General features: G+C 63.1%; 48 protein-coding genes. 25 read left to right on the top strand and 23 right to left on the bottom strand.

The features are described 5' to 3' along the window. Nucleotides 1-192 precede the first annotated feature (192 nt). From ABID44_RS12240 to ABID44_RS12220, 5 genes are all read right to left on the bottom strand, one after another. Nucleotides 193-1,449, bottom strand: coding sequence for a tyrosine-type recombinase/integrase (locus ABID44_RS12240; RefSeq protein WP_354151987.1), 1,257 nt, complete (start codon nucleotides 1,447-1,449; stop codon nucleotides 193-195). A gap of 318 nt (nucleotides 1,450-1,767) precedes the next feature. Beyond that, nucleotides 1,768-3,327 (bottom strand): glutamine-hydrolyzing GMP synthase, encoded by a 1,560-nt coding sequence (gene guaA, locus ABID44_RS12235; RefSeq protein WP_354151986.1) that lies wholly within the window; start codon nucleotides 3,325-3,327, stop codon nucleotides 1,768-1,770. Nucleotides 3,328-3,399: 72 nt separating this feature from the next. Next, nucleotides 3,400-4,032, bottom strand: coding sequence for a 5'-methylthioadenosine/S-adenosylhomocysteine nucleosidase (locus ABID44_RS12230; RefSeq protein ID WP_354151985.1), 633 nt, complete (start codon nucleotides 4,030-4,032; stop codon nucleotides 3,400-3,402). Continuing rightward, nucleotides 4,032-4,490 (bottom strand): PaaI family thioesterase, encoded by a 459-nt coding sequence (locus ABID44_RS12225; RefSeq protein WP_354151984.1) that lies wholly within the window; start codon nucleotides 4,488-4,490, stop codon nucleotides 4,032-4,034. Before ABID44_RS12225 ends, ABID44_RS12230 begins: the two co-directional genes overlap by 1 nt. 121 nt (nucleotides 4,491-4,611) lie before the next feature. Further along, complete coding sequence (locus ABID44_RS12220; RefSeq protein ID WP_354151983.1) at nucleotides 4,612-5,244, bottom strand: HAD family hydrolase; 633 nt, start codon at nucleotides 5,242-5,244, stop codon at nucleotides 4,612-4,614. Between the two features lie 244 nt (nucleotides 5,245-5,488). Here ABID44_RS12220 and ABID44_RS12215 point away from each other — a divergent pair, with 244 nt between their 5' ends. The 8 genes from ABID44_RS12215 (at nucleotide 5,489) to ABID44_RS12180 (ending at nucleotide 14,466) form a co-directional block, all read left to right on the top strand. Continuing rightward, on the top strand, nucleotides 5,489-6,889 hold the full coding sequence (locus tag ABID44_RS12215) for an MATE family efflux transporter (RefSeq protein WP_354151982.1): 1,401 nt from the start codon (nucleotides 5,489-5,491) through the stop codon (nucleotides 6,887-6,889). A 109-nt stretch (nucleotides 6,890-6,998) separates the two neighbouring features. After that, nucleotides 6,999-8,303, top strand: coding sequence for a nicotinate phosphoribosyltransferase (pncB, locus tag ABID44_RS12210; RefSeq protein ID WP_354151981.1), 1,305 nt, complete (start codon nucleotides 6,999-7,001; stop codon nucleotides 8,301-8,303). A 9-nt stretch (nucleotides 8,304-8,312) separates the two neighbouring features. Next, the gene (locus tag ABID44_RS12205; protein ID WP_354151980.1) at nucleotides 8,313-9,728 is read left to right on the top strand and encodes a hypothetical protein; all 1,416 of its coding nucleotides are present in this window, start codon (nucleotides 8,313-8,315) and stop codon (nucleotides 9,726-9,728) included. 140 nt (nucleotides 9,729-9,868) lie between these two features. Then, a complete protein-coding gene (locus ABID44_RS12200) occupies nucleotides 9,869-11,173 on the top strand; it encodes an ABC transporter substrate-binding protein (protein ID WP_354151979.1) in 1,305 nt (434 codons plus the stop codon). A 32-nt stretch (nucleotides 11,174-11,205) separates the two neighbouring features. Further along, nucleotides 11,206-12,084, top strand: a complete 879-nt coding sequence (locus tag ABID44_RS12195) for a branched-chain amino acid ABC transporter permease (RefSeq protein WP_354151978.1) — start codon at nucleotides 11,206-11,208, stop codon at nucleotides 12,082-12,084. Further along, entirely contained in the window at nucleotides 12,084-13,040 is a 957-nt protein-coding gene (locus ABID44_RS12190) for a branched-chain amino acid ABC transporter permease (protein ID WP_354151977.1), read from the top strand. The genes ABID44_RS12195 and ABID44_RS12190 overlap by 1 nt, the downstream gene beginning before the upstream one ends. Next, entirely contained in the window at nucleotides 13,037-13,762 is a 726-nt protein-coding gene (locus ABID44_RS12185; RefSeq protein WP_354151976.1) for an ABC transporter ATP-binding protein, read from the top strand. The genes ABID44_RS12190 and ABID44_RS12185 overlap by 4 nt, the downstream gene beginning before the upstream one ends. After that, nucleotides 13,759-14,466: an ABC transporter ATP-binding protein gene (locus ABID44_RS12180; RefSeq protein WP_354151975.1), complete on the top strand. Its 708-nt coding sequence runs from the start codon at nucleotides 13,759-13,761 to the stop codon at nucleotides 14,464-14,466. The genes ABID44_RS12185 and ABID44_RS12180 overlap by 4 nt, the downstream gene beginning before the upstream one ends. Nucleotides 14,467-14,530: 64 nt before the next feature. Here the strand turns inward: ABID44_RS12180 and ABID44_RS12175 are convergent, their stop codons facing one another. The 3 genes from ABID44_RS12175 to ABID44_RS12165 all read right to left on the bottom strand — a co-directional run bounded on the left by ABID44_RS12175 (nucleotide 14,531) and on the right by ABID44_RS12165 (nucleotide 17,920). Further along, nucleotides 14,531-15,949, bottom strand: a complete 1,419-nt coding sequence (locus ABID44_RS12175) for a sodium:proton antiporter (RefSeq protein ID WP_354151974.1) — start codon at nucleotides 15,947-15,949, stop codon at nucleotides 14,531-14,533. A 35-nt stretch (nucleotides 15,950-15,984) separates the two neighbouring features. After that, nucleotides 15,985-16,584, bottom strand: coding sequence for a bifunctional nicotinamidase/pyrazinamidase (gene pncA, locus ABID44_RS12170; RefSeq protein ID WP_354151973.1), 600 nt, complete (start codon nucleotides 16,582-16,584; stop codon nucleotides 15,985-15,987). Nucleotides 16,585-16,669: 85 nt separating this feature from the next. Next, nucleotides 16,670-17,920, bottom strand: coding sequence for a D-amino acid dehydrogenase (locus ABID44_RS12165; RefSeq protein WP_354151972.1), 1,251 nt, complete (start codon nucleotides 17,918-17,920; stop codon nucleotides 16,670-16,672). Between the two features lie 215 nt (nucleotides 17,921-18,135). Here ABID44_RS12165 and hemA point away from each other — a divergent pair, with 215 nt between their 5' ends. Continuing rightward, entirely contained in the window at nucleotides 18,136-19,413 is a 1,278-nt protein-coding gene (gene hemA, locus ABID44_RS12160; RefSeq protein WP_354151971.1) for a 5-aminolevulinate synthase, read from the top strand. A gap of 65 nt (nucleotides 19,414-19,478) precedes the next feature. After that, nucleotides 19,479-20,294, top strand: a complete 816-nt coding sequence (gene proC / locus ABID44_RS12155; protein WP_354151970.1) for a pyrroline-5-carboxylate reductase — start codon at nucleotides 19,479-19,481, stop codon at nucleotides 20,292-20,294. A gap of 34 nt (nucleotides 20,295-20,328) precedes the next feature. Here proC and ABID44_RS12150 read toward each other — a convergent pair whose 3' ends face one another. From ABID44_RS12150 to dut, 3 genes are all read right to left on the bottom strand, one after another. Then, the gene (locus ABID44_RS12150) at nucleotides 20,329-21,321 is read right to left on the bottom strand and encodes an adenosine kinase (RefSeq protein WP_354151969.1); all 993 of its coding nucleotides are present in this window, start codon (nucleotides 21,319-21,321) and stop codon (nucleotides 20,329-20,331) included. Between the two features lie 94 nt (nucleotides 21,322-21,415). After that, nucleotides 21,416-22,219, bottom strand: a complete 804-nt coding sequence (locus ABID44_RS12145; protein WP_354151968.1) for an isocitrate lyase/PEP mutase family protein — start codon at nucleotides 22,217-22,219, stop codon at nucleotides 21,416-21,418. Between the two features lie 73 nt (nucleotides 22,220-22,292). Continuing rightward, nucleotides 22,293-22,772 carry a dUTP diphosphatase gene (gene dut / locus ABID44_RS12140; protein WP_354151967.1) on the bottom strand — a complete coding sequence of 160 codons (480 nt, stop codon included), beginning with the start codon at nucleotides 22,770-22,772 and terminating at the stop codon, nucleotides 22,293-22,295. Between the two features lie 213 nt (nucleotides 22,773-22,985). Here dut and ABID44_RS12135 point away from each other — a divergent pair, with 213 nt between their 5' ends. Further along, nucleotides 22,986-24,572 carry a peptide chain release factor 3 gene (locus ABID44_RS12135; protein WP_354151966.1) on the top strand — a complete coding sequence of 529 codons (1,587 nt, stop codon included), beginning with the start codon at nucleotides 22,986-22,988 and terminating at the stop codon, nucleotides 24,570-24,572. 24 nt (nucleotides 24,573-24,596) lie between these two features. Here the strand turns inward: ABID44_RS12135 and ABID44_RS12130 are convergent, their stop codons facing one another. From ABID44_RS12130 to ABID44_RS12115, 4 genes are read right to left on the bottom strand one after another with little or no spacing between them, the layout of a single operon-like run. Then, entirely contained in the window at nucleotides 24,597-24,965 is a 369-nt protein-coding gene (locus ABID44_RS12130) for a helix-turn-helix domain-containing protein (RefSeq protein WP_354151965.1), read from the bottom strand. Nucleotides 24,966-24,975: 10 nt separating this feature from the next. After that, nucleotides 24,976-25,503: a Smr/MutS family protein gene (locus tag ABID44_RS12125; RefSeq protein WP_354151964.1), complete on the bottom strand. Its 528-nt coding sequence runs from the start codon at nucleotides 25,501-25,503 to the stop codon at nucleotides 24,976-24,978. Next, nucleotides 25,500-26,627, bottom strand: coding sequence for a murein transglycosylase A (mltA, locus tag ABID44_RS12120; protein WP_354151963.1), 1,128 nt, complete (start codon nucleotides 26,625-26,627; stop codon nucleotides 25,500-25,502). Before mltA ends, ABID44_RS12125 begins: the two co-directional genes overlap by 4 nt. A gap of 21 nt (nucleotides 26,628-26,648) precedes the next feature. Beyond that, on the bottom strand, nucleotides 26,649-27,347 hold the full coding sequence (locus tag ABID44_RS12115) for a Tim44/TimA family putative adaptor protein (protein ID WP_354151962.1): 699 nt from the start codon (nucleotides 27,345-27,347) through the stop codon (nucleotides 26,649-26,651). Nucleotides 27,348-27,535: 188 nt separating this feature from the next. Here ABID44_RS12115 and ABID44_RS12110 point away from each other — a divergent pair, with 188 nt between their 5' ends. Beyond that, nucleotides 27,536-28,036 (top strand): FxsA family protein, encoded by a 501-nt coding sequence (locus ABID44_RS12110; RefSeq protein ID WP_354151961.1) that lies wholly within the window; start codon nucleotides 27,536-27,538, stop codon nucleotides 28,034-28,036. A gap of 125 nt (nucleotides 28,037-28,161) precedes the next feature. Further along, nucleotides 28,162-28,662 (top strand): protein-export chaperone SecB, encoded by a 501-nt coding sequence (secB, locus tag ABID44_RS12105; protein WP_354151960.1) that lies wholly within the window; start codon nucleotides 28,162-28,164, stop codon nucleotides 28,660-28,662. A 114-nt stretch (nucleotides 28,663-28,776) separates the two neighbouring features. On the opposite strand, the gene dnaQ is transcribed toward secB, so the two are convergent. From dnaQ to ABID44_RS12080, 5 genes are read right to left on the bottom strand one after another with little or no spacing between them, the layout of a single operon-like run. Next, entirely contained in the window at nucleotides 28,777-29,490 is a 714-nt protein-coding gene (dnaQ, locus tag ABID44_RS12100) for a DNA polymerase III subunit epsilon (protein ID WP_354151959.1), read from the bottom strand. Continuing rightward, nucleotides 29,483-30,085, bottom strand: coding sequence for a dephospho-CoA kinase (coaE, locus tag ABID44_RS12095; protein WP_354151958.1), 603 nt, complete (start codon nucleotides 30,083-30,085; stop codon nucleotides 29,483-29,485). The genes dnaQ and coaE overlap by 8 nt, the downstream gene beginning before the upstream one ends. Beyond that, a complete protein-coding gene (locus tag ABID44_RS12090; RefSeq protein WP_354151957.1) occupies nucleotides 30,082-30,924 on the bottom strand; it encodes a shikimate dehydrogenase in 843 nt (280 codons plus the stop codon). Before ABID44_RS12090 ends, coaE begins: the two co-directional genes overlap by 4 nt. Then, nucleotides 30,917-31,516: a Maf-like protein gene (locus tag ABID44_RS12085; RefSeq protein WP_354151956.1), complete on the bottom strand. Its 600-nt coding sequence runs from the start codon at nucleotides 31,514-31,516 to the stop codon at nucleotides 30,917-30,919. The genes ABID44_RS12090 and ABID44_RS12085 overlap by 8 nt, the downstream gene beginning before the upstream one ends. A gap of 37 nt (nucleotides 31,517-31,553) precedes the next feature. After that, nucleotides 31,554-32,375 (bottom strand): pyruvate, water dikinase regulatory protein, encoded by an 822-nt coding sequence (locus tag ABID44_RS12080; RefSeq protein ID WP_354151955.1) that lies wholly within the window; start codon nucleotides 32,373-32,375, stop codon nucleotides 31,554-31,556. A gap of 400 nt (nucleotides 32,376-32,775) precedes the next feature. On the opposite strand from ABID44_RS12080, the gene hemE reads away from it, so the two are divergent. From hemE to rho, 3 genes are all read left to right on the top strand, one after another. Continuing rightward, nucleotides 32,776-33,807: a uroporphyrinogen decarboxylase gene (gene hemE, locus ABID44_RS12075; RefSeq protein WP_354151954.1), complete on the top strand. Its 1,032-nt coding sequence runs from the start codon at nucleotides 32,776-32,778 to the stop codon at nucleotides 33,805-33,807. Next, on the top strand, nucleotides 33,807-34,337 hold the full coding sequence (gene hemJ, locus ABID44_RS12070) for a protoporphyrinogen oxidase HemJ (RefSeq protein ID WP_354151953.1): 531 nt from the start codon (nucleotides 33,807-33,809) through the stop codon (nucleotides 34,335-34,337). The genes hemE and hemJ overlap by 1 nt, the downstream gene beginning before the upstream one ends. Before the next feature lie 151 nt (nucleotides 34,338-34,488). Beyond that, the gene (gene rho / locus ABID44_RS12065) at nucleotides 34,489-35,754 is read left to right on the top strand and encodes a transcription termination factor Rho (protein WP_354151952.1); all 1,266 of its coding nucleotides are present in this window, start codon (nucleotides 34,489-34,491) and stop codon (nucleotides 35,752-35,754) included. A 43-nt stretch (nucleotides 35,755-35,797) separates the two neighbouring features. On the opposite strand, the gene ABID44_RS12060 is transcribed toward rho, so the two are convergent. Continuing rightward, complete coding sequence (locus ABID44_RS12060; RefSeq protein ID WP_354151951.1) at nucleotides 35,798-37,816, bottom strand: thioredoxin domain-containing protein; 2,019 nt, start codon at nucleotides 37,814-37,816, stop codon at nucleotides 35,798-35,800. A gap of 60 nt (nucleotides 37,817-37,876) precedes the next feature. On the opposite strand from ABID44_RS12060, the gene mnmE reads away from it, so the two are divergent. The 5 genes from mnmE (at nucleotide 37,877) to ABID44_RS12035 (ending at nucleotide 43,620) form a co-directional block, all read left to right on the top strand. After that, a complete protein-coding gene (mnmE, locus tag ABID44_RS12055) occupies nucleotides 37,877-39,205 on the top strand; it encodes a tRNA uridine-5-carboxymethylaminomethyl(34) synthesis GTPase MnmE (RefSeq protein ID WP_354151950.1) in 1,329 nt (442 codons plus the stop codon). Nucleotides 39,206-39,352: 147 nt separating this feature from the next. After that, nucleotides 39,353-41,227, top strand: a complete 1,875-nt coding sequence (gene mnmG, locus ABID44_RS12050) for a tRNA uridine-5-carboxymethylaminomethyl(34) synthesis enzyme MnmG (protein WP_354152000.1) — start codon at nucleotides 39,353-39,355, stop codon at nucleotides 41,225-41,227. Continuing rightward, nucleotides 41,224-41,853, top strand: coding sequence for a 16S rRNA (guanine(527)-N(7))-methyltransferase RsmG (gene rsmG / locus ABID44_RS12045; protein ID WP_354151949.1), 630 nt, complete (start codon nucleotides 41,224-41,226; stop codon nucleotides 41,851-41,853). Before mnmG ends, rsmG begins: the two co-directional genes overlap by 4 nt. A 39-nt stretch (nucleotides 41,854-41,892) precedes the next feature. Beyond that, a complete protein-coding gene (locus tag ABID44_RS12040) occupies nucleotides 41,893-42,693 on the top strand; it encodes a ParA family protein (protein ID WP_354151948.1) in 801 nt (266 codons plus the stop codon). 51 nt (nucleotides 42,694-42,744) lie between these two features. Then, complete coding sequence (locus tag ABID44_RS12035; protein ID WP_354151947.1) at nucleotides 42,745-43,620, top strand: ParB/RepB/Spo0J family partition protein; 876 nt, start codon at nucleotides 42,745-42,747, stop codon at nucleotides 43,618-43,620. Nucleotides 43,621-43,691: 71 nt separating this feature from the next. Here ABID44_RS12035 and holA read toward each other — a convergent pair whose 3' ends face one another. After that, nucleotides 43,692-44,735, bottom strand: coding sequence for a DNA polymerase III subunit delta (gene holA, locus ABID44_RS12030; protein ID WP_354151946.1), 1,044 nt, complete (start codon nucleotides 44,733-44,735; stop codon nucleotides 43,692-43,694). Between the two features lie 329 nt (nucleotides 44,736-45,064). Between holA and ABID44_RS12025 the strand changes: the two genes are divergently transcribed. The 4 genes from ABID44_RS12025 to lpdA are packed head-to-tail and all read left to right on the top strand — an operon-like array spanning nucleotide 45,065 to nucleotide 50,094. Then, on the top strand, nucleotides 45,065-46,297 hold the full coding sequence (locus ABID44_RS12025) for a 3-methyl-2-oxobutanoate dehydrogenase (2-methylpropanoyl-transferring) subunit alpha (RefSeq protein WP_354151945.1): 1,233 nt from the start codon (nucleotides 45,065-45,067) through the stop codon (nucleotides 46,295-46,297). 3 nt (nucleotides 46,298-46,300) lie between these two features. Further along, entirely contained in the window at nucleotides 46,301-47,314 is a 1,014-nt protein-coding gene (locus tag ABID44_RS12020; protein ID WP_354151944.1) for an alpha-ketoacid dehydrogenase subunit beta, read from the top strand. A 1-nt stretch (nucleotide 47,315) separates the two neighbouring features. Beyond that, complete coding sequence (locus ABID44_RS12015; RefSeq protein WP_354151943.1) at nucleotides 47,316-48,644, top strand: dihydrolipoamide acetyltransferase family protein; 1,329 nt, start codon at nucleotides 47,316-47,318, stop codon at nucleotides 48,642-48,644. 55 nt (nucleotides 48,645-48,699) lie between these two features. Beyond that, nucleotides 48,700-50,094 carry a dihydrolipoyl dehydrogenase gene (gene lpdA / locus ABID44_RS12010; RefSeq protein WP_354151942.1) on the top strand — a complete coding sequence of 465 codons (1,395 nt, stop codon included), beginning with the start codon at nucleotides 48,700-48,702 and terminating at the stop codon, nucleotides 50,092-50,094. A 108-nt stretch (nucleotides 50,095-50,202) separates the two neighbouring features. Here the strand turns inward: lpdA and ABID44_RS12005 are convergent, their stop codons facing one another. Further along, nucleotides 50,203-50,640, bottom strand: a complete 438-nt coding sequence (locus ABID44_RS12005) for a BA14K family protein (RefSeq protein ID WP_354151999.1) — start codon at nucleotides 50,638-50,640, stop codon at nucleotides 50,203-50,205. Nucleotides 50,641-50,643: the final 3 nt, after the last annotated feature.

Below are 50,643 nucleotides of genomic sequence, written 5' to 3'. Positions count from 1 at the left end.
TCAAACCGGAGGCATCTTGATGACCCCACGTTAAGGGGTCCCGTTTGGACGAAAATCACCCCTTAAACAGGGTCCTCATTCCATGAAAAATCACAGTCGAGGCCTGGCTTGAAGAGCGGCGTCGGGCTTCACGCGCCAAGGCTGTGAAGCCCGCGCCAGTTCCCGATGTGCAACTCCGCAAGACACGGCCTGTCAGGCATCAGGCTCGGGCGTAAGCAGGTCCATCCTCGGCGGATACAGGGTGGGCGAATATTTCTGGCCCGCGACCCAGGCATCCACGATGTTGGACCATTCCTGCATCATATGCCGGCGCTGATGCTCGTATTCGGCCTTGTTGTAGATGCCCCGTGACGACCGTCCATCCTCGTGCGCCAGGCATTTCTCGATCCAGTCGCTGTTGAAGCCGACCTCGTTCAACAAGGTCGAGCCGGTGCGCCGCAGATCGTGAACCGTAAAGGGCTCCAGCGGCAACCCTTCCTTCTTGGCCCGCTCCACAACCGCCACGGTGATCCGATTGAACGTCGCGCGCGACATCGGAGCGTCGGCGTCGTAGCGGGAAGGAAGGACGTATTTTGAATTCCCGGCGCAGGTCTTGAGGGCGATAAAAATGTCGAGCATTTGCTGCGACAGATAGACGTTATGAGGTTTCGATCGCTTCATCCGCTCTTTCGGAATCGACCAGACGGCGTTCTCGAAATCAACCTCGTCCCAGACCGCATCCTGCAATTCACTCTTTCGCACCATCGACAGCAGGAACAGTTTCATCCCGAGCCGGATCGTGGGCAAGGTCGCCACGTGCTCGAGCTGGGTGAGCATGATGCGTATCTCGGAGGGAGATAGAGATCGGTCCCTCGCTACGAAGGTTGCGATCGAAGACGGACCAACTTCGTCGGCCGGGTTAGAAACCTTCTCGCCGTGCAAAATCGCGAAAGCAAAGATCAGCTTCACGATATCCCGCACATGGAGCGCGGTCGCGGGCGCGCCGCGTGCCTTCACCTTCTCACACATTGCGCGCAGGTCTTCCGGCAGTATCTCGTTCAGAAGCCGGTTCCGAAAGGTTGGCAATATATCGCGCTCAAAAACCGTGCGGCGCATGGCCCGGGTGCTATCGGCCATTCGCGCATCTTGTAGCCAGCGCTCGCCAAATTCGCCGAAGCTCTTGGCTTCCTTGATACGCCGCTTCTCGCGCCGCTTTTCGAGGGCGGGCGAGATGCCATCCTGTATCATCAGCTTGGCTTCGATCAGCTTCTCTCTCGCGCGCGCCAGCGAAATGCCAGTTCGTCCGTATCTGCCAATGATCACCGTCTCCCGACGCCCGTTCAAACGGTAGTCGAAACGGAAGGTCAACGCACCGGTCGGCGAGACCAATAGGTACATCCCGTCCCGGTCCGTCACCTTGTACATTTTGTCACGTGGTCTCAATGCCTTAATGGCTGCGTCCGTGAGCATTTTTCCCTCCAAAACGAGATCAAAAGAGGAGAAGCCACCCAAAAAGTACGTCAGCCATTCTTGACCCAACTTCTGGGAATTTTTATCAGCATTTCCAATGTGTTATGGTCAAAAAAAAGTCCGTCAGCGGCTTTCATTCCCCTGACGGTACTTTCAAAAGATCAATTGAGCAAGTTAACAGGAACCGCCGAAAAGTCCGTCATCTGTAACGCATACCCCGCGATAGATGTCGAACCATTCAGAACGATTTATCATTTTATATCATTGACTTACAGAAAGTTATAGCGTATGTTTGGATACTGTCAGGATGGGCCTGAATCATTCCCACTCAATGGTGCCGGGGGGCTTCGAGGTCACGTCGTAGACGACCCGGTTGATGCCGCGCACCTCGTTGATGATCCGGGTGGCAGTGTCGCCAAGGAAGCTCATGTCGTAGTGGTAGAAGTCGGCGGTCATGCCGTCGACCGAAGTCACGGCGCGAAGCGCGCAGACAAATTCGTAGGTGCGCCCGTCGCCCATCACACCCACGGTCTGGACCGGCAGCAACACGGCGAAGGCCTGCCAGATGGCATCGTAGAGACCGGCCTTGCGGATTTCGTCCAGATAGATGGCGTCGGCCTCGCGCAGGATCTCCAGCTTCTCGCGGGTCACGCCGCCGGGGCAGCGGATGGCGAGGCCCGGGCCGGGGAAGGGATGGCGGCCGATGAAGCTTTCCGGCAGGCCGAGTTCCTTGCCGAGCACCCGCACCTCGTCCTTGAACAGTTCGCGCAACGGCTCGACCAGTTGCATGTTCATACGCTCGGGCAGGCCGCCGACATTGTGATGCGACTTGATGGTGACGGAAGGCCCGCCGGTGAAGGAAACGCTTTCGATGACGTCCGGATAAAGCGTGCCCTGCGCGAGGAAATCAGCACCGCCAAGCTTCTTCGCTTCTTCCTCGAACACCTCGATGAACAGGCGGCCGATGGTCTTGCGCTTGGTCTCCGGGTCGCTCTCGCCTTCCAGCGCCGAGATGAAGCGATCGGCGGCATCGACGAGGATCAGCGGCAGATTGTAGTGCTGGCGGAACATGGCCACCACGTCGGCTGCCTCGTTCTTGCGCATCAGGCCATGGTCGACGAGGATACAGGTGAGTTGGTCGCCCACCGCCTCATGGACCAGCAACGCGGCCACGGAGGAATCGACGCCACCAGACAGCGCGCAGATCACCTTCTTGTCGCCGACCTGTTTGCGGATCGCCTCGACCGCCTGCTGGCGATAGGCGGACATGGTCCATTCGCCCTTCACGCCCACGATGTTGCGCACGAAATTGGAGAGCAGGCGCGCGCCGTCCGGCGTGTGCACCACCTCGGGGTGGAACTGCACGGCGTAGAAGCGGCGCTTCTCGTCGGCGATGGCCGCGAACGGCGCGCCGCGCGATGTGCCGACCACTTGGAAGCCTTCGGGCAGGCCGGTGACGCGGTCGCCATGGCTCATCCACACCTGATGGCGGGTGCCCCTGGCCCAGACGCCGTCGAACAGCGCGCAGTCGGACTCGATCTCAAGGAAGGCCCGGCCGAACTCGCGCTCATGGCCGGCCTCGACCTGACCGCCGAGCTGCGCGCACATGGTCTGCTCGCCATAGCAGATGCCGAGCACAGGAATGCCGGTCTCGAACACGCGCTGCGGGGCGCGGGGGCTGCCGATGTCAACGGCCGAATGCGGGCTGCCGGAAAGGATGACGCCCTTCGGCCTGACACGGTCGAAGGCTTCCGCCGCGGACTGGAAGGGCACGATCTCGCAATAGGCGCCGGCCTCGCGCACGCGCCTCGCGATGAGCTGCGTGACCTGGCTGCCGAAATCGATGATGAGAATGGTGTCGGAGTGGTTCGTCGTCATGTCGGGCCTTTAAAGAAGAACGTCTGCAGACGCAATGATTTTGATGTCGCGGTTCGCCGCGGCTGCGGAACGTTATCCGAAAGGCATGGAACCGTCGCGCAGCGCGCGTTCCAGCGCCTCGACCGCACGGGCCAGCTTTTCATCGACGATGTGGAGGCAGACGGTCCAGTCGTCGACATGCTTCAGATCCGCCGCGCCATCGGAAATGCCGCGCAGGGCCACGAGCGGCAGTTCGAACAGCTGGCAGGCGCGCAGGCAGGCAAAGGTCTCCATATCCACCATGTCCTCGGCGATAGCCTCATAGGCCGCTCCTGAAACGATGGAAGCGCCCGTGGAGAGCGTCGCTTCCTTCACGCCCTTTATGCGCAAGGGCAGGGGCAAGGCGGCGGGCAGGGCGAGGAAAGGCGTCACGCCTCTGGCGAAGCCGAGCGGCGAAGCGTCCATATCGCGATAGGATACCGAGACGGCCTGATAAACCTCCGTCTGCTCCAGCTTTCGCGACCCCGCGGAACCCAGCGAAACGACGAGCTCGGGCAGGATGCCCGATGCCGCGCGCCGCGCCAGGTCCGCCCCGAGCCGCACGCCTGCCTCGACAGGGCCGACGCCGGTCATGAACGGCCTGAACAGTTTCTTGAGCGCCGGCCCGTATTCCGGCTCGGCGGCCATGACGAACAGCACCCGCCGGCCTGCGATCAATTCCTGCATCAGCCCTCGATCCCGTCTCGCCCGGCCACCGTCATCATGGTGCCGGTCATGGTGGCGATCAGCCGCGCCTCGCCGTCGGCGCCAAAGGCATAGGCCTGACCATCGGCCACGGTAATGGTTCGACCAGGCTTGGTGACGGAGCCGCGAAACAGGAAACGCTCGCCCTTGCCGGGCGCGAGCAGGTTCACCTTGAATTCGATGGTCAGCACGCCCGTGCTTTCCGGCATCAGCGAATAGGCGGCATAGCCGCAGGCTGAATCCAGCGCGGTGGAAATGACGCCGGCGTGAAGGAAGCCATGCTGCTGGGCGAGCCGCGCATCGTAGGGCATCTCGATCTCGACGATGCCGGGCGTCACCAGCGTCAGTTCCGCGCCGATGGTGGCCATCGCCTGCTGGCGCGCAAAAGATGCACGCACGCGCTCTTCATAGTCGGGGGGCGGCACGATCTTGGCTCCCATAGCCAATGTCTCCGTTGGGCTGGCTGCTTATCGCAAAGCCTTCAGCGGCAGGCAATCGGACAAAATGCGGCTAAGGAACGGACGTCGGAGCGCCCGCCGCTCCAACAGCGCCGTCGCCCGTTCAGAGACCGAGCTCGGCGCGCAACTGCTCGGCGGAGTTGACGACGATGGCGCCGGAGGGTCCCTCCGTGGGGCGCTCCGGCCAGAAGATGGTGCGCATGCCGGCCGCGAGACCGGCCCTAGCCCCGGTCCAGCTGTCCTCGACGGCCACGGCCTCGCCGGGATCGACGCCAGCAAGATAGGCTGCGCGCAGGAACGGCTCCGCAGCGGGCTTCGGATCGATGACGTCGTTGCGGCTGACGCTGCGCATGCCCGGATGGGACAGGCCGACGGCCCGTAGATTGACGTCCACCACCAGCCGGTCGGAGTTCGACACCACCGCCTGGTGGATGCCCCTGCCGCGCAATTCACCATAGATCTCCAACGCGCCGCGCCGCGGCGCCAGCTCTGCGACCAGCGGCATGTAGTGGCCGTATTTGTGCAGGATCCACTCATCGAAGGGGAGCGAGAGCCCTTGCTCGGCGCGCAGCATCTCGTAGAGCGGCCCGGCGGCGATGCCGATCGCCCGCTCCTGCAAATCGTCGGGCGGCTCGATGCCGAGTTCACGCAACGCCGCTTCCAGCGCGGCGTGATGCAGTGGCTCGCTGTCGACCAGCGTGCCGTCCATGTCCCAGAAAACCGCCTTTTGCCGCATGCGTGATCTCCTTTCGGCTTCTGCCGGAACAATTGGACAGATGCGCGCGCCTGACAAGACCATACCGGCAGGCTCGCTCCCGACTGTCCGATATCCGGCTGGATCAATCGACATGATCTGCAAGCCTCTTGCCTTGTCGCGGGCTTGCAGGCAAAAGACGACGTGTTTTCCGGAACATTCTTTCCGGAACTCTCGTGCGGCTTCCGGACATGCTTCCGACGCGCCGCGATCGGAAAGAACACCAATGTCTGCCATCGAAGCCGATGCACGCGCATCCGGACATCTCTGGCGCGAGGAAATCAGGGCGACGCTGGCGCTCGCCTGGCCGCTGGTTCTCACCAACCTCGCCCAGACGGCGATGACCGCCACCGACGTCATGATCCTCGGCCGGGTGGGACCGGCGACGCTGGCCGCCAGCGCGCTCGGCGCCAATCTCTATTTCGCACCGCTCATCTTCGGTCTGGGCCTGATGCTGGCGACCGTGCCGATGATGGCGCGTGAGGTGGGTCGCCGCCGCAATTCGGTGCGCGATCTGCGCCGCACCGTGCGCCAGGGCCTGTGGGTGGCCGTGCTGGTGGCGCTGCCGATCTGGGCGCTTTTGTGGAACGGCGAGCGCATCCTGCTGGCCATGGGACAGGAACCGGCGCTGGCGCGCGACGCCGGACACTATCTGCGCACCCTGCAATGGGGACTGCTGCCGTTTTTCCTCTATGTGGTGCTGCGGTCCTTTATCGCCACGCTGGAGCGGCCGGGCTGGGCCACGGTGGCGGCCTTCATCGGCGTCACCGTCAATCTTGTCGGCAACCTGGTGCTGGTGTTCGGTCATCTCGGCTTCCCGCGCATGGGCATCGTCGGCTCCGGCCTCGCCACCAGCATCGCCAACTTCTCCATGTTCCTCGGCATGGTGCTGGTGGTGACGCTGGACCGCCGTTTCCGCCGCTATCGGCTTTTCGGCCGATTCTGGCGCGCCGACTGGCAGCGCCTGCGCCAGCTTCTGTGGCTTGGCATGCCGATCGCGGCGATGATGGCTTTCGAGACGACGCTCTTCAACGCCGCCGCGCTCATGATGGGCCTGATCGGCGCTTCGTCGCTCGCCGCCTATGCGGTGGTGATCCAGCTTTGCTCGGTCTCCTTCATGATCCCGCTCGGCATCAACCAGGCGGCCACCGTGCGCGTCGGCATCGCCTATGGCGCGCATGACCCGGAAGCGATCGCACGGGCGGGCTGGACGTCCTTCGCCATGGGCGTCGGCTTCATGGCCCTGTCGGCGCTGGTGATGATGACGCTGCCGCGCACGCTGCTCGGCGCCTTCATCGACGTGGACAGCCCGGCGAACGCCGAGGTGGTGAAGCTGGCGATCGGCTTCCTCGCCGTGGCGGCGCTGTTCCAGATCGTCGACGGCGCGCAGGCGGTGGCGGCCGGCATGCTGCGCGGGCTGCAGGACACCACCATACCGATGATCTATGCCGCATTCGGCTATTGGGGCATCGGCCTGCCGCTCGGCATCGCGCTCGCTTTCCATTTCGGCTTCGATGGCGTGGGCGTCTGGATCGGCCTTTCGGCGGGTCTGGCCGTTGTCGCCGTGCTGCTTCTGACGCGCTGGCTGCGGCGTCGCCGGCTGCCGGCTTTCCGCGCCATGCCGTGACGCCATATTTCGGCTGCACATTCAAAGCGTGCAGCGCGGTGCAAAAATAGGTGCTAAGAGACGCGGCGCGGCATCTTTTCATCCGGAAGCGAAGGCAAGCTTCAAGCACATGACCAAAACCGATATTGCGCGGCGCGTCTATAACCATACCTGGAAGCTTGACCCGATCGTCCGCAGCCTGCTCGACACGGATTTCTACAAGCTGCTGATGTTGCAGATGATCTGGGGCATGTACCCCAAGGTCGACGCCACCTTCACGCTGATCAACCGGACCACCTCGGTGCGGCTGGCCGACGAAATCGACGAAGGGGCGCTGCGCGAACAACTGGACCATGCCCGCACGCTGCGCTTTTCCAAGAAGGAGATGATCTGGCTGGGCGGCAACACGTTCTACGGCCGCAAGCAGATTTTCGAGCCGGAATTCCTCGCCTGGCTGGAGGATTTCCAGCTTCCCGACTACCATCTGGAAAAGCGCGACGGCCAGTACGAACTGACCTTCGCCGGCCCATGGATGTACACCACGCTGTGGGAAATCCCGGTGCTGGCCATCATCAACGAGCTGCGCTCGCGCGCGGCGCTGCGCGAATACGGCCCCTTTGCGCTCGATGTGCTTTATGCCCGCGCCAAGGCCAAGATGTGGGCCAAGACCGAGCTGCTGAAGCAGCTTCCCGACATCAACATCTCCGATTTCGGCACCCGCCGCCGCCATTCCTTCCTGTGGCAACGCTGGTGCGTGGAAGCGCTGAAGGAAGGCATCGGCAAGTCCTTCACCGGCACCTCCAACGTCAAACTCGCCATGGACACCGACCTTGAGGCCGTGGGCACCAACGCGCACGAACTGCCGATGGTGCTGGCGGCGCTGGCCGGGGACGAGGCGGAGCTCAGGCAGGCCCCCTATCGGGTGCTGAAGGACTGGCAGCGCTACTATGGCGGCAATCTCCTGATCGTGCTGCCCGACGCCTTCGGCACCGCCGCTTTCCTGCGCGACGCGCCCGACTGGGTGGCCGACTGGTCCGGCTTCCGCCCGGACAGCGCCCCGCCCATCGAGGGCGGCGAGCGCATCATTTCGTGGTGGCGCGAGAAGGGTAAGGACCCGCGCCAGAAGATGCTCATCTTCTCCGACGGGCTGGAGGCCGAAACCATCGTCGAGACGTACAGGCATTTCCATGGCAGGGTGCGCATGGCCTTTGGCTGGGGCACCAACCTGACCAATGATTTCGAGGGCTGCGCGCCGGTCCCGACCACCCGGCTGAACCCGATCTCGCTTGTCTGCAAGGTGACGGAGGCCAATGGCCGGCCCGCCGTGAAGCTCTCCGACAATCCCGCCAAGGCCACCGGCGACGAGACCGAGATCCGCCGCTACATACGCATCTTCGGCAATGAGGAACGCGTCGAGCAGTTCGTGAAAGTCTGACCCCGCCCGATGCGCGCGAGGACAGGAAACGCATTCGCACTGGGCGCATTTCTGGCGGCCACCTTGCCGTCGCAAGCGCTCGCCCATGCATCGGATCGCGGCCACGTCCTGCTGTTGCCGACCGGCTATTATTCGCTCGGCGGCGCGCTTGCGGTGGCGGCTTCCTTTCTCGTGCTGGCCCTGGCGCCGCCGCGTCTTGTCGGTCAGATCTGGTCGAAGCGGCTGACGCTGTTCCCGCTCGGCGAGGAGATGCGGACGGTGACGAGCCTTCTGTCCTTCGCCGGCTTCGCCCTGCTGATCGCCGCCGGCTTCTGGGGCAGCCGCGATCCGCTCTCCAATCCGCTACCGCTGACCATATGGACGCTGCTGTGGGTCGGATTGACGCTGGCGCAGGGTCTGATTGGCGACATATGGGCGTGGCTCAACCCCTGGTACGGTCCTTGCCAGTTGGTCGGACGGTTGGCCGGACGGCTGGGCGTCGCCCCCAAAAAGATCGCCTTGCCCGAGCGGATCGGCCTGTGGCCGGCGGTGATATTGCTGTTCGCCTTCACTTGGTTCGAGCTGGTCTATCCGGCCCCCGACGACCCCGAAAAGCTGGCGCGGGCCGCCGGCGTCTACTGGCTGTTGAGTTTCCTGGCCATGCTCGCGTTCGGTCATGAGGAATGGAGCAGGCGCGGCGAGTTCCTCACCGTCTTCTTCCGCCTGCTCTCGCGCTTCGCGATTCTGGGCAGAGACGGCGAGGGCCGGCTGGCGCTGTGCTGGCCGGGCGCAAAGCTACTGGAGATCGAGCCCCTGCCGAAAAGCGGCGTGGCCTTCGTGCTGCTGGCGCTGTCGGGAGTGTCCTTCGACGGCTTGACGCATACTTTCTTCTGGCTCGGACTGATCGGCGTCAATCCGCTCGATTTTCCGGGCCGCACCGCGGTGATGTCATCCAGCACCATCGGTCTGCTGCTCAGTTTCGCGCTGCTTGGCGTCGCCTTCATGCTGGCGGTGCGCCTTGGCGACAGCATCGCCGGCTCCGCCCGCGCGCATGAAAGCGCCGGCCTGCTGGTCTGGTCGATCATACCCATCGCGCTCGCCTATCATCTGGCGCACTATCTCGCCTCGCTGCTGGTCGACAGCCAGTATGCGCTGGTTGCGCTGTCCGATCCCTTCGCTCGCGGCTGGAATCTGTTGGGCACGGCCCATATGCATGTCGAGGCCGCCATCACGGCGGGAGCGGGGGCGGCCTGGGTGCTCTGGAACATTCAGGCGGGCGGGATCGTCGCCGGCCATGTGCTGGCGGTTCTTGTCGCCCATATTCTCGCCTTCCGGCTTTATGGCGACGCGCGACGCGCCTGCGTCAGCCAGCTTCCGCTCACCCTGCTGATGATCGGCTACACCGTGTTCGGCCTGTGGCTGCTTTCGACTCCTTCGGCGGGCTGACCCCTATTCCCTTGCGTAAACCTTGTCTTGCAACATGCAGGCTTTGATGATTTAGCTTGCGCGCCTAAAATTCCGACGCCGCGAGCATGCCCCCACATTTCTCGCTCCTCCGCCACTACGCCAGAACAGGAAGTTCTCCCATGACTGATCGGAAAACGATTTCCGCAGCCGGACCGGCCCCGCTCAGCCGCCGCACCGCCCTCAAGGGCATGGCCGCCGCGGGCGGCCTGATAGCTGCGCCGGGCTTCGTGCGCTATGCACAGGCGCAGAGCTCCGCCCCGATCCGCATCGGCTTCCAGTGCCATCGCACCGGCATCGGCGCAGCCTATGGCCGCTGGTACGAGCGCACCACCGCCGCCGCCGTCAAACTCATCAACGAGGCTGGCGGCATCAACGGACGTCCGGTCGAGATCGTCATCGAGGACGACGGGACCGACGCCGGCCGTGGCGCGGAAGTGGTGGCCAAGTTCGCCAACCAGCACAAGACCGACATCGTCTACGGCACGCTGTTCTCGCATGTGGTGATCGGCTCGGCCCCGGCCGCCGGGGAGTTGAAAATTCCCTACTACGTGGTGAGCGAAGGCTACCATGTGGCCTCCGGCCAGCTCAACCGCTGGTGCCTGCAACCCGGCATCACCGACGTACGCGCGCAGGTCACCTCCATGGCCCCATGGATCGCGGCCAACGCCGGCAAGAAGGTCACCATGATCTATCCGGACTACGCGTTCGGCTACGACCACCGCGACTACCTGCCGCCGGCGCTGGAGAAGGCGGGCGCGGAGGTGGTGGCGAAGATCGCCATCCCGCCGACGGAAAGCTCGTTCACCAAATATTTCCCGCAGATCCCTTCCAGCACCGACGTGCTCTATCACGTCATGGTCGGCCCCGCCGTGCTCACCTTCGTCAAGGAACTCGGCGAGTTCTACGGCTCCAGCGGACCGAAGCTGTTCGGCTTCATCGATTCGCTTGAGGCGGTCGACATCAACAGCCCCGGCCTCGAATATCTGGACGGCAGCCATTTCTGGGAAGGCTCGCCCCGCTATGCGCAGGCCGATGACACTGACGCCATGAAGGCCTACCGCGCCGCCGTCGGCATCGACGACAACGGCGCTTCCGTAACCGATCCGCGCGATATTTCGACCGCCGGCCACATGTTCGGCTGCTGGGAGACCCTCTACGTCATCAAGCAGGCGATGGAGGCCAGCGGCTATCGCGGGCCCGAAGACCGGGCCAAGCTGGTCGAGGCGACGGAAGCGATCACCGCACTCGCGGAAGGGCCGGAGCATCCGCAGGGCGACAAGGTGTTCGACGGCAAGATCCACCAGGTCTTCGGCCACCAGTACATCTCGAAGCTGGAAGGCGGACGCCTCGACGTGGTGCACAAGACCGCCATCGAGGACAGCCGCTACGAGCCGGAAGCCGACTACACCACGCAGCCTTTCTGATGCCTCGAAGCGGCGCTGACGGATAGCGCGGCATGGGCTTCGGACCGCACCTGCTGCTGGCTGTTCTGGAAGGGCTGGTCACCTCCGCGGTGCTGGCCCTGACGGCGCTCGGCCTGTCGCTGGTGTTCGGGGTCATGCGCGTGGTCAACGTGGCGCATGGCGAGCTGTTCATGCTGGGCGCGGTGCTGGCATGGGCCGTCACCACGGCGGTCGGCGGCAGTCCGGCGCTCGGCTTCGCCGCCGCTCTCGTCATCGCGCCGCTGATCGTCGGCGCGGTGGCGGTGCTGGCCGAGCGGCTGGTGCTGCGCCGGGTGGACTATGACCCGGAAGCGACCATCGTCGCCACCATCGGCCTGCTCTATATCATCCAGCAGCTTGCGCTCACCTTCTATGGCGCGGACGCGCGGCCAGTGCCGCCGCCTTACAACATGCGCATCGCGCTGCCATGGTTCGGCTACTCGGCCTACAAGCTGTCGGTCATCGGGGCCTCGGCCCTGCTGCTGGCTGTCGCATGGCTGGTGCTGACGCGCACCCGCGCCGGCCTGATCATGCGCGCCACCCAGTATGACCGCGAGACCGCGCAGGCCTTCGGCATTCCGGTGGAGCGCGTTTATGCGGCGGTCTTCGCCATCGGGGCGATGCTGGCGGCGATCGCGGCGGTGCTGATCGTGCCAATCACCCAGGCGCATTACCTGATGGGACAGGACCCGCTGCTGCTTTCCTTCGCCGTGGTCATCATCGGCGGGCTGGGTTCGTTGCGCGGCACGGTCGTCGCGGCGCTTCTCATCGGCGTCTCCGACGGGGTGATCTCGATGTTCTTCTCTCCCACGCTCGCCAAGCTGATCGCCACGCTGGCGGTCGCCATGGTGCTGGTGTTCCGCCCGCAGGGCCTGTTCGGCAAGGCGATGTGATGACGGCGAACGCCAGGGTCTACGCGCTCCACATAGCGGTGATAGCAGCGCTTCTGGCGCTGAATTTCCTGCTGCCGGCCTATCATCACGGGCTGATGGCGCGCATCCTCGTGCTCGCCACCTTCGCCATGGGCTACAACCTCACCTTCGGCTATGGCGGGCTGTTGTCGCTCGGCCATGCCATGTTCTTCGCCGCCGGCCTTTATGGCGCGGGGCTCGGCATCCATCATCTCGGTCTCGGCGTGGCTTCGGCCTTCCTTGCGGCCCTTGCCTGCGGGGCCGTGCTGGCGCTCGCAGTCGGCCTGCTGGCGCTGCGCACCACCGGCGTCGCCTTCATGATCGTGACGCTGATGTTTTCACAGGCGTTCCAGCTCGCCATCCTCCATTTCTCCGCCTTCACCGGCGGCGATCAGGGGCTGGTGCTGCGGCCGCAGCAGCGCCGCGTCGAGACCGGGCTCGGCGCGCTCGACCTCACCGATCCCACGACGCGCTATCTGGTGGCGCTCGCCCTGTTCACCGTGGTGCTTTTCGCCATGCTTGCAACCGTGCGCTCCGGCTTCGGCCGCGTGCTGGTCGCCATACGCGAAAACGAGGAACGCACCCGCATGCTGGGCTACGACACCTTCGCCAACCGGCTGGCGGCGCTGGTGGGGTCGGGCGTCATCTGCGCCGCCGCCGGGGCCGCCTACGCGCTTTTGTTCGGCTATGTCGGCGCGAACTTCGCCTCCGTGCAATATTCGATCCTGCCGCTGCTTTGGGTGCTGCTCGGCGGGGCCGCAACCACGCTCGGACCGCTGGTCGGCGCCGTCTTCATGTACTACGTGGTCGACATCGCCAGCGGCTACACCTCCGCCTACATGCTGGTGGTGGGCGCGGCGCTCATTTTGCTGGTGCTGTTCTTCCGGAAGGGGCTGATCGGCACGGTTCGCGAGCACTGGGCGCGGTGGCTGCCATGACGCCTCTGCTGGAAACCCGGGGGCTCTCCCGCAATTTCGGCGGATTGCGGGCGGTCGATCATGTCGATTTTTCGGTGATGCCGGGCGAAATCCGCGCCATCATCGGACCCAACGGCGCGGGCAAGACCACCTTCGTCAGCCTCGTCTGCGGCCGCATCGCGCCGTCCGCCGGCGCCATCATCTTCGACGGCGCAGACATTACGACCTTGCCCGCGCATCGGCGCGTGCGCCTCGGCATCGCCTATACGTTCCAGATCACCAGCGTCTACGCCAACCTCAGCGTCTTCGACAATGTCGCGCTCGCCATGCAGCGCACGCTGGCCGATGGCCGCGCGCAGGGCCGGCTGCGCGCCGGCGTTATGGAGGCGCTGGAACGGGTCGGGCTGGCGGATCGCGCTTCCGCGACGGCCGGCCAACTCGCCTACGGCCACCAGCGCTTGCTGGAAGTGGCGATGGGCCTTGCGCTGAAGCCCCGCCTTATGATGCTGGACGAGCCGACGCAGGGGCTGGGCGACAGCGAGATCGAAAGCTTCATCGCGCTGGTGCGCGAGATCGCCGCCAGCGCCACGGTGCTGCTGATCGAGCACAACATGGATGTGGTCATGCAGCTTGCCCACCGCATCACCGTTCTGGAGGCGGGCAGGGTTCTGGCCGAAGGCGCGCCGGAAGCGATCCGTGCAGACGCGGCCGTGCAGCGCGCCTATCTGGGAGGCGGCGCATGAGCGACCTGCTCACCATCTCCGGGCTCGACTGCTTCTATGGCGAGGTGCAGGTGCTGTATGGGCTGGAGCTTGCGCTGCGCAAGGGCGAGGTCCTGTGCCTGATGGGGCGCAACGGGGCCGGCAAGTCCACGACGCTCAAGGCGATCATGGGACTGGTCAAGGCCCGCGCCGGCTCCATCCGCATGGGCGACGTCGAGCTGACCGGCCTAGCCGCGCATGAGACGCCGAAGCAGGGCGTCGGCTATGTGCCGCAGGGCCGTCGCCTGTTCGCCGAAATGACGGTGCGGGAAAATCTGGAGATCGGCCTCAATGCGCGGGGCAAGGGCGCGAAAACGCTGGAAAGCGTGCTTGGCCTCTTTCCGCTGCTGCGCGAACGGCTGAAACAGCAATCCGGCACGCTGTCCGGCGGCGAGCAGCAGATGCTGGCCATGGCCCGCGCGCTCTGCCTCGAACCGGAAATCCTTCTGCTCGACGAGCCGACCGAAGGCCTGATGCCGTCGATGATACAGAAGATCCGCGAAACGGTGCTGGCGCTGCGCGAGCGCGGCGTCTCCACCATACTGGTGGAGCAACGTGCGGAAGCCGTGTTGGCGCTGGCCGACCGCGTAACCTTCATCGAGAACGGCCGCAGCCGCCAGACGGTGACGAACGCGGAGCTGAAGGCGGACCCGTCCGCCTTCCGGCGCTATGTGGGCATCGGCTGACGCTTTGAATAGCATCGGGATAATCCGAAAACCGCGTACACTTTTCGGTCCGATGCTCTATCCGTCAGCCGAAGAAGATGAAGCTCGACAGAACGAAGATCGGCAGTAGCACCACGCCGGACCACAGCATGTAGCCGAAGAAGCTCGGCATGCGGATGCCCTGGCTGCGCGCGATGGCGTAGACCATGAAGTTCGGCGCGTTGCCGATATAGGTGTTTGCGCCCATGAACACCGCGCCGGCCGAGATCGCCGCCAGCGTGGTGGCGAAGCTGGTCATCAGTTCCTGCGGATCGCCGCCGGCCAGTTCGAAGAACACCAGATAAGTCGGCGCATTGTCGAGGAAAGACGACAGGAGGCCGGTCATCCAGAAATAGGCCATGTCGTTGGGCTGGCCGGAAGCCGTCGTCACCAGCGAGACGAGCGGCGCGAGCGCGCCATCCATACCGGCGCGCAGGATCGCCACCACCGGCACGATGCAGACGAAGATGGCCGCGAACAGTTTCGCCACCTCAAGGATCGGCCCCCAGTTGAAGCCGTTGGCGGAACGGTATTTCTTGGGCGAAACGGCCAGAGAGACGAAAGCCAGCGCGAGGATGACGACGTCGCGCACGAGGTTCTGCAGTTCGACATGCACGCCCTGTATGGTGAATTCGACGCCCGGCTTCCACGCCGCGGACATCAGGATTGCGCCGATGACGCCCGCCAGCAGCGGAATGTTGACGAGGCCGAGGATACGCACTTTCGAATCCGGCGTCGGGTCCTTGATTTTCTCCATGCCGCCCTCGCGCCGGTGCAGAATGGTGTCCAGCACGAAGAAGATGGCAAGCACCAGTCCGCCGACGAACAGCGTGTCGGGCAGCAGATGCACGGTGGTCCAGAAGAAGTCGACGCCGCGCAGGAAGCCGACGAACAGCGGCGGATCGCCCAGCGGGGTCAGCGACCCGCCGATATTCGACACGAGGAAGATGAAGAACACCACGACATGGGCGTTGAAGGGCCGATTGTCATTGGCGCGGATAATGGGACGTATCAGGATCATCGACGCGCCGGTGGTGCCGACCACCGAGGCGAGGATGGCGCCGATCAGCAGCAGGCCGGAATTGAACAGCGGCGTGCCGTGTATGTTGCCCGAAACCAGAATGCCCCCCGCTATGGTGAACAGCGCGAACAGGAGGATGATGAACGACATGTATTCCAGAAGCATGGCGTGCAGCACCGCCTCGCTGGCGGCCGGAACGCCGTAGAACAGGGCCAGCGGCACGACCACCAGCGCGGCCCATAGAGCGGCGATCTTGCCGTAGTGATGCTCCCAGAAGTGGTGGAAAAGCAGAGGGCCGGTGGCGATGCATAGCAGCAGGCCGGCGAAAGGCAGCGCCCACCACAGCGACATGGCTTCGCCCGGCAGCGCTTCGGCGGCGAGCGCCGGAGCGCCCGCGATCCCGGCCAGCGTCAGGACGACTATTCGCAATGCTGCAGCTTTCACCGGTTTCCCCCTTCGGTATGTGATTGTTTCCGGTGTCAGCGAAGCGTTACGCCGGCTTCGCGCATCCTGGCGGTCATGGAGTCGAGCGATCCGCCAAGGTCGATGCCGCGGCAAGCGTCGAGCCGCACCGTGACGGAGAAACCGAGCTTCACCGCATCGAGCGCCGAATAGGCCACGCAGAAATCCGTGGCGAGGCCGACAAGCGTGATCGAGCCGATGCCGCGCTCGCGCAGATAGCCGGCAAGACCGGTCGGCGTGGTGTGGTCATTCTCGAAGAAAGCGGAATAGCTGTCGATCGCCGGGCGAAAACCCTTGCGGATGACCAGTTCCGCCCGGGTCCAGGCGAGGCCGGTGTGGAAATCCGCGCCACGGCTGCCCTGGATGCAGTGATCCGGCCACAACGTCTGCTCTCCATAGGGCATGGCGAGGGACTGGTAAGATTCACGCCCCGGATGGCTGGAGGCGAAACTGGAATGACCGGCCGGATGCCAGTCCTGCGTCATGATGACGTGCTCGCTGCCGCGAATGAGATCGTTGACCAGCGGCACGATCTCGTCGCCACCGGCGACGGCCAGCGCCCCGCCGGGGCAGAAATCGTTCTGCAGGTCGATGACGACAAGCGCTTCGCCAGCCATGTTGCCTCCTGATACGGCGGATTTCGAAACCGCCGTAACATGACCAGATGGGCACGCCCGTCAACCCAAATCGGACCCGGAACGGTCAATTGCGGTAGAGCAGGCCGTCGGTGTCGATCTCGGGCGAGCGTCCGGCGATGAGGTCGGCCAGCAACCGGCCGGAGCCCGCCGCAAGGGTCCAGCCAAGGTGGCCATGGCCGGTGTCGAGGTAAAGGTTGCGATATCGCGCACGGCCGAGCACCGGCGCCGATCCCGGCGTCATCGGTCGCAAGCCTGCCCACAGTTCGGCTTTCGCTTCATCGAAGGCGCCAGGGAAAAGCTCATGCGCGGTGCGGAACATGGCGGCGAAATTCTCCGGTCCGAACGAGCGGTCGAAGCCGGTGAACTCAGCCGTGCAGGAAAGCCGCAGCCGGTTGCCGAGGCGCGAATAGGCGACATAGCGATCCTCGTCGGCGCCGCCCATGGTCGGCCCCAGCGCCTCGTCCTCCAGCGGGATAGTCGCCGCATAGCCCTTCACCGGACATATCGGCAGGTCGAGCCCGTGACGGCGGCCGAGCACCCCGCTCTCCGGCCCCATGGCGAGAACGACGCAGTCGGCGGTGAACGGCCCCGCATCCGTACGCACGGCCCGCACGATGTCGCCGTCTATGTCGAGCCCTTCGACAGTGGTGTTGAAACGGAAATCCACACCGAGCTTTTCGGCGGCGTAGGCCGACAGCCGGGTCGCGAACAGGCGCGAATCGCCGGTCTGGTCGGTCGGCGAATAGACGGCCCCGGCAAAATGCCGCCGCGCGGCGGCGAGCCCCGGATCGATCTGCGCCATCCGCTCCGCGTCGACGATCTCGATCGGCAGGCCGTGATCGGCAAGGAAGCGATAGTTTCCCGCCGCCGCGTCGAGGCTTTCCCGGCTGCGAAAGAGGTAGAGGATGCCCTTGCGCCGGTCGTCATAGGCGACGCCTGTTTCTTCCGACAATGCGTTGATGCTGTCGCGGGAATAAAACGCCAGCCGAAGTTTCGGCAATGTGTTGGCGCGTTTGCGCGCCGGCGTGCACTGACGCAGGAAACGCAGCCCCCAGGCAAGCAGATAGGGATCGCGACCGAGCCGCACCCTGATGCCGAGGTCGTGGTTGAAAATGCCGCGCACGAATGTCTTCAGCGCTTCCGGCGAAGCCCATGCGGTGGCGTCGCCGGGCGACACCAGCCCGCCATTGGCGTAGCTGGTTCCACCGGCCGGCCCGGCATGACGCTCGATCACCGTCACCTCGTGGCCGTCGCGGGCGAGGTAATACGCCGCCGCCGTACCGACTGCGCCCGCGCCAAGAACCAGTATCTTCATGTCCCCCGACCCCTTTCGCCACACCCGCCGCCGCAGGCGTGGCATTTTGACCGAACGGCTTTCGTGGACGCCAAAGGCCGCCGGCATTATGATCGCTTCAACCTTAGCAGTCCGCTTTCCTTGAAATTGCGGGCTGTCTGCCTCATTGTCATGCGCAATTCCGTCCGGAAAGCCGTTTCCCGCGTTTTCCGGAATTGCTTCAACGGGACCCCGAAATGAACTATCAAAGGTTCTTCGAAGACGCCATCGACCAGTTGCACGCCGAACGCCGCTACCGCGTGTTCGCGGATCTGGAGCGCATGGTCGGCAAATTCCCGCGCGCGCTGTGGCGCACCGGCGCGGACACGCGAGAGATCACCGTCTGGTGCTCGAACGACTATCTCGGCATGGGCCAGCATCCGGCTGTCGTCAGCGCCTTCCAGGACGCCGCCGGCCGCATGGGCTCGGGCGCGGGCGGCACCCGCAACATTTCCGGCACCAGCAATCCGCTGGTCGAGCTGGAAAAGGAGCTGGCCGACCTGCACCGCAAGGAAGCCGGGCTTGTTTTCACATCCGGCTTCGTCTCCAACGAGGCGGCCATTTCCACCATCGCGCGTCTGCTGCCGAACTGCCTCATCCTGTCGGACGAGCTCAACCATGCCTCGATGATCGAGGGCGTGCGGCGGTCCGGTGCGGAAAAACGCATCTTCCGTCACAATGACGTCGCCCATCTGGAAAGCCTGCTTCAGCAGGCCGGCCGCGAGCGCGCCAAGCTGATCGTGTTCGAGAGCGTCTATTCCATGGACGGCGACATCGCGCCGATCGGCGAGATCGCCGACCTCGCCGAGAAGTACAACGCCATGACCTATATCGACGAGGTCCATGCGGTGGGCATGTACGGCCCGCGCGGCGGCGGCATCACCGAACGCGAAGGGCTGGCCCATCGCATCGACGTGATCGAGGGCACGCTCGCCAAGGCGTTCGGAACGCTGGGCGGCTACATCACCGGCACGACCGCCGTGATCGACGCCGTGCGCTCCTATGCGCCGGGCTTCATCTTCACCACCGCCCTGCCGCCGGCGCTGGCGGCCGCCGCCACAGCCTCGATCCGTCATCTCAAATCCTCGCAGGAAGAGCGCGACGCCCAGCAGCGGCAGGCGGCGCGCGCCAAGCAGATCCTCGGCGACGCCGGGCTGCCGGTGATGCCGTCAGTGACGCATATCGTGCCGGTTCTGGTCGGCGATCCGGAGCTGTGCAAAATGGCCACGGACCGCCTTCTGGGCGTGCATGGCATCTATATCCAGCCCATCAACTACCCGACCGTGCCGCGCGGCACGGAGCGGCTGCGCATCACGCCGACGCCCTTTCATTCCGACGAACTGATCCTTCAATTGCGCGACGCGCTGGTCGAAACCTGGGATGCGCTCGGCATTCCCTACGGTTCGGTGCAAAGCCCGCAGGTCAGCGCCAGCGAGCGCATCGTGCCGCTTCTGGTGCCGAAGTCCGGCGGCTGAGCGTCAATCGACTTCCCACCCGAGGCTGGCCGGGTTAAGGAAAACGGCCAATTCGGAGGATCGGGATGACTGCAAGGCTTGTTCTCGTCGGCTGTGGCCATATGGGCCACGCCATGCTGACCGGGTGGATCAACGCCGGCCGGATCGCGGCGAATGAAATCGTTGTGGTCGAGCCGAATGACGACCTGCGGGACCGGGCCGCGACCCTGGGCTGCGCCGTGGCGTCCGACGCCGACGGCCTGCCGGCGGACATCTCTCCTGAAATCGTGGTCATCGCGGTCAAGCCGCAGGTGATACGCGAAGTGCTGGCCGACTATGCGCGCTTCGGCGACGGCGCCGCCACCTTCGTCAGCATCGCCGCCGGCTCCAGCGTCGCAACCTTCGAGGGCCTGCTGGGCGAAGACACGCCCGTCATCCGCTGCATGCCCAACATCCCGGCCGCCATAGGCAAGGGGATGATGGTGGTCTTCGCCAATGATCGCGTCAGCGAAAAGGCGCGCGATTTCGTGGCCGGCCTGCTGTCCGCCAGCGGCGAGGTGGCGTCGATCGGCGACGAGAAGCTGATGGATGCGGTGACGGCCGTGTCCGGCTCCGGTCCGGGCTATGTGTTCCACTTCATCGAGGCGCTGACCGCCGCCGCCAGAACCGCCGGCCTGCCTGCCGAAACGGCGGCGCGGCTTGCGGTGCAGACCGTCTACGGCGCGGCCGTAATGGCGGCGGAAAGCGGTGAGGAGCCCGGTGCGCTGCGCCAGCAGGTGACGAGCTACAAGGGCACGACGGCCGCAGCGCTCGACGTGCTGATGGGCGAGGAGCGGCTGACGCGCCTGCTGACCGAAGCCGTCGAAGCGGCGCGCAAGCGCTCCATCGAGCTGGGAAGCTGAGAGGCGTTCAGCTTCAGGATTTCGCTCACCGCTTTCAGAGCAACCCGGCCTGTTCGGCTTCGAGGCGCAGGTTCTGGCGCGGGCGCGGGCCGACCTGCTGGATGACGAGGCCGGCGGCGAGCGAACCCAGCTTGCCGCAATCCTTCAGCGAGCGCCCCTGCGTGTAACCGAACAGGAAACCGGCGGCGTAAAGATCGCCCGCGCCGGTGGTGTCGACCAGTTCGCGGATCGGAGCGGCATCGATCCTGACGGTTTCGTCGCCCCTGATGATCACCGAGCCCTTTTCAGAGCAGGTGACGGCGGCGAGCCTGCAATCCTTGCGCAAGGCTTCCAGCGCGGCGTCGAAAGACGACGTCTGGTAAAGCGCCCTGATCTCGTGGTCATTGGCGAGGATGATGTCGACGGCGCCGCTGCGCATCAGATCGAGGAACTCTTCGCGATAGCGATCGACACAGAAGCTGTCGGAAAGCGTCATCGCCACCTCACGGCCCGCCTCATGGGCGAGACGGGCAGCCTCGCGCATCGCTTCCTTGGCGCGCGGCGGATCCCACAGATAGCCCTCGAAATAGACGAGCTTCGATGCGGCGATCTTCTCGGGCTCCACATCCTGCGGGCCGAACTCCACGCATGCGCCGAGATAGGTGTTCATGGAACGCTCGCCGTCCGGCGTGACGAAGATCATGCAGCGCGCCGTGGGCGGAGCGCCGGCAAGCGGCTTGGTGTCGAAGGCGACGCCGAGGGAGCGGATGTCGTGCGCATAGACGCCGCCCAGATGATCGTCGGCGACCTTGCCGAAAAAGGCGGCGCGCCCGCCAAGGCTCGCGATGCCGGCCGCCGTGTTGCCGGCGGAGCCGCCCGAAGCCTCCACCGCCGGACCCATGCGCCCGTAGAGCAGTTCGGCCCGCTCGGCGTCGATGAGATTCATCGCTCCCTTGATGATGCCGTTATCGGTGAGGAAATCCTCGCCGCTCTGGGCGATGATATCGACAATGGCGTTGCCGATGCACAACACGTCGTAATCCGGCATTCATTCCTCTCCGATGCGGGCAGATTTCTTCAGGCAGCCAGAGGCCGGCCGGTGGTAGAGCATCCGGCGGAGTTTGCATAGCGGGTCAGGCTGTTCAATCGCCGGCGTCCGCGAACAGCGCCTGCAGGCGGCCGAAATCCATGGCTTCGCGGGCAAAGGTAAAAGCGCCGTCGTCCAGAATTTCCTTCGCCGCCTTCTCCACTGCGGCGAAGGCGAATGTGGTCAGCTTCGAGCCGAGCGAAATACGCTTCGCCCCGGCATCGGCGAGGGCGGACACGGTGAAGGCGGGGTTCGCCAGGACATTGACCGGCTTCCCCAGCGCGGCGCACAGCGTGCGCACCTGACCGATGTCGGTGAGGCCGGGCGCATAGAGCACATCCGCTCCGGCCTTCTCGAAGGCCTGCAACCGTCGGATCGTATCGTCGAGATCGGCTCGACCGTGCAGGAAGTTTTCGGCCCGCGCGGTGAAGACGAAGTCGCGCCTGAGCGCGCGCGCCGCTTCGACCGCCGCCGTCACCCGCTCCACCGCATGGGAAAAATCATAGATCGGCTTGCCCTCGTCGCCGGAAAAATCCTCCAGCGAGCAACCGGCCAGACCGGCCGCCTCCGCCGCGAAGACGGTTTCGGCGGCGCTCTCGGGACTGTCGCCCTTGCCCCTTTCGAGATCGGCCGAAACGGGCAGGTCGGTCGCCCCGACGATCTCCCTGCAATGGGCGATCATCGCCTCGAAACCGACCCCGCCATCGGGCAGGCCGCGCGAGAAGGCGAAGCCGGCGCTGGTGGTGGCGAGAGCCCTGAAGCCCAGCGATTTCAAGAGCCTGGCCGTGCCGATATCCCATGGATTGGGGATGACGAAGGTTGAAGCGTGAAGCTCGCGAAAGACCCTGCCCTTGTCCATGGCCGAACTCCGGATGTGGAAATCGCGGCGATCCTATCGCCGCCGACCGGGTCTCGCAAACGAAACCGCAGGCTCAGGCCGTTCCGGTCGAACCGAAGCCGCCGGCGCCGCGAGACGTGTCGGTGGCCAGCGTACGCTCTTCGGTGCGAACCTGCGTGACCGGGGCGAAGATGATCTGGGCGATACGCATGCCGCGGCTGACGGAGAAATCCTCGTCGCCGAGATTGACCAGCAGAACATGCACCTCGCCGCGGTAGTCGCTGTCTATGGTTCCGGGCGTGTTCAGGCAGGTGATGCCGTGCTTCAGCGCAAGTCCGGAGCGCGGCCGGATCTGGCCTTCCATGCCCGCCGGAATCTCCACGATCAGCCCCGTCGGCACCAGCGCCCGCTTGCCGGGCAGGATGAGGATCGAGCGGTCCGCCGGGATCGCGGCGCGCAGATCCATGCCGGCGGCGCCGGAGCTTTCATAGGCGGGCAGGGGCAGGTCCGCCGCATGCGGCAGGCGCACGAAACCGACGGTGGGGCCGATGACGGAAGCGGAGGGGGAGGACATGGCAGCTTTCCTATCGAAAATGGGGGCCGATCGAAAACGGGACGGGCGGATGCGGCGGTGGCGCTGCGTCAACGGCGGCGCGCCCTGGCGGTTCCGCTTACAGCAGGCGTTCGGAATAGACCAGTGCCGCATGCGCCGTCTACCCGCACCATTTATGTTCGACAGTCTTCTCCGTTATTGCTAGAAGCCCGGCCACCAGACGGGATTCCTGACATGGCAGTGACACTTCAAGAGGCGGTGAAGCGCCGCCGGACCTTCGCGATCATCGCGCATCCGGACGCCGGCAAGACGACGCTGACGGAAAAGCTGCTTCTGTTCGGCGGCGCGATCCAGCTCGCCGGAGAGGTTAAAGCCAAGAAGGACAAGATCCAGACCCGCTCGGACTGGATGAAGATCGAGCGTGAACGCGGCATCTCGGTCGTCACCTCGGTGATGACCTTCGAATATGGCGACAACGTCTTCAACCTGCTCGATACGCCGGGCCACGAGGATTTCGCCGACGACACCTATCGCACGCTTTCGGCGGTCGACGCCGCCGTGATGGTGATCGACGCCGCGCGCGGCATCGAGCCGCGAACGCTGAAGCTGTTCGAGGTTTGCCGTCTGCGCGACATTCCCATCATCACCTTCGTTAACAAGATGGACCGCGAGGCGCGCGACACTTTCGAGATACTGGACGAGATCGAGGAGAAGCTGGCGCTCGACACCGCGCCGGTGACCTGGCCGATCGGGCAGGGCAAAACCTTCGCCGGCACCTATCATCTGGCCGAAAACGCCGTGCGGCGCGGCGACGCCGAGACCGAGCGCACTCCCGTTCACGGGCCGGATTCCAACCGCGCCGCCGGCCTTCTGCCGGAGAACGATCGCGCGGCCTTCATCGAGGAAACGGAACTTGCGCGTGAGGCATGTCGCCCGTTCGACCGTGAAGCCTTTCTTGAAGGCCACATGACGCCCGTCTATTTCGGCTCGGCGCTGCGCAATTTCGGCGTGCGCGACCTGATCGAGGCGCTGGGCGCCTACGGACCGCCGCCGCGCGCGCAGGAGGCCGACACCCGCACGGTGGAGGCGACGGAGAACAAGATGACCTCCTTCGTCTTCAAGATTCAGGCGAACATGGACCCCAACCACCGTGACCGCATCGCCTTCGTGCGTGTGTGTTCCGGCATCCTGCAACGCGGCATGAAGGCCAAGCTGGTGCGCACCGGCAAACCGATGTCGCTGTCTGCGCCGCAGTTCTTCTTCGCCCGCTCGCGCATCACCGCCGACGAGGCCTATGCCGGCGACGTGGTGGGCATTCCCAACCATGGCACGCTGCGCATCGGCGACACGCTGACCGAGGGCGAGGACATATTGTTCCGGGGCGTGCCGAACTTCGCGCCAGAAATCCTGCGCCGCGTGCGCCTCGGCGACGCCATGAAGGCCAAGAAGCTGAAGGACGCGCTCCACCAGATGGCGGAAGAAGGCGTCGTGCAGCTTTTCACGCCGGAAGACGGTTCGCCGGCCATCGTCGGCGTTGTCGGCGCGCTGCAGCTCGACGTGCTGAAGGAGCGCCTCAACATGGAATATGGCCTGCCGGTCGATTTCGAGGTGTCGCGCTTTTCCATCTGCCGCTGGATCGACGCCGACGAGCAGGCCGAGCTGACGCGCTTCATGGAAGCGCATCGCGGCGACATCGCCCGCGATCTCGACGATGACCCGGTGTTCCTCGCAAGCCACGAGTTCTCGCTGAACTACGAGGCCGAGCGCTGGAAGGCGATCCGCTTCACGGCGGTGAAGGACTATCAGGTCCGAGACGCCTGAGGCATGATCCCGAAACGCTGAAACTCACCGGCGGCGCGCCAGGACTTCCCTGATGCGGGCGGTGATGGCGCGTATTTCCGCCTCATCCATGCGTGCGATGTTCTCGGCCAGCAGGTTCGCGAGTTCGGTCGCGGCCGGCGACAGGCCGGAGGTGTCAACCCTGACACGCGGATGCGAAGCCTGCGCGATGCGCTGGAATTCCTCCGCTTCGTCCCAGATGATGTTGAAATAGCCGATGATCTTCTGGATCAGCGACCAGTTCGGCGCGCCGCGCCGCCCGTGTTCCAGCGCCGAGAGATAGGCCGGGCTCACCCCGATGGCTTCGGCCATCTCCTTCTGGCTGGCCCCGCGTTCGCGCCGCAGTTCGCGGATCTTTTCGCCAAGCGGCGTCATCGCAGCCTCCTCACCGCACCTTGCGCAGGCGCACATACAGCGCGCCCGAGCCGCCATGATGGCGGGCGGCATGTTCATGGCTGGACACGAACATGCGGAAAGCCGGCGTCGCCAGCCAGCCCGGCACCGAGCGGCGCAGCACGCCGTCGCCGCCCGAGGACGATCCCTTGCCGGTGATCACCAGAACGTAGCGCAAGCCGGAGGCATGGGCGCGGTGCAGAAACGAAAACAACAGCGAATAGGCTTCGTCCTGCGTCATGCCGTGCAGGTCGACGCGCGCCTCGATCGGCAGACGGCCCTTCGCCAGCTTGTCGAGGGTGGGACGGTCCAGATGACGCGGCGGCGATGGTTTTTTATCCGGCTGTTGCGCAGCGGCGAGAGCCGGAGCCGCGACGGATGGCGCGGGAGCAATCTCGACCGGCCCCTCCAGGTCCATTTTCGGCGCGGCGCGGCCCTTGAGCGGAACGGCCGTGCGCGCCACCAGATTCCACAGAACCCGGTCTTCGTCGCTCAGTATTCTTTGCGGCCGTCGCGTCATCTCACCAGATCCGTAACGGACGACAGATGGTCTGCAATTTGACGTGGCACAAGAGCGTAGAAATCCGCATGATGACGCACAACGCCGGCGATCTCGCCGGCCGCATGGCCCGATCCCGCGAACAGGTCGGCACGCGCTGCGCCGACGATGGCCGAGCCGGTATCCTGCGCGATTATCAGCCGCCGGAAAGGCTTTTGGGCGAAAGAGGTCAGAGTCGGCGCATCAATGTAGAAAGGCGTGCCAAAGGTGTGGAGCAGCCGGTCGACTGCGACGGAGCGGCCAGGCGTCAGCGGCACCTTGGCGGCCGCCACCGGCCCGAGCGCCGGATCGTCCACCGGCGCTTCCCGGAAAAAAATATAGGAGCGGTTCCGCCACAGGATCTCGTCCATACGGTGCGGATTGCGGCGCAACCATGCACGGATCGACTGCATGGTGACGTCCGCCAGCGGAATTTCACCGAGACCGGCCAGAACGCCGCCCGGACCGGTGAAACGCTGCCCGGATTTGGCGGCATAGGTGACGCGGATGCCGCGACCGTCGGTCATGGCGAGCCGCGCCGCACCCTGCACATGGATGAAGAAGGCGTCGACCTTGTCAGCCAGCCATGCGATCTCCAGGCCTCGCCCGGCCAGCGCGCCACGCTCGATCGCCGCGCGGTCGTGATACTCCACGGGTCCGGCCGCCGTTTCACGGGCAAAGGCCAGATAGGCGTCCATCCCTGCCGGGCGGTTGGCGTCATCGATGTCCACGAGATCGCGCGGCCGCGCCAGCAGCGGCACGGTGAAGCGCTCCGTCCTGACTGGCGATGCTTCGACCTCAGGCTCGTAGAAACCGGTCACAAATCCGTGATCGCCGTTATCCGGCTTCACATGAAGAGGTACGAAATGCCGCTCGAAGAAAGCGCGCGCCTCGCTCTGATCTGCCGGCGAAACAGTCCTTGCCTCTTCACAGGATTGCGCAAAAGCCTCGACCTGGACGCCAAGGGCGCCGGTTCTGTAAGGTTTTTTCAATATGTGATCGGCCGAACGCCGGAAAGCCCCGAAGGCCGCAAGCTGGTCATCGGATTTCCAGCCGGGGAGGTCCCCGAAACAGGCCCGGCTGAATGGATTGGCGTCATACGGCACGGGACGAAACCGTCCAGCCGATCAGTCTTCGGCTTCGGTAGCGACCAGCTTCCAGTTCGGATCGCGCGAGCGCGTGTCGCGGGCGAAGGTCCACACGTCCTTCACCTCGGCCACCGTGTCCGGATCGCCGTCGATGATGTCGCCTTCCTTGTCGCGGGTGGCGGAAATCAGCTCCGAAACGATGCGCAGCGTGACATGCGCCTCGCCGCCCTTCATTTCCGCCGAGACGATCTCGGCCTTGCCGATGCCGACAAAGGAAGACTGGATCTTCTCGCCCCGGCCTTCGCGTTCGGCGATGGCTGCGACGAAACCGTCAAAAACCTCGCGCGACAGAAGGTTCTTGAGAGTCTTGCGGTCGCCATCGGCATAGGCCATCACGATCATCTCGTAGGCCATGCGTGCGCCCTCGACGAAGCCCTTCGGATCGAAGCTGGCATCCGCATCCTTGATCGCACGAAGACCCCTGTTCAGATCGGTCTCGGGCTTGGCCACCGCGTCGATGGCCGCATAGGCGTCGGTGGCGGCTTCGCCACGCTTGCGCGGCAGCGCCACCACGTTGTCGCCATCGCCGGCGTCCGGCTTTTCCTGCTTTCGCGCCGAATAGGGATCGAAAGGCGGGCGTTCGCTGCCAGTGCGGCGGCCAAGAACGTTGCGCAGCTGAAAGAAGATCACCACCGCCGCGATCATGAAGAAAATCGTGCCGAAGTCGAAGAATTCCATGCGCGCGCCAATGATCCCTTTTTGCGGCTGCACCGAACGCGCAGCACCCTGTCTGGCGTCGTCCTATCAAAGCATATAGAACGCGAGACACAATCATTCAAATCAAAGGCACGCATACCTATCTGTAGGGGCCAGTGCCAGAGGCAAATGACGCCGATGGCGTAAACGACCAGCAAACGGTTACAAATTTGCGTGTTTCCCTCCTCCCCGTCTTCTTTCTCCTGCTTCCGCTGCTGGAAATCGCCGGCTTCGTTCTGGTCGGCAAACAGATCGGCGCGCTGGCGACCGTCGGTCTGGTGATGCTTTCCACCGTGGCAGGCGGGGCCTTGCTGCGCCATCAGGGGCTCGGGGCCATGAACAGGGCGCGCGCGGCCATGGACGCCGGCAAGGACCCCGGCCTTCCGCTCGCCAACAGCGCCATGGCGGTCGTGGCCGCCATCCTGCTCATCGTTCCGGGCTTCATCACCTCGGTTATCGGCGTGTTGATCCTGCTGCCGCCGGCGCGGGCGCTGTTCTGGAAGATGTTCGGACGCCGGGTCGTGTTCACCAGCCAGTTCGGCGCCGGCGGCTTCCGCCGGGAGGGCGACAGCCGCACCATCGAACTCGACAGCGAGGATTTTTCCCGGGACCGCCAGAGCGGTGGGCGGACGGACGAAAATTCGCCCTGGCGTCGCCTTCCCGAGGAATGAGGCGCGGCGAAGGTTAGACGCCGCATGACAAACCTGCCAAAAACTTGTCTTGGCAGGCCTGGCGTGATAGCCAACCCCGCGAAATCATCTCGGGGCCGGACGGTCCGAAAACAGGAACAGGGCTCATGGCCGACGACAATGAAAAGAAAGCCGGGAACGGCAATGGCAACGCAACCCAGCAGCAGCCCACGCTCAACGTGCTGGCGCAGTATGTGAAGGACCTGTCCTTCGAGAGCCCCGGCGCGCCGGATTCGCTGCGTGGCCGCGACAAGGCCCCGGGCATCGCCATCAACGTCAACGTCAACGCCAATCCGCTTTCGGAGAAGCAGTTCGACGTGAACCTGTCGCTGACGGCCAAGGCCACGGTCGACAAGGATGTGCTGTTCAACGTCGAACTCATCTATGGCGGCGTGTTCAACATCGATGGCTTCCCGCAGGAGCACATGCTGCCGATCCTGTTCATCGAATGCCCGCGCCTGCTGTTCCCCTTCGCGCGCCAGATCATCGCCGACGCCACCCGCAACGGCGGCTTCCCGCCGCTGATGCTCGACCCGATCGACTTCGCGCAGATGTTCCAGCAGAAGCTCGCCGAGGATCAGGCGGCGGCCAAGGTCCAGGTAAGCTGAGCCGCAGCCCGAATGACGATAAAAAAACCCGGCCTTTCGCCGGGTTTTTTGTGCCGTCTCGAATTCCTGTTATTCTAATAGAATCAATACGATAGGGTTATCTTTCCGGCTTCCTCAGGGCGCCGTGCGATCCGCAACCTGCAGCCAGACGGCTTTTTCACCCATCGAATCGACCAGCGCGTCATGCGCGGCGCGTTCGGCCTCGCTCAAGCGGGAGGGCAGGGGCGCCGGACGCGCCCCGACCCTGAGCTCAACCGTCTCGGTGCTGATCTGCTGGACACCGGTCACGACGACGGTGTCCAGCACGAGCGCCGCCTGCTTGCCGCCGATCAGCTCGATATAGACTTCGGCCAGCAATTCAGAGTCGAGCAGCGCCCCGTGCCTGGTGCGGTGGCTGTTGTCGACGCCATAGCGGCGGCACAGTGCATCGAGCGAATTGGGACCCATCGGATGCTTGCGCTTGGCCAGCGCCAGCGTGTCGACCACGAATTCCGAGCCCACCGGGGGGTGGCCGAGCCGGGCGAATTCGGCATTGATGAAATTCATGTCGAAGGTGGCGTTGTGGGCAACAAGCTTCGCGCCCTCCACAAACGCCATGAACTCTTCGGCGATCTCGGGAAAGGTCGGCTTGCCAGCCAGATCGTCGGCGCTGATGCCATGCACGGCCTGCGCCTCGGGATGAATCTGGCGTCCCTGCGGGTTGATATACTGGTGAAAGGTGCGGCCGGTCGGGAACCGGTTCACCAGTTCGACGCCGCCGATCTCGATGATGCGATCCTCGCGCGCATCGAGCCCCGTGGTTTCCGTATCGAAAATGATCTCACGCACCAGATGGCTCCTTGTTGCCAGACAATTCGGCGATGATCTCGCGGATATGTGCGCGGGTGACGTCGAAGCCCTGGCTTGTATCGATGATATAATCGGCCAACCTGCGCTTTTCATCATCGGGCATTTGCCTGGCGCTTATCGCCTCGAATTTTTCGGGCGTCATACCCGGTCGTCCCAGCACCCGCGCCCGCTGCACATCGGCCGGTGCGGAAACGACCACGATTTTTTCGACCCTATCGCGGCCTCCGGTTTCGAACAGCAGCGGAATGTCGAGCACCGCAAGTTTCGCGCCGGCTGCTCGCTGCCGGGCAAGGAATGCATCGGCATCGGCGCGCACCAGCGGATGGACGATCCCCTCCAGCTTCTTCATCGCCGCCGCATCGCCCAGCACCAGCTTGCCGAGCGCCGCGCGATCCACGACGCCATCGGCCGTGCTTCCCGGAAACGCCGCCTCGACCAGCGGGGCGGCGGCTCCGGCATAAAGGCGATGCACCGCTTCGTCGGAATCGTGCACCGGAACGCCTTCATCGCGGAACATGGCGGAGGCGGTGGATTTGCCCATGCCGATGGAGCCCGTGAGGCCGAGCACGATCATGCGCGAACTCCCAGATCGGCCATAACGAGATTTCGCAGCTCCGACGTCACGACCGGACGTTTCCCGAACCATCGCTCGAAGCCGGGAACCGCCTGATGCAGCAACATGCCCAGCCCGTCCACGCATTTCAGGCCGCGCCCGCGCGCAGCCGCCAGAAGCGGCGTCTCCAGAGGCACATAGACAATGTCGGTGACGATCGCCCCATCCGGCAACGCTGCCGGATCCGCCGGCAAGCCTTCGTTGCCGTGCATGCCGAGCGCGGTGGTGTTCACCAGCAGGCCGGTATCGGACAGCAATTCACCTGCAGCCTCCAGCCGATGGGCCGAAACACCATCGCCGAAGCGCTCGCGCAATTCATGCGCCCGTTCGAGCGTGCGATTGACGATGCGTATGTCGCGCACGCCGCGCTCCTTCAACGCATGGATGATGGCCCGCGCCGCGCCGCCGGCGCCAAGCACGACGACTGGCCCATTGCCGGCCCAGCCCGGCGCATATTCGTCGAGATTGGCCGCAAAGCCATGCGCATCCGTGTTGCCGCCCCATAGGCGGCCATCCTCGAACCACAGCGTGTTGACGGCGCCGATTTGCCCGGCTGCCGGATCGATCTTGTCGACAAGTTCGAACACGGCTTCCTTATGCGGAATGGTGACATTGCCGCCGCGAAAGCCGTTTTCCTGTAAATCCGCGATGAAGCCGGCCAGATCACCCGGTGCGACGTCAATCGCCTCGTAGCTGCCGGCCAGACCATAGGCCTTCAGCCAGTGACCGTGGATCTTTGGCGAACGCGAATGACCAATGGGATGGCCGATAACGAAGGCGTTTCTCACAATTTCAGCCATCGATGGCTCCCAGCCGGCGCAGTTCGGCAAGCAGCGGCATAAGCGGCAGGCCGACAATGGTGAAGTGGTCGCCTTCGACCTTCTCGAAAAGCTGGATACCTTCGCCCTCGATTTGATAGGCTCCGACGCTGGACAGAGCCCTGTCGCCCACCCGCGCCAGATGACGACCGATGAAGGCCGGTTCGAGCTGACGCATGGTGAGGCTGGCGATGCCGACATGTCGCCACAACACCGCGCCATCGCGCACCAGAACCGCGGCACTGTTCAACTGATGGGTCTTGCCCGACAGGGAGAGCAGCCGGCGGCGCGCGCCTTCCATATCGGCGGGCTTATGGAACACCTCGTCACCCAAGGACAGGGTCTGGTCGCAGCCCAGCACCAGAGCGCCCGGGCGTCTCTGGCTGACCTCGATAGCCTTAGCTTCCGCGAGGATCATCGCCACATCCTCCGGTGAAACACCGCTGTTCGCCAGCGGCGCTTCCACGGCGCGCTCATCGATTTCGGCAGGCACAGCCTCGATATCGAGACCCGCATCGACCAGCATCGCCTTACGGAACGAACTGCCGGAAGCAAGGATGAGTTTCTCGGCCATGGGACCCTCTGGCTTCTGTTGCGGCTGGAGTCAGCGATTACCGGCTCTTGTTGCGCAGGGCAAGAATGGCGGCGGCGGTCTCCTCGATCGATCGACGGCTGACATCGATCATCGGCCAGTTGTAGCGCGTGCAGATCTGGCGTGCATAGGCCAGTTCTTCCGTGATCGAGGCCCGGTCGACATAGTTGCCGCCTTCGAAGCCGCTTGTGTTGCCGAGCGTGCGATTCTGGCGGATTTGCGAGATACGCTCCGTCGTCGCCACCAGCCCCACGATCAGCGGTTTGGTCGCCCGGATCAGGCTTTCCGGCACCGGCACGCCCAGAACGATCGGAATATTGGCCGTCTTGATGCCGCGATTGGCCAGATAAATGCTGGTCGGCGTCTTGGACGTGCGCGAAATTCCAATCAGCACGATGTCGGCGTCGTCCATGTTGAGCGGCAATTGCCCGTCGTCATGCTCCATGGTGAAATTGAGCGCATCGATACGGCGGAAATAATCCGCGTCCAGCACATGCTGCGCGCCGACCCTGCGGCCGGCCGGCGTGCCCAGGTAGGACTGGAAGACAGTCAGCACCGGCTCCAGAACCGAAACGCACGGCAGGCCCATGGAAGCGCAGCGCTCGTCTATGAGGCGCGCCAGTTTCTGGTCGACGACCGTATAAAGGATGATGCCGGGCTCTTCCTCGATCTCCTCGAACACCTTCATCAGCTGCTTCTCGTTCCGGATCAGCGGATAGATGTGCTCGATGGCCCGCGCGTCCTTGTATTGCGCCGACGCCGCGCGGCCGGCAGCCAGCAGCGTTTCGCCGGTGGCGTCGGAAATCATATGCAGATGAAAGAAACTTTGCGGCTTGTTCACACTATACATCCGGCTCTGTGGGCGACTGTGGACAAGGCGCAGAGATTCCACGGCTGGCCGGGCGCGACTGTATCAGATGCCTGCTTGTCCACAATTCAGGCAGGCGTGCATTTCGTTTCGCGGCTGGGGACAAGATCGTGAACAGGCGGCAAAGCGACTCCTGGATCCACAGGCCGGAATTCCGGACCGATCTGGAATCTTTTTGATTCAGTTCGTGTTTCCGCCATTGTCCCCAGCATTCTACAGGCAGGACAATTTTAGTCGCGACAAAATGCTGGATGGCTTTCGAAGCCGCAAACGGGGAAAGATCGTAATCACCGATTCCAACAGACTCTAAGAATCAAAAGAATCTCTCATTTAGAGATTTATTTTTAGATTTGGGTCCTGAAAGCGAGACGCAATGAGCGCCGACCGGAAAATGATGCGGGTTCTGAAAGGTGAGGCGGTGTTCCCGCCGCCGCTATGGATGATGCGGCAGGCAGGCCGCTACCTGCCGGAATATCGCGAGAGCCGGAAGCAGGCGGGCTCCTTTCTCGATCTCTGCTACAGTCCCGACAGGGCCGTCGAAGTGACGCTGCAACCGATCGAGCGATTCGGTTTCGACGCCTCGATCCTGTTTTCCGACATTCTCGTCGTGCCCCATGCGCTTGGCCGCGACCTGAGGTTCGAGGAAGGCCGCGGTCCTTTGCTGACGCCGATCACACCCGGTGAAATCGATGCGCTCGACACGGAAGCGTTTCACGTGAATCTGGAACCCGTCTACGAGACGGTGCGGCGTCTGCGCGCGCAATTGCCGCATGAAACGACGCTGATCGGCTTCTGCGGCGCGCCCTGGACGGTCGCCACCTACATGATCGCCGGCCATGGCACGCCAGACCAGGCGCCAGCGCGGCTGTTCGCCTATCGCGAACCGGAGGCTTTCAGGAAATTGCTCGCCCTGCTGGCCGACCAGTCCGCAGCCTATCTGATCCGTCAGATCGAAGCGGGCGCGGATACGGTGCAGATTTTCGATTCCTGGTCGGGTGTGCTCGACGAAGCTTCTTTCGAGGCGTTCTGCGTGGAACCGGTGGCGCGTATCGTGCGCAAGGTTCATGAAGTTCACCCGGATGTGCCGGTCATCGGTTTTCCCAAGGGAGCGGGGACGCTCTATGGAACCTATCGCCAGAAGACCGGCGTGACTGCATTGGGGCTCGACTGGTCGGCGCCGCTGTCCCAGGCAATCGAATTGCAGAAGCAGGGAGCCGTGCAGGGTAATCTCGATCCGTTGCGGCTGGTCGCAGGCGGCAAGGCGCTGTCCGATGGCGTGGCGGCGATCCTCGACGCCCTGAAGGGCGGGCCGTTCATCTTCAACCTTGGGCACGGGATCGTTCCTGAAACGCCGATCGTCCATGTCGAGGCGATGGTGCGTCAGGTGCGCGGGGAAACCGGCTGATGACCAATGTTCAGGCGAGCAACCGCAACGCCGCCTTCCGGGCGCTGGTGGCGATTGTTATCCTCATCGCACTGGCGGCGGCGCTTTTTCTTGTCGCTTCCGAGGATGTTTACAACTGGATCAAGGCCTTCCACGTCATCGCCGTGATTTCGTGGATGGCTGGAATGCTCTATCTGCCGCGCCTGTTCGTCTATCATGCCGATGCGGAAAAGGGTTCGGTGCAGTCCGAAACTTTCAAGGTGATGGAACGTCGCCTGCTGCGGGCCATCATCAATCCGGCGATGACGGTGAGCTGGGTTCTCGGCTTGTGGCTTGCGTGGAAAGGGTTCGGCTTTCAGGGCGGCTGGCTGCACGCCAAGATCACCGCGGTGGTCCTGATGTCGGGCGTTCATGGATATCTTTCGGCCGCAGCGCGCAAGTTCGCCGAGGATCGTAATGAAAAAACGGCGAAGCACTGGCGAATCGTCAACGAAGTTCCTACCTTGCTGATGATCGCCATCGTCATTCTGGTGATCGTCAAGCCGTTCTGACGCACCCAAAAGCTGTCTTGCTCTTTGGCCAGTGTGGCGGTAAAAGGAAATCCCTCCTTTTCGCCTTGCGCCGTTCGTCTTTCCCATTCGACCGCGTCCGGCAATCCATCGCATTCGCCGATTCCCCGCCCAGCACATCCAGAGTCCCGCCATGCAGGAAATGAAACTCGCAGAGTTCAAGAACAAGAAGCCGCCAGAGCTGATCGCCTACGCCGAATCGCTCGAGGTCGAGAACGCCAGCGTCATGCGCAAGCAGGAGCTGATGTTCGCCATCCTCAAGAAACTGGCGGCGCAGGACATCGAAATCATCGGCGATGGCGTCGTTGAAGTGCTGCAGGACGGCTTTGGCTTCCTGCGCTCGGCCAACGCCAACTATCTGCCGGGTCCGGACGATATCTACATTTCGCCCTCGCAAATTCGCCGCTTTTCACTCAAGACCGGCGACACCGTCGAGGGACCGATCCGCAGCCCCAAGGAAGGCGAGCGTTATTTCGCCTTGCTGAAGGTCAACACGATCAATTTCGACGATCCGGAAAAGATCCGACACAAGATCCACTTCGACAATCTGACGCCGCTCTATCCGAACGAGCGGCTGAAGATGGAGGTCGACAATCCGACGACCAAGGATATCTCGCCACGCGTGATCGATCTGGTGGCGCCGCTTGGCAAGGGCCAGCGCGGACTGATCGTGGCGCCGCCGCGCACCGGCAAGACCGTGCTGCTGCAAAACATCGCCCATTCGATCACCACCAACCATCCCGAATGCTATCTGATCGTGCTGCTGATCGACGAGCGGCCCGAGGAAGTGACCGACATGCAGCGCTCGGTGAAGGGCGAAGTCGTGTCCTCGACCTTTGACGAGCCGGCTGCCCGCCATGTGCAGGTCGCTGAAATGGTCATCGAGAAGGCCAAGCGCCTGGTCGAGCACGGGCGCGATGTCGTCATCCTGCTTGATTCGATCACCCGCCTGGGCCGCGCCTACAACACTGTCGTGCCGTCCTCGGGCAAGGTGCTGACAGGCGGCGTGGACGCCAACGCATTGCAGCGTCCGAAACGCTTTTTCGGCGCGGCGCGCAACATCGAGGAAGGCGGATCGCTCACCATCATCGCGACCGCGCTGATCGATACCGGCAGCCGCATGGACGAAGTGATCTTCGAAGAGTTCAAGGGAACGGGCAACTCGGAAATCGTGCTGGACCGCAAGGTGGCCGACAAGCGCATCTTCCCGGCGATGGACATTCTCAAGTCCGGCACCCGCAAGGAAGACCTGCTGGTGGCGCGTCAGGATTTGCAGAAGATCTTCGTGCTGCGCCGCATTCTCGCGCCGATGGGTACGACCGATGCGATCGAATTCCTTATCGACAAGCTCAAGCAGACCAAGACCAATTCGGACTTCTTCGATTCGATGAATACCTGATTCCCGATAGGATTGGATCGGTACTGTTATCTGAAGGCGGGACCTAAGATCTCGCCTTCAGTGCTTTTTGAAGCATGGCGGGATCCGTGATCACTGGAAGACAGGTCTGCCCGGTGCAAAGATAGGCGCCCGGTTTGTCGGTCGAAGGCGTCAAGCCTCCCGGGAGGCTGACGCTCGCTGTGTCACCGATCGTCGTAACAAGGTCGATTCGACGCGGATCCGGGCATCGATTCGCTACCGGAACGTATTTGGGATTTTCAGGCTCTTCGATCAGGACCAATTTGTGCGGTTGGCGGGCCAGTTCACACGCGCTGAAGATGCCAATCTGTCCGTAGCTTTGCCGGCTGGCCCGACCCGCAGCATGTTCGGCGACGCGCCAGGTTTTCTCCTGGATATCCGTATCGCCGGTCACAGAAGCCAGACGTGTGAGCGCTTCGATGATCTGGCTTGTTGCGGAAGGGATGGCTTCATCGACATCGCCCCGGATGCGCATAGGCACATCATTGTTATCCGACGCGGTAAGATAGTAACCGGTTCCGGTTTCGTCGCCATGCCACCGATCGAGTTGCTCGATGAAGCGCCGGCCATGAGCGATGAAAATGGTTTCTCCGGTCGCCTCGAAAAGTGAAATCGCAGCGTTTGTCATGGCGGCGTAGTCGCTCGACAGGGCAGGGAACTGGGCTTTGTCGCCCAGTGTGGAATGCGGCAGGCGGCCTTCCCTGGCGGTATCGATGATATGCCGGAAGGCCATGCGCGCAGTCTCCACCCACTCCGGCCGCTCGAATGAGCGGCCACATTCGGCGAGAGCTGCAATCGCCAGCCCGTTCCAGTCGGTCAGAACCTTGTCGTCGCGGGTTGGGCGGGTGCGCTTTTCCCTCGCTTCCAGCAATCTCTGTTTGGGCGCTTTCAGGCTGTCTGAACAGATAGCGGACTTCAATGCCTGTTCATGCGTCTGGAACAGGATCGGCTTGCCTTCCCACGATTGCGGTTTCGCAAGGGAATGATGAGTGAAGAAGAGCGAGGAATCCTTTTCCAGAACGTCCTCGATTTCCTGCCTGTCCCAAACGTAAAAAAGCCCTTCCTCCCCCTCGCTATCGGCATTGAGGCTGGAGGCGAACGCGCCGCCATCCGCCTTCATTTCACGCAACAGGAAATCAACGGTTTCCTCGATTCGGATACGGAACAATTCCGGGCCGCCGTCGGCAAAGGCCCAGTTGGCCAGCCGCAGCAGTTGCGCATTGTCGTAAAGCATCTTCTCGAAATGCGGCACCAGCCATTGTGCGTCCGTGGAATAGCGCGCCAGTCCGCCGCCAATATGATCGTAGACGCCGCCGGCCAGCATATGTTCCAGACTGACGATAACGGCCGATCGATGTGCGACATCGCCGGTGTTGAGATAGGACAGCCACAATGCGTGCATGAAGGGTGCGTTCGGGAATTTCGGCGCGCCCTTCAAGCCTCCGGCTTCGCCATCTATCATGGCATGGATGCTCTCCGCGATATGGGGAAGGGTCTCCGCACGCAGAGCGCCTTTCTCATGGGATGGGCCAAGCCTGGCGCGGATATGGCCGCTTAGCGTATCGGCGCTGCGCAGTATGTCGGTTCGCTTGTTTCGCCATGCGCCGGATACTGCTTCGAGCACCTCCATAAAGCCGTGCCGACCAAAACGGGCGCGGGGCGGGAAGTAGGTGCCGCCCCAGAAGGGCTTTGCATCGGGCGTCAGAAACATGGTCAACGGCCAGCCGCCCTGATCGTTCATGGCCGTCAGGGCGGCCATGTAGATCTGATCTATATCGGGCCGTTCTTCGCGATCCACCTTGATATTGACGAACAGACGGTTCATGACCGCCGCTATCTCACTGTCCTCGAAGCTTTCATGGGCCATGACATGGCACCAATGGCACGCAGCATAGCCAATCGAGAGCAGAACAGGGCGGTCGAGGTCCCGGGCTTCCTGCAGTGCGGAAGAGGACCAGGGCCGCCAGTGCACGGGGTTGGCGGCGTGCTGCTGCAGATAGGGGCTGGCTTGATCGGCAAGCAGGTTGCGAGGCGGTAAGCTCATATGGCCGCCCTTGGCTGAGAAAGACGTTCAACTGGTAGATGGGTTTGCGGCGTGGAGCAAATGATATTCGGTGAAACCATCGTCGCGCTGTCGAGCGGACGTCTTCCCGCCGGCGTTGCGGTCATCAGGGTTTCGGGGCCAAATACTCGATTCGTTCTCGAAACGATCTGTGGTGAAGCACCATTGGCGCGTCGGGCTGCGCTCCGGACCCTGTATTCCTATCCCGACAAGGCGATACTGGACCGGGGATTGACGATATATTTCCCCGCGCCGCACAGCTTTACCGGGGAGGACGTCGCCGAGTTCCAGATACATGGCGGCCGGGCTGTGGTGGAAGCTTTGATGACCGCTCTCACGGCTATGCCGGGGGTGCGCCATGCCGAAGCCGGAGAGTTCACCCGCCGCGCTTTCATGAACGGGAAGCTGGATCTTGTACAAACCGAGGCTTTGGCGGATCTGATCAATGCGGACACAGAGGCCCAAAGGCGATTTGCGCAACGCAACGCCGACGGCGCCCAGAGCGCTCTCTATACGGGTTGGCGGCAGCGCCTCATTCATGCCCGTGCGATGATCGAAGCCGAAATCGATTTCGCCGACGAAAGCGACGTTCCCGGCTCTCTCGCGGATACAGTATGGGCCGATATGGAAAACCTTGCAGAAGATGTGAGCACACACATCAAGGGCTTTGCTGCCGCTGAAATTATCCAGGATGGCTTCAAGGTGGTGATACTGGGCGCGCCGAATGCGGGCAAATCAAGCCTGTTCAATGCGCTTGCGCGACGTGACGTCGCGATCGTCACTGACGAACCAGGGACGACCCGTGACCTTCTGGATGTGACGCTGGACCTTGGCGGACTGAAGATCGTGATCACCGATACCGCGGGCTTGCGGGAAAATGCCGGAACGATCGAGGCGATAGGCATTGAGAAAGCGAGAGAGAGAAGCCGGCAAGCCGACCTTGTGCTGGCTCTTGAAGACATGTCCGCTCCACAACCCGTGGAAACCGACTGGCTCAAATCCGATAGTATCAAGGTGGGAACGAAGCTCGATCTGGACTGCGACCCCGATCAGCAGGGGGAGACCTATGATCTCACCATTTCATCTCTGACGGGCGAGGGCGTAGCGGGGCTTCTCGCAGCCATACGGCGGCGCGCGGAACAAAGCCTGTCCTTGGTGGGCGACGTTCTGCCAACAAGATTGCGACATGTGGAATTATTGAGTGACACACTTCGCCATCTGAGGAAGGCCAGGAGCGGCTTTGGGCAACCTCTCGAACTCAGAGCGGAAGAGCTTCGGCTGGCCGCGGACGCTCTCGGGCGCATTACCGGTGCGATCGATGTGGAAGATCTGCTGGACGTCATCTTTTCGCAGTTTTGTATTGGCAAGTGACTCACGTGAAACACTGTGACAAAAGCTGACTCACGTGAAACACGCCCGCCCGATAACGAGCCGTTCGTTTCACGTGAAACAATGGCAAACACCATTGACACGGCGTCAGCGCATGAACATCTGTCTCTAACGAACAGAGAAATCGAAATGAAGTCCAGTTACGACGTAATCGTGGTCGGTGGTGGGCATGCCGGATGTGAAGCTGCAAGCGCTTCGGCGCGCGCCGGCGCAGCCACGGCGCTGATAACCCTACGCGCCGATACGATCGGCGTGATGTCCTGCAATCCGGCCATTGGCGGGCTTGGCAAAGGCCAGCTTGTCCGGGAGGTCGATGCTCTCGATGGCTTGATGGGCCGAATGGCCGATGAGGCCGGCATCCAGTTCCGTATGCTCAATCGGCGCAAAGGGCCTGCGGTACGAGGCCCCCGGACGCAAGCGGACCGCAAGCTTTACAGGCTGGCCGTTCAGGCCGCGTTACGCCAGCAGGCGGATCTCGATGTTCTCGAAGGCGAGGTTCATGATCTTGAAATATCTGAGGGCAGAATAGCCTCGATTGTTCTGGCGGATGGCCGGAAGTTACAGTGCGGCTCGGTAGTTCTCACCACCGGAACGTTTCTGCGCGGACTCATCCATATCGGGGATCGAAAGATCATTGCCGGCCGCATGAATGAGCAGGCAACCACCGGGCTCTCGGCAACCATGACCCGCGCGGGGTTCAGGCTTGGTCGCCTGAAGACCGGAACACCTCCGCGTCTCGATGGAAGAACCATCGATTGGAACTCGCTGGATCTGCAATCCGCAGATGACGACCCCGTGCCGTTCTCCACGATGACGGAGAGCATCACAGTTCCCCAGATCAAATGCGGCATAACGCGAACCACATCCGCCACGCACGAACTTATTCGGGCCAATCTTGAACGTTCGGCCATGTATTCGGGCTCGATCGAGGGTATCGGTCCGCGCTATTGCCCTTCCATCGAGGACAAGATCGTCAAGTTCGGCGACCGTGATACGCACCAGATATTCCTGGAGCCGGAAGGTCTGGACGATCACACCGTCTACCCGAACGGTATCTCGACGTCGCTACCGGAAGACGTTCAGCTTGATATCCTCAAGACCATACCGGGGCTGGAGAAGGCCGACATGCTGCAGCCCGGCTACGCCATTGAATATGATCATATCGATCCGCGAGAGCTTGACGCCACACTTGAGACAAAGCGGGTAAAGGGCTTGTTTCTGGCGGGGCAGATCAATGGCACCACGGGTTATGAGGAAGCCGCCGGTCAGGGCTTGCTGGCGGGGATCAATGCTGCGCATTGCGCTTCGGGTTCCGAGCTGATCACCATAAGCCGGACGGAGGCGTATATAGGCGTGATGGTGGACGACCTGATCCACAGAGGCGTGACCGAGCCGTATCGAATGTTCACCTCGAGAGCGGAGTTCCGCCTGTCGCTGCGTGCTGACAACGCAGACGAACGGTTGACACCTTTGGCCGTCCATCTGGGTATCGCCTCGCGTGAACGAGCATCTCATTTTGAACGGTCCCGCAAGGCGCTGGACCGGGCTCGGGATCTGGCGCGATCAATTGAACTCACTCCGCGCGAAGCTTCTCGCCTTGGATTGGTGATCAATCAGGATGGCGTACGTCGCACGGCCTATGAACTGCTCAGCTATGAGAGCGTCGATGTTAGATGGTTGGCCAGGCTTGATCCGGCCTTCGACGCGATCGGCAGGAAAACGGCTGAAGCTCTGGAGATCGAGGCAAAATACGCCGTCTATATGGAGAGGCAGAAGGCGGATGTCGCGCGGATACAGGCTGAGGAATCCCGGATGATCCCGCGTGATATGGACTTTGGCAATGTTCCGGGTCTGTCGAATGAGCTGAAGCAAAAAATGAAGCTGAGGCAACCGCGTTCGATCGCCGAAGCGAACCGTATCGAAGGCATGACCCCGGCGGCTTTGGCGATCATCGTCGCTCACATCCGAAATTACGAAACCACCCTGCGGAAGGGCGCGGCATGAGCGACAAGCGGTTTGTGGCGCTGCAAACGGCTGCTGGCCCCGTTTCACGTGAAACGTTTGAAGCCCTGTTGCTATTTGAAGGCCAATTCCTGAAATGGAATCAGCGGATCAATCTCGCTGCAAATTCCACATTGTCGGATGTCTGGGGCAGGCATATCGTGGACAGCGCCCAACTTGCCGCTTTGGCGCCGGCTGCGACAAGGTGGCTGGATCTCGGGTCGGGAGGCGGTTTCCCGGGTATCGTTCTGGCATTTCTGATGCGGGATCGTGGTGGCGCCATCGATCTCGTTGAAAGCAACCGCAAGAAGGCGGGCTTTCTGCAGGCGATGACCGGCGAGTTCGATCTTCCTGCTCGTGTCATCGCCCGGCGGATCGAAGACGCGCCGGCGTTTGTGGACAAGCCGCAAGTGGTGACCGCGCGCGCGCTGGCGGCTTTGCCCTTACTCCTCGAATTGGCGTCTCCGTGGTTGCTGGGAGGAGCCTTGGCGCTCTTCCATAAAGGCCGGGATTACCGGGCCGAGATTGAAGAAAGCAGTCAACGTTGGTCATTCGATCTGGTAGAACATAAAAGCTCGACGGATTCCGAAGGAGTCGTACTCGAGATCAGTGGTTTAAGCGTCAGATAAACGCATACGTCTATCGGAATGAAATTCCGGCAGGAAAGCATGATCAGCAGCAAACCCCGTATCATAACCGTGGCGAATCAGAAGGGCGGTGTCGGCAAGACGACAACGGCCATCAATCTCGCCACCGCGTTGGCGGCTATCGGCGAAAAGGTTCTCATCGTCGATCTGGATCCGCAGGGAAATGCCAGCACCGGGCTCGGCGTTGACCGCAAGGACCGTCCTGTTTCGTCCTATGACGTTCTGACCGGGGAAGCGACCATCGAGGAGGCCTCCGTCCAGACGGCGGTGCCGGGGCTGGCGATCGTGCCGTCCACTCTGGACCTGCTTGGCGTCGAGATGGAAATCGCGTCCGCTCCGGACAGGGTTCTGCGATTGCGGAATGCTCTTCGTGCAACATCGGAGCGCGCCAATCCGTTCACCTACGTTCTTATCGATTGTCCGCCGTCGCTGAATCTTCTGACGCTCAATTCCATGGCTGCTGCGGATTCGGTTCTGGTTCCTTTGCAATGCGAGTTTTTCGCGCTGGAAGGTCTCAGTCAGTTGCTTGAGACGGTTCAGCAGGTGCGGGGCTCGATCAATCCGCAACTTGAGATCCAGGGCATCGTGCTGACCATGTTCGATGGTCGGAACAACCTGGCCAATCAGGTGGTGCAGGATGTGCGCGCGCATATGGGTGAGAAGGTGTATGAGACCGTCATTCCGCGGAATGTCCGCGTCTCTGAAGCTCCGTCCTATGGCAAGCCGGCCATATTGTATGATCTGAAATGCTCCGGTAGCCAGGCGTATCTGCAGCTCGCTTCGGAAGTCATACGGCGTGAGCGCAGGTTGCGAGCAGCATGAAATCCAGCAAATCGATAGATTGATTCGGTAATGAAACGGTTTTGGTGAACGATGAGCGAAGATCCTTCAAGAAAGCGGCTGGGGCGGGGATTGGCGGCTCTGATCGGTGAAATCGACCGGCCGGTGGAGCCGGAAAAGCCGGTGACCACAGCCGACGGCAAGGTTCCGATCGAGTTCGTCGCTCCCAATCCGCGCAACCCGCGCCGATATTTCGGCGAGTCTGAACTGACGGATCTTGCGCAGTCCATTCGCGAACATGGCATCGTCCAGCCGGTTGTGGTGCGCCCTGCCGCCGAGCAGCAGGGACGATACGAGATCATTGCGGGCGAACGCCGCTGGCGCGCCGCCCAGCGGGCCGGACTGGTCGAGATTCCGGTGATCGTGCGCGAGGTCAGCGATCGCACCGCGCTTGAACTGGCCATCATCGAAAACGTGCAGCGCGCCGATCTCAATCCGATCGAAGAAGCGTTGGGATATGAGCAACTCATCGAGGAACACAGCTACAGCCAGGCCGATCTGGGGCAGGTGATCGGCAAGAGCCGCAGTCATGTCGCCAATACGCTGCGCCTGCTGAAGCTGCCCGACGTGATCCGCGATCTTGTGGTCGACGGTTCTTTGTCCGCCGGCCATGCGCGAACCCTTGTCACGGTCGAAGACCCCGTGGGATTGGCCAGGCGCATCATCGATGAAGGGCTGTCGGTGCGTCAGGCGGAAGCGCTGGCGCAAGCGCCGGAAGCGCCCGTTCGCGAAAGCCGCTCTTCGGCCTCTGCTGAAAAGGACGCCGATACGCTTGCGCTGGAAAAGCTGCTTGGCGACACGATCGGCATGAAGGTCACGATCGCCCACAAGGAGCGGGGCGGTGAACTGCGCGTGGCCTACAAGACGCTCGACCAGCTCGATGAACTGTGCCGCAAGCTGAAGCTCTAGATTTCGACAATCAGGCCCGCAACGCAGCGGGCCTTTTTCTTATCTAATTGTATTATCATTGCTTTTTTAAATCACTGCCGCGAAAGGCGCGCGCTTTCCACAGCGATTCCGAGCAGGGCCTGCCTGACCAGCGCTGAAGCGAGTTCGGGACGGCGACGCGATTGCAGGACAGCATTCTGAAGCCGGGCCAATGCGCGTTCGATGGATTGCCGGCGCCAGCGCTCCAGTGTGCGTTCGATGAGTTTTCGCCGTGAGAAGAAAACGGGCGGCCGAGCGCCGGCCACGACCGAAGCGGCGTTGCGGCCACCTTCCTCCATTGCACCGCGCATGGCGTGGAGCGCATGAAACTGGCGCATTGCGCCGGACAGCGCCAGAAACGGCTGACCCCCGGCCTGACAATGACGCGCGAAAGCCATGTCGAAATCGCCGATGCGTCCGTCGAGGAGAGCGTCCACGGCATCATCGAGAGATTGCCCCGACACGTCACCGGTCATCATCCTGACGTCTTCCAGAGAGATTTCCGACTGACCTTGCGCGTAGAGCGTAAGCTTCTGCAATTCCGCGCGGGTGGCGAGACGATCGCCACCGAGATTACGGCGCAGCGCCTGTCTTGCCTCCAGCGCCATGGTCAGGCCCGCCTTGCGCAACTCGTCGTCGATGACGGCCTCGATGTCGCGGCTGTCGTCCGCATAGCAGGGCAGAGCCATGGCGCCTTGCGCCGTCTCGACAACCGTGCGGAGCGCCGCGCCTTTCTTCAGGTCGCCCGCCTCGATGAGTATGGTCGCGTCACGGAGCGGGGTGGCAAGCAGAGCTTTCACCTCGTCGGCGAGCCCCTTCTGGCCGGCGGCGTTGCGAACCCACAGAAGGCGGCGATCGGTGAACATCGGCACGGTGTGCGCTTCCTGGGACAACCGCCCCTCGCCCTTTTCAACTTCCGAACCATCCAGTTTCACGACGCTGAACGGGTCGTCCAGCGGCAGGCCGGTGCGTTCAGCATAAGCCTTGCCACGTTCCGCTACGAGCCCACGGTCAGGGCCGTAGAGCAGAACGAGGAAAGTTCCCGGATCCGGCCTCGCCAGCCAGGAATCGACTTCATGTGCTTTCTTCTGTGCCATGCGGTCTTTTAGCACGCCGTGGGTAAGTAGGAACCGGTCCCGAACGACGAAGTGTGCAAATGCCGCCCCGGTTCGCCCCAGGCGGTGTTTCAAATCCCTGGCGCAGGTTCCGCGAAGTGGCCGGATGTGTGGGAACGAAATGCCGGCGCGCAGCATTGCTTCGTGGACGAGCATTTCCTGTTCCCATTATTGCCGCCGGATGATCGTCAAAAACGGGAAATTGCTCCGGTTTCCTGCCAGTATCGCTCCATCGCCGCCGCGAACCGCGTCGCTGCTGGTCAGGCCGCGATAATGTGCGATGATCGGACGTGGCGACAGGAGGAGAGGTCATGACCGATACCGGAATGTTGCGTTTTCACGTGCCTGAACCGGAGGTGAGACCGGGCGGGGCGCCGGATTTTTCGAATGTGCCGATCCCGAAGGCCGGCTCCGTGCCGCGTCCCGAGATCGATGTCGATCCGCGCGACATCCGAGACCTCGCCTTTTCCATCATCAGGGTTCTCAACCGGGCCGGCGAAGCTGTCGGGCCCTGGTCCGGCTTGCTCTCCGAGGAGGAACTGCTTGAGGGCCTGCGCCATATGATGACGCTGCGCGCCTTCGACGCGCGCATGCAGATGGCGCAGCGGCAGGGCAAGACTTCATTCTACATGCAGCATCTGGGCGAGGAGGCGGTAAGCTGCGCCTTTCGCAAGGCGCTGGCGCCGGGCGACATGAATTTCCCGACCTATCGTCAGGCCGGGCTGCTGATCGCGGGCGGCTATCCGATGGTCACCATGATGAACCAGATCTATTCCAACGAGGCCGACCCCCTGAAAGGCCGGCAACTGCCGATCATGTATTCCTCGAAGGAGCATGGCTTCTTCTCGATCTCCGGCAATCTGGCCACGCAGTATATTCAGGCGGTGGGCTGGGCGATGGCTTCGGCCATCAGCGGCGACAATCGTATCGCCGTGGGCTGGATCGGCGATGGATCGACGGCTGAATCCGACTTCCACGCGGCGCTGGTGTTCGCCTCCACCTACAAGGCTCCGGTGGTGCTCAATGTGGTCAACAACCAGTGGGCGATTTCGACGTTTCAGGGGATCGCCCGCGGCGGCTCGGGAACATTCGCCGCGCGCGGTCTTGGCTTCGGCATTCCGGCGCTACGGGTCGACGGCAATGATTACCTCGCCGTGCATGCGGTGGCGAAATGGGCGATCGAACGGGCGCGGCGCAATCTGGGACCGACGCTGGTCGAGCACGTAACCTACCGCGCCGGCGCGCATTCGAGCTCCGACGATCCCTCCGCCTATCGGCCCAAGGCCGAATCGGATGCCTGGCCTCTCGGCGACCCGGTCATCCGGCTGAAGAATCATCTCATCCGGCTTGGCGCGTGGTCGGAGGAACGACATGCCCAGGCGGAAGCGGAAATTCTCGATACGGTGATCGCGGCGCAGAAAGCGGCTGAAGAAAACGGCACGCTGCACTCCGGCAACAAGCCTTCCATGCGCGACATGTTCGAAGGGGTGTATGAGCGGATGCCGCCGCATTTACGGCGTCAGCGCCAGCAGGCGGGGGTGTAGGCCATGGCGCGCAAGACCATGATCGAGGCCATTCGCGACGCCATGGATGTTTCCATGGGTCGCGACGAGCGGGTCATCGTGTTTGGCGAGGACGTCGGCTTCTTCGGCGGCGTGTTCCGCTGCACGGCCGGTTTGCAGGCCAAATATGGCAAGAGCCGCTGTTTCGATGCGCCGATCAACGAATCCGGCATTGTCGGCGCCGCCATAGGCATGGCGGCCTACGGGCTGCGGCCATGCGTGGAAGTGCAGTTCGCCGACTATGTCTATCCGGGTTATGACCAGATCGTTTCGGAGGCGGCGCGGCTGCGCTATCGTTCCAATGGCGATTTCACCTGTCCGATCGTGGTGCGCATGCCGTCCGGCGGCGGCATATTCGGCGGGCAGACCCATAGCCAGAGCCCGGAGGCGCTGTTCACCCATGTCTCCGGTCTGAAGGTGGTGGTGCCGTCCAATCCGCGTGACGCCAAGGGCCTTCTGATCGCGGCGATCGAAGACCCCGATCCGGTGATCTTCTTCGAACCGAAACGCCTCTACAACGGCCCGTTCGACGGACATCACGAACGCCCGGTCACGCCTTGGTCGAAGCATGAGCTGGGCGAGGTGCCGGACGGGCACTACACCGTGCCGCTCGGCAAGGCCGCGATCCGGAGCGAGGGCGACGACGTCACCGTCCTGGCCTACGGCACCATGGTCTACGTGGCCGAAGCCGCAGCCAGGGAGACGGGCGTCGACGCCGAGATCATCGATCTGCGGACCTTGCTGCCGCTCGATCTCGACGCCATCGTCGCCTCGGTGAGCAAGACCGGGCGCTGCGTGGTGGTGCACGAGGCGACGCAGACCTCGGGTTTCGGCGCCGAGCTCGCCGCTCTGGTGCAGGAGCGCTGTTTCTACCAGCTGGAAGCGCCGATAGCGCGGGTCACGGGCTGGGACACGCCCTATCCGCATGCGCAGGAATGGGACTATTTCCCAGGCCCGGCGCGCGTCGGCCGTGCGCTCATGGAAACGATGGAGGCTTGAGATGGGCGAACATGTCATCAGGCTTCCCGATGTCGGCGAGGGTGTGGCGGAAGCCGAACTGGTCGAATGGCACGTCAAGGTCGGCGACATGGTGCGCGAGGACACGGTTCTGGCCGCCGTGATGACCGACAAGGCGACGGTCGAGATTCCTTCGCCGGTGGACGGTGAAATCCTGTGGCTTGGCGCGGAGATCGGCGACACGGTCGCCATCGGCTCACCCATCGTGCGGCTCAAGGTGGCCGGCGAGGGCAATACTGGGCATGGCGAGGCGTCGCCGGAACCACAGGCGGCTCCCGAAGCCTCCGGTCAGGAAGAAAAAGCAGCTTCCGCTCCCGACAAGGCGGCGATGCCTTCTGTTTCGGAGCGCGGTGGGGAGCCTGCGGCGACTCCGACTCCAGGCCCGACCACGGCCCGGCAGGGCGGGGTGCGTGGGGTCAGCGCGCCGCGCCGCGAAGGCGAGAAGCCGCTGGCTTCGCCCGCAGTGCGTCTCAGGGCGAAAGAAGCCGGCGTCGATCTGCGGCAAGTGCCGGGCAGCGGCCCGGCCGGCCGCATCGGGCATGAAGATCTCGACGCCTTCATCGCGCGCGGCGCTCAGGCGACCAGGGGCTCCGGCCTCGTGCGCAGCGACAAGGTCGAGGAGATCAAGGTTGTCGGCCTGCGTCGCAAGATCGCTGAGAAGATGCAACTCGCCAAAACGCGCATTCCGCACATCACCTATGTCGAAGAGGTGGATGTCACGGCGCTGGAAGAGCTGCGTGCCGGGCTCAACAAGCAAAAGGCGGGTTCGGATAGGCCGAAGCTGACGCTGTTGCCCTTCCTCATGCGCGCCATGGTCAGAGCCATTGCCGAGCAACCGCATCTCAACGCTCTCTATGACGACGACGCCGGCGTCATCCGCCAGTATGGCGGGGTGCATATCGGCATCGCCGCACAGACCGCCAGCGGTCTCGTCGTGCCGGTTGTGAAGCACGCGGAGGCGCTTGACCTTTGGGAGAGCGGCGTCGAACTGAACCGGCTGGCGGAAGCTGCGAAATCCGGCACGGCGACGCGCGAGGAACTGTCCGGCTCCACCATCACCATCACCTCGCTCGGGGCGATGGGCGGCGTGGTGACGACGCCGGTCATAAACTATCCGGAAGTGGCCATCATCGGTGTCAACAAGATGATGGTGCGGCCCATGTGGGATGGCGCGCAGTTCGTGCCGCGCAAGATGATGAACCTGTCGTCCTCCTTCGACCATCGTGTCATCGACGGCTGGGACGCCGCCGTCTTCGTGCAGCGCATCAAAGGGCTGCTCGAAACTCCGGCCATGATTTTCGTGGGAGAATGACCATGCGGCCAATATTCCGATGCCGGCTAAATAAATTGAGCGAAGGAATGGCCGAATGAAGGAGATATCCTGCAAGCTTCTGATCATCGGCGCTGGTCCGGGCGGTTATGTCTGCGCCATCCGGGCGGGGCAGCTCGGACTGGACACAGTAATCGTCGAGGCCGGAAAACCCGGCGGAACCTGCCTCAACATCGGCTGTATACCCTCAAAAGCCCTGATCCATGCCGCCGATGAGTTCGAAAAGGCGGTTCATCGCGCCGGAAATGACGATCCTCTCGGAATTTCCGCCAGCGCGCCGACACTCGATTTCTTAAAAACGCTGGCCTGGAAAGATGGTATAGTTAGCCGACTTACCAGCGGTGTCGCAGGCTTGCTCAAAAAGGCCCGGGTCAAATATGTGCAGGGCCACGCGCGTTTTCGGGACGGCAAGACGATCGAGGTCCAGACCGAAACAGGTTTGCAGATCATCCGGGCCGAGAATGTCGTCATCGCCACCGGTTCTGCGCCGGTCGAACTGCCTTCCCTGCCTTTCGGCGGACGGGTGATCTCGTCCACCGAAGCGCTGTCGCTCAAGGGCGTGCCGCAGAAACTGGCCGTGGTGGGCGGCGGCTATATCGGACTGGAGCTCGGCATTGCCTTCGCCAGGCTGGGCGCCAGGGTGACCATCGTCGAGGCCCTGCCGCGCATCCTTGCCCTGTATGACGCCGAGCTGGTGCGGCCGGTTTCGAAGCGGCTTGCGGCCCTTGGCGTCGACGTCCTGGTCGGGGCAAAGGCCAAAGGCCTGTCCTCGAAAGGCGATGCGCTGCTGGTCGAGACCGCCGACGGCAAGGACAGGAAGATCGCCGCCGACCAGGTGCTGGTCACCATTGGCCGCAAGCCGGTGACGGAGGGATGGGGTCTCGAAGAGATCGACCTCGACATGAAGGGCCGCTTCATCCGCATCGACGACCGCTGCCGCACCTCCATGCGTGGCGTCTATGCCATTGGTGACGTCACCGGCGAGCCGATGCTGGCGCACCGGGCCATGGCGCAGGGCGAGATGGTGGCCGAAATCGTCGCCGGCCACCGGCGCAGTTGGGACAAGCGCGCCATTCCCGCCATCTGCTTCACCGATCCCGAACTGGTGATAGCCGGACTGTCTCCGGAGGAAGCGAAGGCGCAGGGCGAAATCAAGATCGGAATGTTTCCCTTTTCCGCCAATGGCCGGGCCATGACAAGGCAGGGCGAGGACGGCTTCGTACGCGTGGTGGCGCGGGCGGACAATCATCTGGTGCTGGGCGTTCAGGCGGTCGGGCAGGGCGTGTCCGAGCTGTCGGCCGCTTTCGGGCTGGCGCTGGAAATGGGCGCGCGGCTGGAAGACATCGCCGGCGCCATCCATGCGCACCCGACGCAGGGCGAGGCCTTTCAGGAAGCCGCGCTCAAGGCGCTCGGTCTGGCGCTGCACGCGTGAACGGCCGTTGCGCCTACCGGCGCGCCTCTACGCCGACGGTCTGTTGTCCGGCGACAGGCCCGTCATCCAGAAGGATGGCGGGCGGCTTTTCTCTCTAAAATTAGTTGATCAGTAGGGCGAGCGGCACTGCCTTCGCGGTCCATTATAGGGCTGGAACGTATTGTCCGATGCGCGGTAGCTGCGATACTGGCCATAGCACCATTGCACATGTGCGTTACCGCCCTGCGGCTGATTGGCGATAGCGCCGCCGATTGCTGCACCAAGACCGAACGCGGCCAAGGGATACCAGAAACCGTCCGAGTGACGGCGATAGCCCCTGCGCTGACTGCGCTGGCCTGTATATCCTTTCCAGTGCCCTCGCCGATTGGCGTTCGATTGATGATTGGGGCGCTTCCTCAATTGCCTCTTGTATTGGATGGTTTGAAAGTCCGACTGGACGCCCGACACGGTAATTGGCGCCACAGGCGCGACCGGAGCTGCGGCGGAAGGAGCGACGCCCGCCATCCCAAACGCCAAGCTGAGCGAGCTGGCGCAGAATGCTGACATGAT

The sequence above is a fragment of the Aquamicrobium ahrensii genome (assembly GCF_040545755.1).
Taxonomy (GTDB): domain Bacteria; phylum Pseudomonadota; class Alphaproteobacteria; order Rhizobiales; family Rhizobiaceae; genus Mesorhizobium; species Mesorhizobium ahrensii.
This window is presented reverse-complemented; position numbering and strand designations above follow the sequence as displayed.

Bases quoted from the DNA above. Each gene is read 5' to 3' on its own strand.
- ABID44_RS12240 (WP_354151987.1), bottom strand. From the start codon at position 1,449: ATGCTCACGGACGCAGCCATTAAGGCATTGAGACCACGTGACAAAATG.
- guaA (WP_354151986.1), bottom strand. From the start codon at position 3,327: ATGACGACGAACCACTCCGACACCATTCTCATCATCGATTTCGGCAGC.
- ABID44_RS12230 (WP_354151985.1), bottom strand. From the start codon at position 4,032: ATGCAGGAATTGATCGCAGGCCGGCGGGTGCTGTTCGTCATGGCCGCC.
- ABID44_RS12225 (WP_354151984.1), bottom strand. From the start codon at position 4,490: ATGGGAGCCAAGATCGTGCCGCCCCCCGACTATGAAGAGCGCGTGCGT.
- ABID44_RS12220 (WP_354151983.1), bottom strand. From the start codon at position 5,244: ATGCGGCAAAAGGCGGTTTTCTGGGACATGGACGGCACGCTGGTCGAC.
- ABID44_RS12215 (WP_354151982.1), top strand. From the start codon at position 5,489: ATGTCTGCCATCGAAGCCGATGCACGCGCATCCGGACATCTCTGGCGC.
- pncB (WP_354151981.1), top strand. From the start codon at position 6,999: ATGACCAAAACCGATATTGCGCGGCGCGTCTATAACCATACCTGGAAG.
- ABID44_RS12205 (WP_354151980.1), top strand. From the start codon at position 8,313: ATGCGCGCGAGGACAGGAAACGCATTCGCACTGGGCGCATTTCTGGCG.
- ABID44_RS12200 (WP_354151979.1), top strand. From the start codon at position 9,869: ATGACTGATCGGAAAACGATTTCCGCAGCCGGACCGGCCCCGCTCAGC.
- ABID44_RS12195 (WP_354151978.1), top strand. From the start codon at position 11,206: ATGGGCTTCGGACCGCACCTGCTGCTGGCTGTTCTGGAAGGGCTGGTC.
- ABID44_RS12190 (WP_354151977.1), top strand. From the start codon at position 12,084: ATGACGGCGAACGCCAGGGTCTACGCGCTCCACATAGCGGTGATAGCA.
- ABID44_RS12185 (WP_354151976.1), top strand. From the start codon at position 13,037: ATGACGCCTCTGCTGGAAACCCGGGGGCTCTCCCGCAATTTCGGCGGA.
- ABID44_RS12180 (WP_354151975.1), top strand. From the start codon at position 13,759: ATGAGCGACCTGCTCACCATCTCCGGGCTCGACTGCTTCTATGGCGAG.
- pncA (WP_354151973.1), bottom strand. From the start codon at position 16,584: ATGGCTGGCGAAGCGCTTGTCGTCATCGACCTGCAGAACGATTTCTGC.
- ABID44_RS12165 (WP_354151972.1), bottom strand. From the start codon at position 17,920: ATGAAGATACTGGTTCTTGGCGCGGGCGCAGTCGGTACGGCGGCGGCG.
- hemA (WP_354151971.1), top strand. From the start codon at position 18,136: ATGAACTATCAAAGGTTCTTCGAAGACGCCATCGACCAGTTGCACGCC.
- proC (WP_354151970.1), top strand. From the start codon at position 19,479: ATGACTGCAAGGCTTGTTCTCGTCGGCTGTGGCCATATGGGCCACGCC.
- ABID44_RS12150 (WP_354151969.1), bottom strand. From the start codon at position 21,321: ATGCCGGATTACGACGTGTTGTGCATCGGCAACGCCATTGTCGATATC.
- ABID44_RS12145 (WP_354151968.1), bottom strand. From the start codon at position 22,219: ATGGACAAGGGCAGGGTCTTTCGCGAGCTTCACGCTTCAACCTTCGTC.
- dut (WP_354151967.1), bottom strand. From the start codon at position 22,772: ATGTCCTCCCCCTCCGCTTCCGTCATCGGCCCCACCGTCGGTTTCGTG.
- ABID44_RS12135 (WP_354151966.1), top strand. From the start codon at position 22,986: ATGGCAGTGACACTTCAAGAGGCGGTGAAGCGCCGCCGGACCTTCGCG.
- ABID44_RS12130 (WP_354151965.1), bottom strand. From the start codon at position 24,965: ATGACGCCGCTTGGCGAAAAGATCCGCGAACTGCGGCGCGAACGCGGG.
- ABID44_RS12125 (WP_354151964.1), bottom strand. From the start codon at position 25,503: ATGACGCGACGGCCGCAAAGAATACTGAGCGACGAAGACCGGGTTCTG.
- ABID44_RS12115 (WP_354151962.1), bottom strand. From the start codon at position 27,347: ATGGAATTCTTCGACTTCGGCACGATTTTCTTCATGATCGCGGCGGTG.
- secB (WP_354151960.1), top strand. From the start codon at position 28,162: ATGGCCGACGACAATGAAAAGAAAGCCGGGAACGGCAATGGCAACGCA.
- coaE (WP_354151958.1), bottom strand. From the start codon at position 30,085: ATGATCGTGCTCGGCCTCACGGGCTCCATCGGCATGGGCAAATCCACC.
- ABID44_RS12090 (WP_354151957.1), bottom strand. From the start codon at position 30,924: ATGGCTGAAATTGTGAGAAACGCCTTCGTTATCGGCCATCCCATTGGT.
- ABID44_RS12085 (WP_354151956.1), bottom strand. From the start codon at position 31,516: ATGGCCGAGAAACTCATCCTTGCTTCCGGCAGTTCGTTCCGTAAGGCG.
- hemE (WP_354151954.1), top strand. From the start codon at position 32,776: ATGAGCGCCGACCGGAAAATGATGCGGGTTCTGAAAGGTGAGGCGGTG.
- hemJ (WP_354151953.1), top strand. From the start codon at position 33,807: ATGACCAATGTTCAGGCGAGCAACCGCAACGCCGCCTTCCGGGCGCTG.
- rho (WP_354151952.1), top strand. From the start codon at position 34,489: ATGCAGGAAATGAAACTCGCAGAGTTCAAGAACAAGAAGCCGCCAGAG.
- ABID44_RS12060 (WP_354151951.1), bottom strand. From the start codon at position 37,816: ATGAGCTTACCGCCTCGCAACCTGCTTGCCGATCAAGCCAGCCCCTAT.
- mnmE (WP_354151950.1), top strand. From the start codon at position 37,877: ATGATATTCGGTGAAACCATCGTCGCGCTGTCGAGCGGACGTCTTCCC.
- mnmG (WP_354152000.1), top strand. From the start codon at position 39,353: ATGAAGTCCAGTTACGACGTAATCGTGGTCGGTGGTGGGCATGCCGGA.
- rsmG (WP_354151949.1), top strand. From the start codon at position 41,224: ATGAGCGACAAGCGGTTTGTGGCGCTGCAAACGGCTGCTGGCCCCGTT.
- ABID44_RS12040 (WP_354151948.1), top strand. From the start codon at position 41,893: ATGATCAGCAGCAAACCCCGTATCATAACCGTGGCGAATCAGAAGGGC.
- ABID44_RS12035 (WP_354151947.1), top strand. From the start codon at position 42,745: ATGAGCGAAGATCCTTCAAGAAAGCGGCTGGGGCGGGGATTGGCGGCT.
- holA (WP_354151946.1), bottom strand. From the start codon at position 44,735: ATGGCACAGAAGAAAGCACATGAAGTCGATTCCTGGCTGGCGAGGCCG.
- ABID44_RS12025 (WP_354151945.1), top strand. From the start codon at position 45,065: ATGACCGATACCGGAATGTTGCGTTTTCACGTGCCTGAACCGGAGGTG.
- ABID44_RS12020 (WP_354151944.1), top strand. From the start codon at position 46,301: ATGGCGCGCAAGACCATGATCGAGGCCATTCGCGACGCCATGGATGTT.
- ABID44_RS12015 (WP_354151943.1), top strand. From the start codon at position 47,316: ATGGGCGAACATGTCATCAGGCTTCCCGATGTCGGCGAGGGTGTGGCG.
- lpdA (WP_354151942.1), top strand. From the start codon at position 48,700: ATGAAGGAGATATCCTGCAAGCTTCTGATCATCGGCGCTGGTCCGGGC.
- ABID44_RS12005 (WP_354151999.1), bottom strand. From the start codon at position 50,640: ATGTCAGCATTCTGCGCCAGCTCGCTCAGCTTGGCGTTTGGGATGGCG.